This window comes from Brevundimonas vesicularis NBRC 12165 (assembly GCF_001592205.1).
GTDB classification, from domain to species: Bacteria; Pseudomonadota; Alphaproteobacteria; order Caulobacterales; family Caulobacteraceae; genus Brevundimonas; species Brevundimonas vesicularis.
In genome coordinates this window covers 1-55538 of record NZ_BCWM01000003.1, presented here as the reverse complement: position 1 = coordinate 55538, position 55538 = coordinate 1, and the positions used below count along the sequence as shown (strand labels likewise).

The 55538-nt window shown below is 67.6% G+C and carries 56 protein-coding genes (1 of these 56 running past the window's edge); 17 read left to right on the top strand and 39 right to left on the bottom strand.

All coding sequences use genetic code 11. The features are described from left to right. Positions 1-465: the 5' end (the start) of a TonB-dependent receptor gene (locus BVE01S_RS03290; RefSeq protein WP_205678475.1), read on the bottom strand. 2331 nt of this gene lie to the left of the window's left edge; 465 of the gene's 2796 nt are visible here — the first part of the coding sequence; its start codon is at positions 463-465; the stop codon falls past the left edge of the window. A gap of 289 nt (positions 466-754) precedes the next feature. On the opposite strand from BVE01S_RS03290, the gene BVE01S_RS03285 reads away from it, so the two are divergent. After that, positions 755-2572: an alpha-amylase family glycosyl hydrolase gene (locus tag BVE01S_RS03285; RefSeq protein ID WP_084375259.1), complete on the top strand. Its 1818-nt coding sequence runs from the start codon at positions 755-757 to the stop codon at positions 2570-2572. Then, positions 2569-4212: an alpha-amylase family glycosyl hydrolase gene (locus BVE01S_RS03280; RefSeq protein ID WP_240612059.1), complete on the top strand. Its 1644-nt coding sequence runs from the start codon at positions 2569-2571 to the stop codon at positions 4210-4212. The genes BVE01S_RS03285 and BVE01S_RS03280 overlap by 4 nt, the downstream gene beginning before the upstream one ends. Positions 4213-4217: 5 nt before the next feature. On the opposite strand, the gene BVE01S_RS03275 is transcribed toward BVE01S_RS03280, so the two are convergent. Next, the gene (locus BVE01S_RS03275) at positions 4218-5231 is read right to left on the bottom strand and encodes a LacI family DNA-binding transcriptional regulator (protein WP_066552349.1); all 1014 of its coding nucleotides are present in this window, start codon (positions 5229-5231) and stop codon (positions 4218-4220) included. Between the two features lie 106 nt (positions 5232-5337). Between BVE01S_RS03275 and BVE01S_RS03270 the strand changes: the two genes are divergently transcribed. From BVE01S_RS03270 to BVE01S_RS03255, 4 genes are read left to right on the top strand one after another with little or no spacing between them, the layout of a single operon-like run. Further along, the gene (locus BVE01S_RS03270) at positions 5338-7401 is read left to right on the top strand and encodes a glycoside hydrolase family 97 protein (RefSeq protein ID WP_244878348.1); all 2064 of its coding nucleotides are present in this window, start codon (positions 5338-5340) and stop codon (positions 7399-7401) included. Further along, entirely contained in the window at positions 7398-8909 is a 1512-nt protein-coding gene (locus tag BVE01S_RS03265; RefSeq protein WP_066624247.1) for an MFS transporter, read from the top strand. The genes BVE01S_RS03270 and BVE01S_RS03265 overlap by 4 nt, the downstream gene beginning before the upstream one ends. Then, positions 8906-9847 (top strand): alpha/beta hydrolase, encoded by a 942-nt coding sequence (locus BVE01S_RS03260; protein ID WP_066624245.1) that lies wholly within the window; start codon positions 8906-8908, stop codon positions 9845-9847. The genes BVE01S_RS03265 and BVE01S_RS03260 overlap by 4 nt, the downstream gene beginning before the upstream one ends. A gap of 8 nt (positions 9848-9855) precedes the next feature. Further along, positions 9856-12228: a glucan 1,4-alpha-glucosidase gene (locus tag BVE01S_RS03255; protein ID WP_066624242.1), complete on the top strand. Its 2373-nt coding sequence runs from the start codon at positions 9856-9858 to the stop codon at positions 12226-12228. A gap of 59 nt (positions 12229-12287) precedes the next feature. Here the strand turns inward: BVE01S_RS03255 and BVE01S_RS03250 are convergent, their stop codons facing one another. From BVE01S_RS03250 to BVE01S_RS03200, 11 genes are all read right to left on the bottom strand, one after another. Next, positions 12288-12983 (bottom strand): TorF family putative porin, encoded by a 696-nt coding sequence (locus BVE01S_RS03250; RefSeq protein ID WP_066624240.1) that lies wholly within the window; start codon positions 12981-12983, stop codon positions 12288-12290. Positions 12984-13054: 71 nt separating this feature from the next. Further along, the gene (locus BVE01S_RS03245) at positions 13055-14335 is read right to left on the bottom strand and encodes an ammonium transporter (protein ID WP_088582703.1); all 1281 of its coding nucleotides are present in this window, start codon (positions 14333-14335) and stop codon (positions 13055-13057) included. 280 nt (positions 14336-14615) lie between these two features. Beyond that, positions 14616-15722 carry a 3-isopropylmalate dehydrogenase gene (gene leuB, locus BVE01S_RS03240; RefSeq protein WP_066624238.1) on the bottom strand — a complete coding sequence of 369 codons (1107 nt, stop codon included), beginning with the start codon at positions 15720-15722 and terminating at the stop codon, positions 14616-14618. After that, the gene (gene leuD, locus BVE01S_RS03235) at positions 15719-16306 is read right to left on the bottom strand and encodes a 3-isopropylmalate dehydratase small subunit (RefSeq protein ID WP_066624236.1); all 588 of its coding nucleotides are present in this window, start codon (positions 16304-16306) and stop codon (positions 15719-15721) included. Before leuD ends, leuB begins: the two co-directional genes overlap by 4 nt. After that, positions 16299-17711 (bottom strand): 3-isopropylmalate dehydratase large subunit, encoded by a 1413-nt coding sequence (gene leuC, locus BVE01S_RS03230; RefSeq protein WP_066624235.1) that lies wholly within the window; start codon positions 17709-17711, stop codon positions 16299-16301. Before leuC ends, leuD begins: the two co-directional genes overlap by 8 nt. Beyond that, positions 17704-18954 (bottom strand): 2-isopropylmalate synthase, encoded by a 1251-nt coding sequence (locus BVE01S_RS03225; RefSeq protein WP_066624233.1) that lies wholly within the window; start codon positions 18952-18954, stop codon positions 17704-17706. The genes leuC and BVE01S_RS03225 overlap by 8 nt, the downstream gene beginning before the upstream one ends. After that, positions 18954-19205, bottom strand: a complete 252-nt coding sequence (locus BVE01S_RS03220; RefSeq protein ID WP_039244600.1) for an ACT domain-containing protein — start codon at positions 19203-19205, stop codon at positions 18954-18956. Before BVE01S_RS03220 ends, BVE01S_RS03225 begins: the two co-directional genes overlap by 1 nt. Before the next feature lies 1 nt (position 19206). After that, positions 19207-20919, bottom strand: coding sequence for an acetolactate synthase 2 catalytic subunit (ilvG, locus tag BVE01S_RS03215; RefSeq protein ID WP_066624230.1), 1713 nt, complete (start codon positions 20917-20919; stop codon positions 19207-19209). Between the two features lie 19 nt (positions 20920-20938). Beyond that, positions 20939-21952, bottom strand: coding sequence for a ketol-acid reductoisomerase (ilvC, locus tag BVE01S_RS03210; RefSeq protein WP_066624227.1), 1014 nt, complete (start codon positions 21950-21952; stop codon positions 20939-20941). A gap of 3 nt (positions 21953-21955) precedes the next feature. Continuing rightward, positions 21956-23695 (bottom strand): dihydroxy-acid dehydratase, encoded by a 1740-nt coding sequence (ilvD, locus tag BVE01S_RS03205; protein ID WP_066624225.1) that lies wholly within the window; start codon positions 23693-23695, stop codon positions 21956-21958. Positions 23696-23786: 91 nt separating this feature from the next. After that, positions 23787-23939 (bottom strand): hypothetical protein, encoded by a 153-nt coding sequence (locus BVE01S_RS03200; RefSeq protein WP_157076419.1) that lies wholly within the window; start codon positions 23937-23939, stop codon positions 23787-23789. A 253-nt stretch (positions 23940-24192) separates the two neighbouring features. Here BVE01S_RS03200 and gap point away from each other — a divergent pair, with 253 nt between their 5' ends. The 4 genes from gap (at position 24193) to fba (ending at position 27963) form a co-directional block, all read left to right on the top strand. Continuing rightward, complete coding sequence (gap, locus tag BVE01S_RS03195; protein WP_066624220.1) at positions 24193-25200, top strand: type I glyceraldehyde-3-phosphate dehydrogenase; 1008 nt, start codon at positions 24193-24195, stop codon at positions 25198-25200. Further along, positions 25200-25529, top strand: coding sequence for a hypothetical protein (locus BVE01S_RS03190; protein WP_066624218.1), 330 nt, complete (start codon positions 25200-25202; stop codon positions 25527-25529). The genes gap and BVE01S_RS03190 overlap by 1 nt, the downstream gene beginning before the upstream one ends. A gap of 7 nt (positions 25530-25536) precedes the next feature. Further along, positions 25537-26733 (top strand): phosphoglycerate kinase, encoded by a 1197-nt coding sequence (locus BVE01S_RS03185; RefSeq protein ID WP_066624215.1) that lies wholly within the window; start codon positions 25537-25539, stop codon positions 26731-26733. 144 nt (positions 26734-26877) lie between these two features. Then, entirely contained in the window at positions 26878-27963 is a 1086-nt protein-coding gene (fba, locus tag BVE01S_RS03180) for a class II fructose-bisphosphate aldolase (protein ID WP_055803694.1), read from the top strand. A gap of 132 nt (positions 27964-28095) precedes the next feature. Here the strand turns inward: fba and BVE01S_RS03175 are convergent, their stop codons facing one another. Beyond that, a complete protein-coding gene (locus BVE01S_RS03175; protein ID WP_205678474.1) occupies positions 28096-28608 on the bottom strand; it encodes a DUF2799 domain-containing protein in 513 nt (170 codons plus the stop codon). A gap of 83 nt (positions 28609-28691) precedes the next feature. Between BVE01S_RS03175 and BVE01S_RS03170 the strand changes: the two genes are divergently transcribed. Both BVE01S_RS03170 and rpoH read left to right on the top strand, forming a co-directional pair. Next, a complete protein-coding gene (locus BVE01S_RS03170) occupies positions 28692-29711 on the top strand; it encodes an RluA family pseudouridine synthase (RefSeq protein ID WP_066624212.1) in 1020 nt (339 codons plus the stop codon). Positions 29712-29941: 230 nt separating this feature from the next. Continuing rightward, positions 29942-30829: an RNA polymerase sigma factor RpoH gene (rpoH, locus tag BVE01S_RS03165; protein ID WP_026108409.1), complete on the top strand. Its 888-nt coding sequence runs from the start codon at positions 29942-29944 to the stop codon at positions 30827-30829. Between the two features lie 44 nt (positions 30830-30873). On the opposite strand, the gene BVE01S_RS03160 is transcribed toward rpoH, so the two are convergent. The 8 genes from BVE01S_RS03160 to BVE01S_RS03125 form a co-directional block, all read right to left on the bottom strand. Next, entirely contained in the window at positions 30874-31686 is an 813-nt protein-coding gene (locus BVE01S_RS03160; RefSeq protein WP_066624209.1) for a response regulator, read from the bottom strand. 106 nt (positions 31687-31792) lie between these two features. Further along, positions 31793-33088 (bottom strand): adenylosuccinate synthase, encoded by a 1296-nt coding sequence (locus tag BVE01S_RS03155; RefSeq protein ID WP_066624207.1) that lies wholly within the window; start codon positions 33086-33088, stop codon positions 31793-31795. Between the two features lie 75 nt (positions 33089-33163). Beyond that, positions 33164-34324, bottom strand: a complete 1161-nt coding sequence (locus BVE01S_RS03150; protein ID WP_066624205.1) for a phosphoserine transaminase — start codon at positions 34322-34324, stop codon at positions 33164-33166. A gap of 46 nt (positions 34325-34370) precedes the next feature. Beyond that, a complete protein-coding gene (locus BVE01S_RS03145) occupies positions 34371-35297 on the bottom strand; it encodes a DnaJ C-terminal domain-containing protein (protein WP_066624202.1) in 927 nt (308 codons plus the stop codon). A gap of 90 nt (positions 35298-35387) precedes the next feature. Continuing rightward, a complete protein-coding gene (locus tag BVE01S_RS03140) occupies positions 35388-39086 on the bottom strand; it encodes a baseplate multidomain protein megatron (RefSeq protein WP_066624200.1) in 3699 nt (1232 codons plus the stop codon). Continuing rightward, positions 39087-39662, bottom strand: a complete 576-nt coding sequence (locus BVE01S_RS03135; RefSeq protein ID WP_084375275.1) for an NlpC/P60 family protein — start codon at positions 39660-39662, stop codon at positions 39087-39089. Positions 39663-39679: 17 nt separating this feature from the next. Next, a complete protein-coding gene (locus BVE01S_RS03130) occupies positions 39680-40327 on the bottom strand; it encodes a phage/gene transfer agent baseplate hub protein (protein ID WP_066624197.1) in 648 nt (215 codons plus the stop codon). Between the two features lie 3 nt (positions 40328-40330). After that, the gene (locus BVE01S_RS03125; protein WP_066624194.1) at positions 40331-40945 is read right to left on the bottom strand and encodes a DUF2460 domain-containing protein; all 615 of its coding nucleotides are present in this window, start codon (positions 40943-40945) and stop codon (positions 40331-40333) included. 84 nt (positions 40946-41029) lie between these two features. Here BVE01S_RS03125 and BVE01S_RS03120 point away from each other — a divergent pair, with 84 nt between their 5' ends. Both BVE01S_RS03120 and BVE01S_RS03115 read left to right on the top strand, forming a co-directional pair. Next, complete coding sequence (locus BVE01S_RS03120; protein WP_066624192.1) at positions 41030-41677, top strand: DUF805 domain-containing protein; 648 nt, start codon at positions 41030-41032, stop codon at positions 41675-41677. A gap of 78 nt (positions 41678-41755) precedes the next feature. Beyond that, on the top strand, positions 41756-42457 hold the full coding sequence (locus BVE01S_RS03115; protein WP_218015903.1) for a DUF805 domain-containing protein: 702 nt from the start codon (positions 41756-41758) through the stop codon (positions 42455-42457). Positions 42458-42510: 53 nt separating this feature from the next. Here the strand turns inward: BVE01S_RS03115 and BVE01S_RS03110 are convergent, their stop codons facing one another. From BVE01S_RS03110 to BVE01S_RS03080, 8 genes are all read right to left on the bottom strand, one after another. Further along, positions 42511-43035: a phage tail tape measure protein gene (locus tag BVE01S_RS03110; protein ID WP_066624188.1), complete on the bottom strand. Its 525-nt coding sequence runs from the start codon at positions 43033-43035 to the stop codon at positions 42511-42513. Beyond that, positions 43025-43162 carry a phage tail assembly chaperone gene (locus BVE01S_RS16455; RefSeq protein ID WP_306301759.1) on the bottom strand — a complete coding sequence of 46 codons (138 nt, stop codon included), beginning with the start codon at positions 43160-43162 and terminating at the stop codon, positions 43025-43027. The genes BVE01S_RS03110 and BVE01S_RS16455 overlap by 11 nt, the downstream gene beginning before the upstream one ends. Before the next feature lie 35 nt (positions 43163-43197). Continuing rightward, complete coding sequence (locus BVE01S_RS03105) at positions 43198-43476, bottom strand: GTA-gp10 family protein (RefSeq protein WP_066624186.1); 279 nt, start codon at positions 43474-43476, stop codon at positions 43198-43200. After that, positions 43473-43883 (bottom strand): phage major tail protein, TP901-1 family, encoded by a 411-nt coding sequence (locus BVE01S_RS03100; protein ID WP_066624184.1) that lies wholly within the window; start codon positions 43881-43883, stop codon positions 43473-43475. The genes BVE01S_RS03105 and BVE01S_RS03100 overlap by 4 nt, the downstream gene beginning before the upstream one ends. Further along, on the bottom strand, positions 43880-44293 hold the full coding sequence (locus tag BVE01S_RS03095; protein WP_066624182.1) for a DUF3168 domain-containing protein: 414 nt from the start codon (positions 44291-44293) through the stop codon (positions 43880-43882). Before BVE01S_RS03095 ends, BVE01S_RS03100 begins: the two co-directional genes overlap by 4 nt. Further along, positions 44290-44586, bottom strand: coding sequence for a phage head-tail adapter protein (locus tag BVE01S_RS03090; protein WP_066624181.1), 297 nt, complete (start codon positions 44584-44586; stop codon positions 44290-44292). Before BVE01S_RS03090 ends, BVE01S_RS03095 begins: the two co-directional genes overlap by 4 nt. After that, on the bottom strand, positions 44583-44846 hold the full coding sequence (locus BVE01S_RS03085; protein ID WP_066624542.1) for a head-tail connector protein: 264 nt from the start codon (positions 44844-44846) through the stop codon (positions 44583-44585). Before BVE01S_RS03085 ends, BVE01S_RS03090 begins: the two co-directional genes overlap by 4 nt. A gap of 203 nt (positions 44847-45049) precedes the next feature. Beyond that, a complete protein-coding gene (locus BVE01S_RS03080; RefSeq protein ID WP_066624180.1) occupies positions 45050-46276 on the bottom strand; it encodes a phage major capsid protein in 1227 nt (408 codons plus the stop codon). 127 nt (positions 46277-46403) lie between these two features. Between BVE01S_RS03080 and BVE01S_RS03075 the strand changes: the two genes are divergently transcribed. Both BVE01S_RS03075 and BVE01S_RS03070 read left to right on the top strand, forming a co-directional pair. After that, positions 46404-46787, top strand: coding sequence for a hypothetical protein (locus BVE01S_RS03075; protein ID WP_066624178.1), 384 nt, complete (start codon positions 46404-46406; stop codon positions 46785-46787). A 6-nt stretch (positions 46788-46793) separates the two neighbouring features. Further along, positions 46794-47609 carry a hypothetical protein gene (locus tag BVE01S_RS03070; RefSeq protein ID WP_066624175.1) on the top strand — a complete coding sequence of 272 codons (816 nt, stop codon included), beginning with the start codon at positions 46794-46796 and terminating at the stop codon, positions 47607-47609. Between the two features lie 545 nt (positions 47610-48154). Here the strand turns inward: BVE01S_RS03070 and BVE01S_RS03065 are convergent. The 9 genes from BVE01S_RS03065 to BVE01S_RS03025 form a co-directional block, all read right to left on the bottom strand. Then, complete coding sequence (locus BVE01S_RS03065) at positions 48155-48748, bottom strand: HK97 family phage prohead protease (protein WP_370667550.1); 594 nt, start codon at positions 48746-48748, stop codon at positions 48155-48157. Continuing rightward, positions 48745-48975, bottom strand: a complete 231-nt coding sequence (locus BVE01S_RS03060; RefSeq protein WP_066624172.1) for a hypothetical protein — start codon at positions 48973-48975, stop codon at positions 48745-48747. Before BVE01S_RS03060 ends, BVE01S_RS03065 begins: the two co-directional genes overlap by 4 nt. Then, positions 48972-50144: a phage portal protein gene (locus tag BVE01S_RS03055; RefSeq protein WP_066624169.1), complete on the bottom strand. Its 1173-nt coding sequence runs from the start codon at positions 50142-50144 to the stop codon at positions 48972-48974. Before BVE01S_RS03055 ends, BVE01S_RS03060 begins: the two co-directional genes overlap by 4 nt. 126 nt (positions 50145-50270) lie before the next feature. Continuing rightward, a complete protein-coding gene (locus tag BVE01S_RS03050) occupies positions 50271-51356 on the bottom strand; it encodes an acyltransferase family protein (RefSeq protein WP_066624166.1) in 1086 nt (361 codons plus the stop codon). 38 nt (positions 51357-51394) lie between these two features. Then, a complete protein-coding gene (locus tag BVE01S_RS03045) occupies positions 51395-52534 on the bottom strand; it encodes an SGNH/GDSL hydrolase family protein (RefSeq protein ID WP_066624163.1) in 1140 nt (379 codons plus the stop codon). After that, positions 52534-52821 (bottom strand): spike base protein, RCAP_Rcc01079 family, encoded by a 288-nt coding sequence (locus BVE01S_RS03040; RefSeq protein ID WP_066624161.1) that lies wholly within the window; start codon positions 52819-52821, stop codon positions 52534-52536. The genes BVE01S_RS03045 and BVE01S_RS03040 overlap by 1 nt, the downstream gene beginning before the upstream one ends. 32 nt (positions 52822-52853) lie before the next feature. Further along, positions 52854-54080, bottom strand: a complete 1227-nt coding sequence (locus tag BVE01S_RS03035; protein ID WP_084375254.1) for a DNA-packaging protein — start codon at positions 54078-54080, stop codon at positions 52854-52856. Beyond that, entirely contained in the window at positions 53998-54531 is a 534-nt protein-coding gene (locus tag BVE01S_RS16710; protein WP_146112036.1) for a hypothetical protein, read from the bottom strand. Before BVE01S_RS16710 ends, BVE01S_RS03035 begins: the two co-directional genes overlap by 83 nt. A 23-nt stretch (positions 54532-54554) precedes the next feature. After that, positions 54555-55016 carry a YcgN family cysteine cluster protein gene (locus tag BVE01S_RS03025; RefSeq protein WP_066624155.1) on the bottom strand — a complete coding sequence of 154 codons (462 nt, stop codon included), beginning with the start codon at positions 55014-55016 and terminating at the stop codon, positions 54555-54557. 117 nt (positions 55017-55133) lie between these two features. Here BVE01S_RS03025 and BVE01S_RS03020 point away from each other — a divergent pair, with 117 nt between their 5' ends. After that, positions 55134-55448, top strand: coding sequence for an endonuclease domain-containing protein (locus BVE01S_RS03020; protein WP_066624529.1), 315 nt, complete (start codon positions 55134-55136; stop codon positions 55446-55448). Positions 55449-55538 lie beyond the last annotated feature (90 nt).

The window sequence follows — 55538 nt, the reverse complement described above, 5'->3', positions numbered from 1 at the left end:
GTAGACGACGACGCTGTTCAGCAGTTCGGCGGGGAACTGGTCGAACTCGACGCCGCGGTTGTCGCCGGTGGTGACCAGTTCGCGCCCATTCAGCAGGGCGGTGGTGAAGTCGGGGCCCAAGCCACGGATGGAGATCGCCTGGCTGCGGCCGTCGAGGCGCTGCATCGTCACGCCCGGCAGGCGCGCCAGGGATTCGGCGATCGAGACGTCCGGCAGCTTGCCGATGTCTTCAGCTGAGATGACTTCGACGATCGAGGTGTTGTTGGCCTTGGCCGAGATCGCGGCTTCGATCGAACGGCGAATGCCGGTGACGACGATTTCGCCGACTTCGGTGGCCTGGTCGTCGGCCTGCGCCGTCGTGGCGGGCGCGGTTTGTGCGTGGGCCGAGCCGACCGCCATCAGGGCGGCTGCGCCGAAGGCGACGCCGGATAGCAGGCGCGCGCGCCGGTTGAGACGTTGGAACATGGTCATCCTCCCTGGGGCTGACCGCGATTCTGAACGTCGCGATCTGAAGCCGTCGCAAAAATATGCAAATCTTTTGGAATGTTGCAAGCAGTTAATGCGGAGGTCTGATTTCCGTCGCACTTCCGTCTGGGGCATAGCCTGCCAGGGCGCCAAAATGTGCGGTTTCGCGCTGTGTTCATGACGCATCGCAGCATTTCAGCGACGCGTTGACAGCCCCGCACATTGCTGCAAAATCTTGCAAATCGATCTGGAAGGCTTTGCACTTTCCAGACGCAAGGGAGTGAGCGTCATGGCGAGGGGAGCCCCCAGAAGGGCCGGACTGCACGCGGCGATGGCGGCGGCGGCTGTGCTGAGCAGCTTTGCATTGCCGACGACGGCGCAAACCCGCCAGGCCGAAGACGCCCTGTCAGCCCTGCGTCAACGCCTTCCTCAGGACGAGGTGATCTACTTCCTGCTGCCGGATCGCTTCGCCAATGGCGATGCCACGAACGACCACGGCGGTTATACCGCTGACCGGCTGAAGAGCGGGTTCGATCCGGCCGATACCGATTTTTATCATGGCGGCGACCTGGCCGGGGTGACCCAACAGCTGGACTATATCCAGGGGCTGGGCGCGACGGCGGTCTGGTTGGCGCCCGTGTTCAAGAACAAGCCGGTGCAGAGCCATGGCGGCTACACCGGCGCGGCGCACCACGGCTACTGGATCACCGACTTCACCGCCGTCGATCCGCACTTCGGCGACGAGGCTGCGATGCGCGCCCTGGTCGAGGCGGCCCATGCGCGCGGCATGAAGGTCTATCTGGACATCGTCGCCAACCACACCGCCGACGTCATCCAGTATCGCGAATGCCCTAAAGGCCGCTGCGCCTATCGCAGTCGCGCCGACTATCCCTACACCCGTCGCGGCGGCGTCGACGGTGCGCCGATCAATGAAGGCTTCGACGGTCGCGACTTCTCGCGCCTGACCCGGGCCGACTACGCCTATACGCCCTATGTCCCGGCCGGCGAGGAGAACGCCAAGGTTCCGGCCTGGCTGAACGATCCGATCCACTATCATAACCGGGGCGAGAGCACCTTCACCGGCGAAAGCAGCCTGGACGGCGACTTCGCCGGGCTGGACGACCTGCTGACCGAGGACCCGGTGGTCATCCAGGGCATGATCGACATCTTCGGCGGCTGGATCGACAAATACGGCATCGACGGCTTCCGCATCGATACCGCCCGCCATGTGAACCCGGGCTTCTGGCAGGCCTTCATCCCCGCCATGATCGCCCGCGCCGAGGCCAAGGGCATCCCGAACTTCCACATCTTCGGCGAGGTCTATGATCCTGATCCGGCGGTGACGGCGCGGTTCACGCGGGTCGACGGCTATCCGGCGGTGCTGGACTTCCCGTTCCAGAAGCAAGCGACCGATGTGGCGGCCGGCAAGGTCGGGACCGACGCCCTGGCCAAGCTGTTCGACGCCGACACGATCTATGACAAGGGCGCCGAGACCGCCGCCATCCTGCCGACCTTCCTGGGCAACCATGACATGGGCCGGGTCGGCTTCTTCGTGAAACAGGCCAATCCGAACGCCGACGACGCCGAGGTGCTGGCGCGTATCAAACTGGCCCATGCCCTGATGATGTTCAGCCGGGGCGTTCCCACGCTCTATTACGGGGATGAACAGGGCTTCGCCGGCGCGGGCGGATACGGAAACTCACGCCAGGACATGTGGCCCAGCCGCACGCCGGTCTATGCGAACGAGACGCCCGTCGGCGGTCGCCAGCCGGCCTATTCCACGGACGCCCCCCTCTACCAGGCGATCGCAGAGATGACCCGCATCCGCGCCGCAGAGCCGGCCCTGCGACGCGGCCGTCAGGTCGTGCGCGCCTATGGTGACAAGCCCGGTCTGTTCGCCCTGTCGCGCGTCGGCGAGGACGGATCGGAGATCCTGGCCCTGTTCAACACCTCCACTGCGCCCGTCGCCGCTCATGTCGAGGTGGAGCCCGGCTCGCTGCGGTGGCAAGCTCTGCGCGGCGATTGCGCACCCGAATCCTCCGCACCCGCCAGCGTCGCCGTTCGCGTGCCTCCCCTCGATTACCTCGTCTGCAAGAGCGTGCCGTGACTGCCCTGCCCCTCGATCTTTCCACGGCTGACGCCGCCCCCGCATTGGCGCACGACTGGTGGCGCGGGGCGGTGCTGTATCAGATCTATCCGCGCAGCTTCGCCGACTCCAACGACGACGGCGTCGGCGATCTGAAGGGGATCACCCAGCACCTCGACCACGTCGCCTCCCTAGGCGTCGATGGCGTCTGGCTGTCGCCCTTCTTCACGTCGCCGATGAAGGACTTCGGCTATGACGTGTCGGACTACTGCGACGTCGATCCGATTTTCGGCACATTGGCCGACTTCGACGCCCTGATCGCGCGCGCCCATGCCCTGGGGCTGAAGGTCGTCATCGATCAGGTGTTTTCGCACACCTCGGACGAACATCCCTGGTTCACCGACAGCCGCGCCAGCCGAAACGGCGACCACGCCGACTGGTATGTCTGGGCCGACGCCAAGCCGGACGGCTCGCCGCCGTCGAACTGGCAGTCGGTGTTCGGCGGCCCAGCCTGGACCTGGGACGCGCGGCGCGGCCAGTACTACATGCACAACTTCCTGGCCTCCCAGCCTCAGCTGAACGTCAGAAACCCGGCGGTTCAGGACGCCCTGATCGCGGCGGCGCGTTTCTGGCTGGATCGGGGAGTGGACGGCTTCCGTCTGGATGCGATCAACTTCGCCATCCACGATCCGTCCCTGCGCGACAATCCGCCGATCCAGGACGGCAAGAAGCGCACGCGGCCGTTCGACTTCCAGGACAAGATCTATAACCAGTCCCACCCGGACATCATCGGCTTCTTGAACCGCATCCGCGCCCTGACCGACAGCTATGAAGGCCGGTTCACGGTGGCGGAGGTCGGCGGCGATCACGCCGATCGCGAGATGAAGGAATTCACCGCCGGGAACGACCGTCTGCACTCGGCCTACGGCTTCCTCTATCTCTACGCCGATACTCTGAAGAGCGAACTGATCGGCGTGGGCGATGGAATGTGGCCGGATCAGCAGGGCGAGGGCTGGCCGTCCTGGACCTTCTCCAACCACGATGCGCCGCGCGCCGTGTCGCGTTGGGCCCAGGGCCGGGACGAGAAGGCCTTCTCGGAAATGGCCATGCTGCTGCTGATGTGCCTGCGCGGCAATGTCTTCGTCTATCAGGGCGAAGAGTTGGGCCTGCCTCAGGCCGAGGTGCCGTTCGAGCGGCTGGTCGATCCCGAGGCCATCGCCAACTGGCCCGAGACACTGGGCCGCGACGGCGCCCGGACGCCAATCCCCTGGGTGGCCTCGGCGGCCAACGCCGGCTTCTCGACGGTCGAGCCCTGGCTGCCGGTCGATCCGCGCCATCTGTCGCTGGCCGTGGATGCGCAGGAGGCGGACCCGACCTCGATCCTGCACGCCGCGCGCCGCATCATCGCCCTGCGTCAGGCCCATCCGGCGTTGCGGACCGGAGGGCTGGAGATCGAGAGCGCGGGCGACCTGTTGGTCTTCCGCCGGTTCGAACGGGCCGGGGGCGGCGAGCGTCTGCTGTGCGTGTTCAACCTGGGTTTCGAGGCCTTGGACTGGTCCGCGCCTACCGGCGCGCGCCGGATCGCGGCGGTCAACTGGACCGAGGCGGACGGATCGACGCTGAGGCCGCTGGCCGGGCTGATCTTCGCCGACGCCGGATGACGGGGTCAGCCGCCGCAGGTCTCGCGAACGATCAACTCGGTCGGAACGCGCTCGGAACGCCCTGCTGCGGCGCCGCCGTGGTCCAGCAGTTTGGACACCATCAACCGGCCGGCCTTCATCGTGTCCTGGGCGATGGTGCTGAGCGCCGGGCGCGAGTAGCGGCTGAACGGCACATTGTCGAAGCCGATAACCGAGACCTGGCCCGGCACTTCGACGCCGGCGTGCAACAGGGCGCGCACGGCGCCCAGGGCGATCTGGTCGGACGCGGCTACGACGCCATCGAAATCCAGGCCGCGTCGGATCAGGGCGTCCACGGCGGCCTCGGCGGATTCGACTTCGAAATGCGCAGGCACGATGAGGTCGGCGTCCACGTCCAACGCGCTCTGGCTCATGGCGTCCAGATAGCCGCGATGACGCTGCATGGCCTCGGGCGGATCCAGATCGCCCAGGAAGACGATGCGCTTTCGCCCCAGCCGCGCCAGATGAAGCGTCGCGCGACGTCCGCCCGAGATGTTGTCCGAGCCGATGGAGCAATAGTCCTGGTCGGGCAGTTCGGCGCCCCAGACGACGAAACGATGATCGGCGTCGACCAGCCGGTTGAAGGCCGAATGCAGGCTGGATTGGCCCAGGAAGATCACGCCATCCGCCCGGCTGGTGTTCAGCGCCGCCGACAGCTCGTCATAGTTGGCGGGCGAGATATGGCTCATCAGCAGGTCGCAGCCGCGTTCGCGCGCCGCCTCGCCGACTCCGGCCAGAAGCTCCAGGAAGAAGGGGTCGCTGAGGCGCCCTTCGCGCCCCTGCGGACGCGGCACGACCAAGGCGATCGTGCCCTGGGCGCCGATCGGACCGGCGGGCATGTGGCGGCGGAACGGATAATCGTGTTCTTTGGCCAGCTTCCAGATCGTCTGTTTGGTGCGATCGTTGACGGCGGGGCTGTCGTTCAGGGCGCGCGAGGCGGTGGCGATGGACACGCCGGCCAGGCGCGCGATGTCTTCCAGACGGGTTGTCTTGCGGCTCAAGGTCGCGGGTCCTCACAGCAGCATGGTGAAGCTGCAAAATTTTCTGCAAATATTTCAGCCACCGTTCGCGGCGGTTGGCAAGAGGCGGCGTAACGGAGTTCCCATGATGCAGCGCAGATCCTTCCTGGCCCTTGGCGGCGTGTCGATCCTGGCTCTGGGGGCGACGGGCGCGCGCGCCCAGACCGCGCCGAACCATGCCCGGGCGTCCTCGCCCGGCGGCGTGCTGACGGTCGAGGCCTTCACCGACAACGACGGGCGGCCGATGTATTCGGTGCTGCGTCAGGGCCGGGTCGTGGTGGCGCCGTCCAAGCTGGGCTTCCTCTTGACCGACGCGCCGGCCATCGAGCGCAGCCTGGCCCTGACCGCAGGCCAGCCGGTCACGGTCGACGACACTTGGGAGCAGCCGTGGGGCGAGCGCCAGTTCATCCGCAACCACTACAATGAATGGCGCGTCGCCTATGCCGAGACCGGCGGCCTGCGACGCCGCGTGGACGTGGTCTTCCGCCTGTACGACGACGGTCTGGGCTTCCGCTATGAGTTCCCGCAGCAGGCTGGCCTGACCACCGTCCGCATCGGTTCGGAAATCACCGAGTTCAATCTGGCCGAAAACGGCGAGGCCCTGTGGTGCCCGGCCTGGGAATGGAACCGCGAGGAATATCTCTATAGCCGCACGCCCATCGATGCGGTCGGCAGCGCCCAGACGCCGATGACGGTTCGGGGCCAGTCGGGCCTGCACGTCTCGATCCACGAGGCCGCCTGCATCGACTATGCGGGGATGAACCTGCGCCGGTCGGAGGAAACGAAGTTTCGCGCTCAACTGACGCCGGGCCTGACCAATGCGGCGGTGGTGCGCGCGGCGCCGTTCAACACGCCCTGGCGGACCCTGCAAATCTCCGACAGCGCCGCGGGCCTGCTGGATTCCAGCCTGATCCTGAACCTGAACGAGCCCAACAAGCTGGGCGACGTCAGCTGGTTCAAGCCGATGAAATACGTCGGCGTCTGGTGGGAGATGCACCTGGACCTGAAGACCTGGAACTCCGGGCCCAAGCACGGCGCGACCACCGAAAATGCGATCAAACACATCGACTTCGCCGCCAAGCACGGGCTGGGCGGGGTACTGGTCGAAGGCTGGAACAAGGGCTGGGACGGCCAGTGGTTCGCCAACGGCGCGGACTTCAGCTTCACCGAGGCCTATCCCGACTTCGACATCGAAGCGGTCTGCGCCCACGCGCGGTCCAAGGGCGTGCAACTGATCGGCCACCACGAGACCGGCGGCAACGCCTTCCACTATGAGCAGCAGCTCGAACCGGCCATGGCCCTGTATGAACGCCTCGGCGTCCATTCGGTGAAGACGGGCTACGTCGCCGACGCGCAAGGCGCCCGCGTCGCCGGGCCGGACGGACAGATGGTCATGGCCTGGCACGAGAGCCAGGCGATGGCCCAGCACCACATGCGCGTGGTCGAGGCTGGCTATCGCCACGAGGTCGCCATCAACGCTCACGAGCCGTTCAAGGACACCGGCCTTCGCCGCACCTATCCGAACATCATCAGCCGCGAGGGCCAGCGCGGGATGGAATATTCGGCCTGGGGCAATCCCGGCAATCCGCCCGAGCATGAGCCGAACCTGGTGTTCACCCGCCTGCTGGCCGGGCCGATGGACTATACGCCCGGCATCTTCGGCATGGAGACGCGCAGCCCCGGCGGCGTGCAGACGACTTGGGCTAAGCAACTGGCGCTCTATGTCGTGATCTACAGCCCGATCCAGATGGCGGCGGACCTGCTGGTCAACTATGAGGCCAACCCCGGCCCGTTCCAGTTCATCAAGGATGTGCCGGTCGACTGGAGCGAGAGCCGCACGCTGGACGCCGCCATGGGCGACTATGTCGTCACGGTTCGCAAGCAGCGCGGCACGGATGTCTGGGCCCTGGGCGCCGTCACCGACGAGCATCCGCGCGTGCTGAAGGCCCCGCTCGATTTCCTGGACGCCGGGCGTCGATATCGGGCCGAAATCTATCGCGATGGGCCCAACGCCGACTATCGCGGCAAGCGCGAGGACATCGTCATCGAGCAGCGCGAGGTGACGTCGTCTGACACCCTGACCCTGGCGCTGGCCCCCGGCGGCGGTCAGGCCATCCGGTTCGTGCCGGTCGGCCGGGCGCGACGCGGATGACCCTGCTCTCGCACCGCCCGCGCCTGTCCGGCCTGGCGATCTGGAACATGTGCGTCGGCTTCTTCGGCATCCAGATCGGCTTCGGCCTGCAGAACGCAAACACCAGCCGGATCTTCCAGACGCTGGGTGCCGAGGTCGACAGCCTGGCGATCCTGTGGATCGCCGCGCCGCTGACGGGTCTGCTGGTCCAGCCGATCATCGGCCATTTCAGCGACAAGACCTGGACCCGCTTCGGCCGGCGGCGACCCTATTTCCTGGTCGGGGCCATCGCCACCACCCTGGCCTTGATCGCCATGCCCAACAGCCCCAGCCTGTGGTTCGCCGCGGCCATGCTGTGGATCATGGACGCGTCGATCAACATCACCATGGAGCCGTTCCGCGCCTTCGTCGGCGATAACCTTCCGGAGGAGCAGCGCACCGCCGGCTATGCGATGCAGAGCTTCTTCATCGGCGCCGGCGCGGTCTTCGCCTCGCTCCTGCCGTGGCTGTTGTCCAACGTCTTCGATATCGCCTCAACCGCCGAGGCGGGCGTGGTGCCCCTGTCGGTCAAGATCGCCTTCTACGTCGGCGCCGCCGGCCTGTTCTCGGCCGTGCTGTGGACGGTGCTTTCTACCAAGGAATACAGCCCCGAACAGATCGCGGCCTTCGAACGCGCCCGAGACGGCGCGCCGACCGCGCCCGTCGAGGCCGAAGCGCCAGCCCGCAGCGTCCAGGGCTGGATGACATCGGGCCTGGTGAGCGCCGTGCTCGGCGGACTGGGTTTCGTGCTGATCGGCGCGCTCGATCTGGAGAAGGAGCTGCTGATCCTGGCCGGCTTCTTCGCCGGGTTCGGCCTGCTCCAGATCGCCGTCGGCATGATGCAGCGACGCCGCATCACCAACGCCGCGACCGAAATCCTGAACGACATCTTCCGCATGCCCGAGACGATGCGCGGCCTGGCCGTGGTTCAGTTCTTCAGCTGGTTCGCCCTGTTCGCCATGTGGATCTACACCACCGCCGCCGTGACCCGCGTCCATTACGGCGCGACCGACACCACCTCGGCCGCCTACGCCACGGGCGCGGACTGGGTGGGGGTTCTGTTCGGGGTCTATAATGGCGTGGCGGCCCTGGCGGCCTTCACCCTGCCGGTGCTGGCCAAGCGCATCGGCCGCAAGGCGACCCACGCCCTGATGCTGCTGCTGGGCGCGGCGGGTCTGTTCGGCGTCTTCGCCATCCGCGAGCCGGGCCTTTTGTGGCTGCCGATGATCGGCGTCGGTTTCGCCTGGGCGTCGATCGTCTCCATGCCCTACGCCATCCTGTCGGCGGCGGTGCCGGACCGAAAGATGGGCGTCTATATGGGCGTCTTCAACATCTTCATCGTCGTGCCTCAGCTGCTGGCCGCCACGGTTCTGGGCCTGATCCTGAAGACCCTGTTCGACGGCCAGGCCATATGGGCCCTGGTGCTGGGCGCCGTCTCCTTCGTTCTGGCCGCCGCCAGCGCGCTGATGGTCAAGGAGCATCGCGGATGAACCGTCGGGGTCTTCTGGCCCTCATGGCCGCCCTGCCCTTCGCCGGCGCGGCGCGTGCCGAGGGTGCCCTCGCGGGCGGGCGGTTGGTGCTGCATGAGGCGGTCGCGTCGGCCCATGTGAAGGCGCGCAACGTCTCGGTCTGGCTGCCGCCCGGATATGAGGCGTCCGACGCCGCCTGGCCTGTTCTCTACATGCACGACGGCCAGAACCTGTTCGATCCGGCCACGGCCAACTTCGGCGAATGGGGCGTCGACGAACATCTGACGCGGCTGATCGAAAGCGGTCAGGTGCGGACGCCGATCGTGGTGGGGATTTGGAACACCGACCTGCGGCTGAGGGAATATGTCCCCGCCGACCTGATCGCCGCCCTGCCCGCCGACATGCGCGACGAGGTCCAGGCCATTTACGGCGGCCCGTCCTTGTCCGACGGCTATCTGCGGTTCCTAATCGAGGAGTTGAAGCCCTTCATCGACGGCGCCTACCGCACCCTCAGCGGGCCGCTGGACACGATGATCGCCGGCTCCAGCATGGGCGGCCTGATCTCGATGTATGCGGTGATGAAACAGCCGCAGGTCTTTTCCGCCGCCGCCTGTCTGTCCACCCATTGGCCGCTGAAGGTCGAAGGGCTTGAGCCCGGCGCGACGCTGGACGCCTGGCGCGAACGCCTGGTCGCGGCCTGGACCGGCGTGATCGAACGCGGCCTGCCCGCGCCGGGCGACCACCGCTTCTATTTCGACCGGGGCGACGAGACGCTGGATCAGTTCTACGCCGTCTTCCAGACCCAGGTAGATCAGAGCTTCCGCCGTCGAGGCTATGGCCCCGGTGACTTCCGCAGCCTGGTTTTCCCCGGCGCGCAGCACAATGAAGCGTCCTGGAACCAGCGCCTGGACGTGCCTCTGACCTTCCTTCTTTCCCCCGCCCCCACGCGCAACCCGTGAGGACCACAATGCGTCACTTCCGTACCTTCTGCCTCGCCGGCGCCGCCGGCCTGGCCCTCGCTTCCGCCGCAAGCGCCCAATCGGGCGTCGCCCCCGGCGCGCCCGGCGCCCCGCCCGTCTGGTCCAGCGCGGCCAAGACCGGCGCCGGCGCATCCTACGAAGCCTATGTCGACGGCCAGTATCGCGACGGCGGCCCGACCGGCGCGGTGTCCAAGGTCTGGTATTCCATTGCCGACGGCGTCCTGACCGAGACCATGTACGGCCTGATCCATGAGGCCCAGATCAAGGCCCTGCGCTTCGCCGGCGTGACCCAGGACGGTCTGGTCGTCGAAGGCGACGACACCACAAGCCGCACCGAATATCTGCACGTCGACGCCCAGGGGCGTCCGCTGTCACCGGCCTATCGCGTCACGACGCAGGACAAGAACGGCCGCTTTAAGATCGAAAAGCAGATCTTCAGCGATCCCGACCGCAACGCCCTGGTGTTGCGCGTCACCATCACCGCGCTGAAGGGCGATGTGACGCCCTATCTGATGCTGGAGCCGCATATTGCCAACACCGGCGTCGATGACCGGGGTCGGGTCACACGCGACGGCTTTCACGCATGGGAAGGCGACACCCACCTGTTCCTGAAGCCCAGCGAGGCCTTCGAAAAGGCCAGCGTCGGATTCGTCGGCGCCTCCGACGGTTTGACCGATCTGAAGGACGGCAAGCTGGACTGGACCTACGCCTCGACCGGCGATCAGGCCGGCAATACGATGATGACGGGCGCCCTGCCGCGCCTGCGCCAAAGCCGCCGGATCACGCGCGACTTCGTCATCGGCTTCGGCCACAGCGAGGCCGAGGCGCGCGCCGCCGCGGACGGATCGTTCGCGACTGGCCTGGACGAGGTGCTGGCCCGCTTCAACGGCGAGGGCGAGCGCGTGGGCTGGGAGGATTATGTCGCCTCGCTGACCGAACTGCCGCGCATCGCCGAGCAGGCGACCGACGGCGGCAAACTGGCCTACGCCTCGGCTCTGATGCTGAAGGTTCAGGAGGATCGCACCCACGCCGGCGCCCTGATCGCGTCACTGTCGAACCCGTGGGGCGACACGGTGGACGCGTCGAAGTCCTCGACCGGCTACAAGGCCGTCTGGCCGCGTGACTTCTATCAGGTGGCGATGGCTCTGGCGGCGCTGGGCGACAAGGAGACGCCGCTGGCGGCCTTCAACTATCTGCCCCAAGTCCAGGTCGGCCCGAACACGCCCGGCAACACCGGCGCCGGCGGCTGGTTCCTGCAGAAGACGCACGTCGATGGCGAACTGGAATGGGTTGCGGTCCAGTTGGACCAGACAGCCATGCCGATCATGCTGGGCTATCGTCTGTGGAAGATGGGCTGGCTGTCCGACGCCCAGATGACCGAACACTATCGGTCCATGCTGAAGCCGGCGGCCGACTTCTTGGTCGACGGCGGCAAGATCGGACTGATGTGGAACGACGCGGAGATCAAGCCGCCCTTCACCCAGCAGGAACGCTGGGAAGAGCAGCAAGGCTATTCGCCTTCCAGCACCGCCGCCGTGGTCGCGGGCCTGACGGTCGCCGCCGAAATGGCGCGCGCGTCGGGCGACGCCGCCGACGCGACGCGCTACCAGATCGCGGCCGACAGCTATGCGTCCAAGATCGAGGACCGGATGTTCACCACCAACGGCGACTTCGGCGACGGTCGCTACTTCATCCGCATCACGCAAAACGAGAACCCGAACGACAAGGCCCCGATCGGCGCCGCCAACGGCCAGATCGCTCCGGCCGAAGACCGCGTCGTGGACGGCGGCTTCCTGGAGCTGGTGCGCTATGGGGTGCGCAAGGCCGACGATCCGCACATCCTGTCCACCCTGCCCGTCTATGACGATCAGTCGCTGGAGCCGCTCTATCGCGTCCGCTACGACTTCGGTCCCGAGGGCGACAAGACGCCGGGCTGGCGCCGTTATGGCGTCGATGGCTATGGCGAGGACCATGTGACGGGCGCAAACTACGGCGTCGGCGGGGAGATGAGCCCCGGTCAGCGCGGCCGGGTCTGGCCCTTCTTCACGGGCGAGCGCGGTCACTATGAGCTGGCTCGCGTCAGCGTGAACGGCGCCCCCTCGGCCGCCGACATCGCCGCCATCCGCCAGACCTATGTGCGCGGCATGGAGCGGTTCGCCAACGGCGGGTTGATGCTGGCCGAACAGGTGTGGGACGGCGTCGGAAACCCGACGGCCAAGGATTACGCCGTGGGGCAGAATACGGACTCGGCGACGCCCCTGGCCTGGACCCACGCGGAATATCTTAAGCTGCTGCGGTCGCTGGCCGACGGCAAGGTCTGGGACAGCTACGACCCCGTCCACGACCGCTACGCCCGCTGATACGAAAACGGCCCCGGAGATCGCTCTCCGGGGCCGTTCTCATTTCGAACTGACGCGGCTCAGAAGGTGAGCTTGACCGCGCCCACGATCCGGTCTTCGGCGCCGGGCACGCCGTCCACATCGGTGTCGTAATAGCGGACATCGACGCCTACCTTCTCGGTCAGGGCATAGCCGACGCCGACATTCCAGGTGGTGTAGTCGTCGCTGACGTCGAGCCATTGCTTGCCCAGCGCGCCCGACACCGTCCACTTGGGCGCCGGCGAGAAGGCGGCGTTGACCTCGGCATAGGTCGCTTCCTTGTCCGCGCCGAAGAAGTCGGGCGAGTAATAGACGGCCGCGCCAAACGTGGCGGGACCGACCGCGCGCGAGGCCGCAGCCTTGAACTCGGCGTAGTTATAGTCCGCGCCGTCCGGCTCCCCGACATACAGATAGCCGATCGCGCCGAAGTCGAGCGCGAAACCACCCGCCTCGGTGCGATAGCCGCCGTACAGGTCGACTTCCGCATCGGTGTCGTCGCCGAAGTCGACGTTGGAGGCCCAGGCGCCCGCATAGAAGCCGCCCGAGGTCAGGTCGACGCCGCCCTGGATGGCGGGATCTTCACTGGTCTGGCTGAAGCCGCGGAAGACATAGTCGCTGACGGCGCCCACATTCCAGGCGACATCGACGGTGCTCTGGGCCGAGGCCGGTGCCGCGAGGCCGATCAGACCTGCGGCGAGTGTCGCGGCGGCGGCCGCGCGGATGATGGTCTTTTTCATAGTCTATCCCCTTGTTGTCGTTATTCGAGGTCGAGGCCGGGCGCGGGTTTGGGAGCCGCGCCCGATCTCCATCAGTGTTCAAGCGCCTCGCCATGCAGCGAGGTGTCCAGACCAGCGGCTTCTTCCGCCTCGCTCACGCGCAGGCCCGTGGTGAACTTGCAGATGAACAGGATGATCAGGGTGCCGACGGCGCTGTAGACGATGGTCCACAGCAGGCCCAGGGCCTGAGCGCCGACGTTGGCGCCTTCCGACAGGCTGTTGATCGCGGTCGTGGCGAAGACTCCGGTCAGCAGGGCGCCGATCAGGCCGCCCGCGCCGTGGATGCCGAAGGCGTCCAGGCTGTCGTCGTAGCGCAGCAGCTTCTTGATCCACACCGACGAGGCGTAGCAGGCCGGACCGGCGATCAGGCCGATGATGACCGCGCCCTTGGGATCGACGAAGCCGGCCGCCGGGGTGATGGCGACCAGACCGGCGACGACGCCCGACAGCATGCCGATCAGCGAGACCTTCTTCTTCTCGATATATTCGACGACCTTCCAGGTCAGGGCGGCGGCGGCGGCGGCCAGGATGGTGTTCAGCAGCGCCACGCCCATCAGGTCGTTGGCGGCGCCCGCCGAGCCGGCGTTGAAGCCGATCCAGCCGACCAGCAGCAGCGAGGCGCCGATCATGGTCAGGACAGGGTTGTGGGCGGTGATGACCTCTGTGCCGTAACCCTTACGGCGACCCAGGAAGATGGCGCACACCAGGCCCGCGACGCCCGAGTTGACGTGAACGACGGCGCCGCCCGCGAAGTCCAGCACGCCCGCCGAACCCAGGAAACCGCCGCCCCAGACCCAGTGGCAGATCGGCGCATAAACCAGTAGTGACCACAGGGCGGTGAACAGCAACAGCGCCGAATATTTGAACCGCTCGGCGAAGGCGCCGGTGATCAGCGCCGGGGTGATGATGGCGAAGGTCATCTGGAAGGAGATGAACAGGAACTCGGGAATGCCCGGCAGCAGGGCGTTGGCGGTCTTCAGCGACACGCCGTTCAGGAACAGCATGTCCAGGCTGCCGATGAAGGGCTGAAGGCCGGCGCTCTCGTTCTTGCCGAAGGCCAGGCTATAGCCGGCGATGAACCACACCAGCGACACCACGGCGAACACACCGACGGACTGGGTGATGGTGGCGATGACGTTCTTCTTGCGCACCATGCCGCCATAGAACAGCGCCAGACCGGGGAGGGTCATCAGCAGAACCAGGGCGGTCGAGGTGCCGAGCCATGAGGCGCCGGCGCTGTCCAGCTCAAGCGCGGCCTGGTGGCCGAGCAAGGCGGGCGCGGCGTCCTGCGCATTCGCCGCGCCGGCAGCCATCAGACAGAGTGTGGGAAGTAGGAGCGCAGCCGCTCCCGTAAGTCGTTTCGTGGTCTGCGACATGAGCTAGTACCCCCTATGCAATCTCGCAGTTGCGAAGATTTTACCGCATTTGCGATAGGCGCAAGGGGCTAGACCGTGAACGGCGCAACTTTCTTGCAACGGTCATGGAGAAAAAGAACAGGGCCGCACGATCTTGCGATCTTGCGGCCCGATATCAGATTATTTATGCCGACAAAGCCAAGCTGAGCGGCAAGATTTTCAACGTCAGTTCAAGCCGTCAGGCCCAGTGCATTTGCACGCGATGCGCGGCCGCCCAGTGGATGGCGCGGATGGCGTCGATAACGGCCTCGGTCGCCGCACGCGTGCCCAGCGCGCCGCCCAGGTCAGCCGTCACGGCGCCGGCCGCCAGAACAGCGGCGACGGCGGCCTCGATAGAATCGGCCTCGTCCTCCAGCTTCAGGCTGTGACGCAGCAGCAGAGCCGCCGACAGGATGGTGCCGACCGGATTGGCCAAATCTTGACCGGCGATGTCCGGCGCCGAGCCGTGGATCGGCTCGAACAGGCCCGGCCCGCCCGCGCCCAGCGACGCCGACGGCAACAGGCCGATGGAGCCGCCCAGCACCGAAATCTCGTCCGACAGGATATCGCCGAACATGTTTTCGGTCAGGATGACATCGTAGTCGCGCGGCTTGCGGATCAGGTGCATGGCCATGGAGTCCACTAGGGCGTGCTCCAGCGTGATGTCGGGGAACTCCTCGGCATGGATGCGGGTCACGACCTCGCGCCACAGGCGGCTGGTCTCCATGACGTTGGCCTTGTCGACCGAGGTCACCTTGCCACGACGCTGTTGGGCGGTCTGGAAGGCGGCGCGGGTCACCCGCTCGATCTCCGGCACGGTGTATTCGCACAGGTCGGTGGCGCGATCGGCGGTGCGGGTCTTCTCGCCGAAATAGACGCCGCCGGTCAGTTCGCGGAAGACGATCAGATCGACGCCCTCGACGATCTCCTTCTTCAGCGGGGAGCGGTGCGCCAGCACCGGCGACACCTGCAACGGCCGCAGATTGGCGAACAGGCCCATCGCCTTGCGGATCGCCAACAGTCCCTGTTCCGGACGCGCCTTGCCGCCATCCCATTTCGGCCCGCCGACCGCGCCCAGCAGCACGGCGTCGGAAGCGACGCAGGCGGCGCGCGTGGCCTCGGGCAAGGGGTCGCCCGTTTCGTCGATGGCCGCGCCACCGATTAGATGCTCGGCGAACTCGAAATGGTGACCATAGAAGTCGCCGATGACCCGCAAGACATCACGCGCGGCCCGAGTGACCTCCGGTCCGACGCCGTCGCCGGGCAGCAGGACGATGTTGTAGGTCTTGGTGGCGGCGGTGCTCATCTTACGGTCTCTTTCGATCGCTCGTAGGCTTCGATTTCAGGCATGTTTGCTTGCAGCCAACCCAGGGTGTCCACCCCGTCCAGCAGGCATTGGCGGGCGAAGGATTCGACCCCGAACGGCACGGGTTCGGCATTGCCGCGCTGGATCTGATTGGCCTGGAGGTCGATCGTGACCGGCTGGTCCGGCTGCGACGCCAGATCGTCCCAAACCGCCTGGCTGACGACGATGGGCAGCAGGCCGTTTTTCAGCGCATTCGATGTAAAAATGTCAGCGATCTCGGTCGAGATCACCGCCCGGAACCCATAGTCCAGCAGGGCCCAGGGCGCATGTTCGCGCGACGAACCGCAGGCGAAGTTCCGGCCCGCCAGCAGGATGCGATGCTCGGCCGGATCGATCCGGTTCAAGATGGCCTCGGGTTTTTCCGAGCCGTCGTCCTCGTAACGCCAGTCATAGAAGGCGGCCTTGCCCAGCCCTTCGCGCGTAGTCGTGGTCAGAAAGCGCGCCGGAATGATCTGGTCGGTGTCGATATTGGCCTGGCTCAGTGTCACGGTCTTGGAGGTCAGCACCTGGAAGGGTTCAGACATGCTCGACCTCCTTCAGAAAGACGCGCGGATCGGTCAGCACGCCAGCGACCGCCGTCGCCGCCGCCGTCGCTGGACTGGCCAGGATGGTGCGGGCGTCCTTGCCTTGGCGGCCTTCGAAATTGCGGTTCGATGTGGATACGGCCAGTTGGCCCGGCGCGACGAAATCACCGTTCATGGCGATGCACATCGAACAGCCGGGAATGCGCCATTCGGCCCCGGCGGCGATGAAGACCTGATCCAGGCCTTCAGCCTCGGCGTCGCGACGCACGGCCTCGGACCCCGGCACCACCAGCATGCGCAGACCCGGCTTGACCTTGCGGCCGCGCAGCACCTCGGCGGCGGCGCGCAGATCGGGCAGACGTCCGTTGGTGCAGGATCCGATGAAGACCACATCCACCGGCTGGCTGGTCGTCGCCTCCCCAGCGGTGAAGCCCATGTAGGCGATGGCCTTGCGGTCTGAGTCCGACTGCGGTTGCGGCACGGGCGAGCCGATGGGCGCGCCCGCGTCCGGCGTCGTGCCCCAGGTCGCCATCGGCCGGATGACGGCGCCGTCGATGGTCACTTCCTTGTCGAAGGTCGCGCCCTGATCCGTCGCCAGTTTCAGCCATTCGGCCGTCGCCGCCTCATAGTCGGCGGGGACGTGCTTACGACCGCGCAGCCAATCAATGGTCGTCTGGTCAGGGGCGATCATGCCGGCCCGCGCCCCGGCTTCTATGGACATGTTGCACAGGGTCATCCGCCCTTCCATGTCCAGCGACCGCACCGCCTCGCCCGCGTATTCGATGACATAGCCGGTGCCGCCGCCGAAACCGATGGCGGCGATGACCGCCAGGGCGACATCCTTGCCCGAGACGCCAGGCTGCAACTTTCCGTCCACCGTCACCCGCATGGCCTTGGCCTTGCGCTGCAACAGGCATTGGGTCGCCAGCACGTGACCGACTTCCGAAGTGCCGATCCCGAAGGCCAGCGCCCCGAAGGCGCCGTGCGTCGCCGTATGGCTGTCGCCGCAGACCACCGTCATGCCCGGCTGTGTCAGGCCCAGTTCCGGCCCCATCACATGGACCACGCCGCGATCATCGGAATCCCAACCCGCCAGCGGCACGCCGTGGGCGGCGCAGTTGCGCTCCAGCGTATGGACCTGGGCCTCGGCCTGGGCGGTGACATAGGGTTTTGGACCGTTCAGCCCCGCCGGCAGGGTCGGTGTCGAATGGTCCAGGGTCGCATAGGTCCGGTCGGGACGGCGGACCTTCAGCCCACGCGCCTCGATCTCGCTGAAGGCCTGTGGGCTGGTGACTTCGTGGACCAGATGCAGGTCGATATACAGCACCCCCGGCGTATCGGCCGTTTCCGACCGCACGACGTGGGCGTCCCAGACCTTGTCGAACAGGGTTTTGGGATCAGGCATATTGGGCCACGACCTCGGACACGCCGTCGACCCGGTCGATGATGGCGATCAGTTCGGCGTCATTGATCTCTCCGATCTGATCGGCGCGTTGCTTGAAGCCGGCGACCACCGCCGCCAGACGCTCGCCCTCGATGGGACGGCCGATGGTTTCGGCGCGTTTGGCGATGGCGTGACGGCCCGAATGCTTGCCCAGCACGAACCAGCTGCCCTCAAAGCCCACATCCTGAGGCCGCATGATCTCATAGGTGCGGCTGTCGGCCAGCATGCCGTGCTGGTGGATGCCGGCCTCGTGGGCGAAGGCGTTGATGCCCACCACGGACTTGTTGCGGGCGATGACCGTCTCGGTGATCTCGCACAGGATCTTGGAGGCGCGCACCAGATGGCGGCTGTCGGCGCCGGTCGTGACGCCATAGCGGTCCTCGCGGACCTTCAGCGCCATGATGATCTCTTCGATCGAGCAGTTGCCAGCCCGCTCGCCGATGCCGTTGATGGCGCCCTCGATCTGACGCGCGCCGCCCTCGACGGCGGCCAGGGAGTTGGCGACCGCCATGCCCAGGTCGTCATGGCAGTGGGCCGAGAAGATCACATGCGGATGGCGCTTCTTGATGCGCGCGGCCAGGGCGGCGAAACGCTCGCGCACCTCTTGCGGGGTCGCATAGCCGACGGTGTCGGGCACGTTCAGGGTGCGGGCGCCGGCGTCGGCGGCGGCCTCCAGCACATCGGCCAGAAACTCCGGCTCGGTGCGGAAGGCGTCCTCGGCCGAGAACTCGACGTCGTCGAACAGGCTGCGGGCGTATTCCACCGACCGCACGGCCGTCGACAACACCTCATTGGTGGACATCTTCAGCTTGGCGGTGCGGTGGATCGGGCTGGTGCCGATGAAGGTGTGGCACCGACGGTGCGACTTCGGCGCCGGCGCCAGGGCGCGGAAGGTGGCGTCGATGTCCTTCTCGTTGGCGCGCGACAGGGAACAAAAGATCGGTCCCTCGACCTCGCCGGCCACGCGACGGATGCAGTCCTCGTCGCCGGGCGAGGCGGCGGCGAAGCCGGCCTCGATAACGTCAACGCCCAGGTCCCGCAGAACCTGGGCCATCTTCACCTTGGCCTGGGCGGTCATGGAGAAGCCCGGCGCCTGCTCCCCGTCCCGCATCGTCGTGTCGAAGACGATGACGCGGTTGGGATCGGCGGCGATCTCCTCTGTGCGGGATACGCCCGATACTCGTACGCTTTCGGGGGTAATCATCACGCGGCCTCGGATTGAATAATGTCGTTGCTGATGCGGCGCACGCCGAACAGCCGGTCGATCTGGCGACCCAGGTTGTCCATGCAGCGGCCCGCGTCGCGGCCGCGCACAGTCAGGGCGATGCGGCGGAAAGCCCCTTCGTCAGCCAGGGCCATGCCGTCGATGTGGAAGCCGCGGCGCTCCACCAGGCCGATGAGACGCTGAAGCGAACCGTCCGCACGGTCGATCTGGATGTGGATCGTGTTGCTCATCTCAGGAGCCCTCCATCATTTCAGCATTGCTCTTGCCCGGCGGAACCAGCGGCCAGACATTTTCTCGGGGGTCGATGACCACATGGGCCAGGCAGGGACCGTCGGCGGCCAGCAGGCGCCGGATGCCGTCGGACACCTGATCGCGGCGATCGATGCGGAAGGCCTCGATGCCGAAAGCTTCGGCGACCTTCACGAAGTCCGGGTTGTCGGACAGGTCGATCTCGGAATAGTTCTCGGCGAAGAACAGCTCCTGCCACTGGCGCACCAGGCCCAGCGAGGAATTGTCGATCAGCACGATCTTCAACGGGATGCCGTAACGCTTCAGCGTCGCCAGCTCCTGGATGTTCATCATGAACCCGCCGTCGCCGGCGATGGTGACGACCGTCGCGGACGGATCGGCCAGCTTGGCCCCGATGCCGGCGGGCAGGCCAAAGCCCATCGCGCCCAGACCGCCCGAGGTGATGTGGGCTTCCGGCTTGGCGAAGCGACAGTGCATGGCCGCCCACATCTGATGCTGGCCCACGTCGCAGGCGGCGACGAAATCATCGCCCGCCGCTTCCGAGATTTCCTTCAGCAGGGCGGGCGCATAGACCCCCTCGCCCGGCGCGTCATAACGGTGAGCGCCAGCTTTGGCCGCAGCGGCGCAGTCGTCGGCCCAGGCCTGAATGTCCAGCGCCGCGCCCGACCGCATCCGCGCCTTCAGCGCCTCAATGCCTTCGCGCAGCTCGCCGACGACGGCGACATTGGCGCTGCGCAGTTTGCCGACTTCCGAGGCGTCGATGTCGAAATGAACGATGCGGGCATTGGGCGCGAATTCAGCCAGCTTGCCCGTCGCGCGGTCGTCGAACCGGGCGCCGACGACGATCAGCAGATCGCTGTCCTGCACCGCGTGGTTGGCGGCGCGCGTGCCGTGCATGCCCAGCATGCCCAGCATGCCCGGCGCATCGGTCGGGATGGTGCCCAGGGCGTTCAGGGTCGAGACCTGGGGGATGCCGGTCGCGGCGACGAAGGCGCGCAGGGCTCCTGTCGCACCGCCGATCTTCACTCCGCCGCCGATATAGACCAACGGCTTCTTCGCTGCCCGGATCGCGGCCTCGGCGGCGGCGATGGCGTCATGATCGACGCGCGGCGTCTCGTTGGGAATGGAGAAACCGTAGTCCTCGCCGGTCGTCTCGAACTGCACATCCTTGGGCAGATCGACCAGAACAGGACCGGGACGGCCCGAGCGAGCGATATGGAAGGCCTCCTCGATCGCGGCGGGGACTTCGGCGGCCGAGCGGACCAGGATCGAATGTTTCACGATCGGCAGGGTGACGCCCAGGATGTCGATTTCCTGAAAGGCGTCAGTGCCCATCAGGCCTTGGGCGACGTTGCCGGTGATGCAGACGATCGGCACCGAGTCCATCATCGCATTGGCGATGCCGGTGACCAGATTGGTGGCGCCGGGGCCTGACGTCGCCATGCAGACCCCGACCTTGCCGCTCTTCCTGGCATAGGCGTCGGCCGAGAAGGCCGCGCCCTGCTCATGGCGGACCAGGATGTGTTTCAGCTTGGAGCCGGCCAGGGCGTCATAGACCGGCATGATGGCGCCGCCCGGATAGCCGAACACCACCTCCACCCCCAGCCGCTCCAGGGTGGAGACCAGCAGACGCGCACCCGATTGGGGTGCGGTCTCGGCTGAGGGTTTGAAAGCGGCGGCGGTCATCAGGGTCATCCGGTCGTTCAGGCGGCGATCAGGCCGCTTCAGCCTTGGGCGTGTTCAGCCAGGCCATGCGTTCGCGCAGACGAGCGCCGACCTGTTCGATCTGGCTCTCGCGGTCCGCCTTCAGCCAAGCCTCGTATTGCGGCTTGCCGGCCTCGTTCTCGGCGATCCAGTTGCGCGCGAAGGTGCCGTCCTGGATCTCGTCCAGAATGGTCTTCATGCGGGCCTTGGTCTCTTCGGTCACGACGCGCGGGCCGCTGGCGACCGCGCCGTACTTGGCGGTTTCCGAGATGAAGTGGTGCATCTTGGAGATGCCGCCTTCGTAGAACAGGTCCACGATCAGCTTCAGCTCGTGCAGGCATTCGAAATAGGCGATCTCGGGCTGGTAACCGGCCTCGACCAGGGTGTTGAAGCCCTGGATGACCAGCTCCTTGGCGCCGCCGCACAGGACCGCCTGTTCGCCGAACAGATCGGTCTCGGTCTCTTCGCGGAAGGTGGTTTCCAGCAGGCCGCCGGTCGCGCCGCCGTTGCCCTTGGCATAACCCATGGCCCGGTCGCGCGCCTTGCCGGTGACGTCCTTCTCGACGGCGAACAGGCTAGGCACGCCGCGACCGCGCTGAAACTCGCGACGGACCAGATCGCCCGGTCCCTTCGGCGCGACCAGGATCACGTCCATGTCCTCGCGCGGGGTGATGCGCTCGTAGATGATCGAGAAGCCGTGGGCGAACAGCAGGGCCGAGCCTTCCTTGGCGTTCGGCTCAATGATGTCGCGATAGACGTCGCCCTGAACCATGTCGGGGGTCAGGATGGCGATGATGTCGGCGCCCTTGACGGCCTCGGCCGGCTCGGCGGTCGGCACGCCGTCGGCGGTGGCGTGTTTCCAGCCCGTGCCGCCGTGACGGACGCCGGCGACCACGTCATGGCCGCTGTCCTTCAGGTTCTGCGCATGGGCGCGACCCTGCGAGCCGTAGCCGATGATGGCGATGCGCTGGCCGGCGATGGCGCCCGGCTTGATGTCTTCGTTGGTGTAGATGGTGATGGCCATGGGTCAGGCGTCCTGAGCAGCGTTGATTTTGTGGCTTGCCGGGACTTGGGCCGGCGGCGGGTTGGGGATGGTGACAGCGCCCTGGGCGGCCGAGGCGACCGAGGCGCGGTATTTGGCGAAGACACCTCGCGCCGGGCGGACTACGTGGGGCGTAAAGCCCGCCCGGCGCGTCGCCAGATCGACATTGACGTCGATGCGGCGGTTGGTGACGTCGATGGTGATGCGGTCACCATCGCGAATGAGGGCGATCGGGCCGCCCACGGCGGCTTCCGGCGAGACGTGTCCGGCGACGAAGCCGTAGCTGGCGCCCGAGAACCGGCCGTCGGTCAGCAGGGCGACATTGTCGATCTTGCGCCCCTTCAGGGCGGCGGTGACCTGCAGCATCTCACGCATGCCCGGACCGCCCTTGGGCCCTTCGTAGCGGATGATGATCACGTCGCCTTCGCCGACCGATCCGTCCTGAACGGCGTGGAAGGCGTCCTCTTCCGAGTCGAAGACGCAGGCCGGGCCTTCGAACGTGTCGACCTTGTGGCCCGTCAGCTTGATGACCGCGCCTTCCGGGGCGACATCGCCATAGATGACGGCGAAGCTGCCGCGATCCATCACAGGGGCATCGAAGGTGGTCACCACCACCTGGCCCGGGGTCTCCTCGGCCTCGGCGGCTTCGGCGAACAGGCTGCGGCCGGTGACGGTGGGGGTGTTCACGATCTTGCCCGCCTCGGCCATCCGCTGGGTGACCAGACGGGTGCCGCCGGCGGCGAACAGGTGCGAGGCCAGGAAGCGGCCGCCCGGCTTCAAATCGCAGATGACCGGCGCCTCGACGCAGGCCTGGTGGCAGTCCTCGACGCCGAACTCGACGCCGGCCTCCGCCGCGATGGCCGTCAAGTGCATAACCGCATTGGTCGACCCGCCCGAGGCCGAGACGGCGACGGCGGCGTTCTTCAGGCTGGCGCGTGTGATGTATTTGCGGGCCGTGTCACCGGAGAAGACGCGTTCGACGATCAGCCGACCGCAGCGTTCGCCCTCGGCGGCCTTGTTCGGATCGACGGCCGGCACGTCGTTGGCGCCCATGGGCGAGATGCCCATGACCGACAGGGCCATGGCCATGGTGTTGGCCGTGAATTGGCCGCCGCAGGCCCCGGCGCCGGGGCAGACGGCCTGTTCGACCGCCTTCAGACCTTCGTCGTCCAGGGCGCCGGCCGAATGGGCGCCGATGGCCTCGAACACCTCCTGGACCGAGACCTCTTTCGTCCCGATAACGCCGGGCATGATGGTGCCGCCGTAATAGACCAGGCCGGGGATATCCATCCGGGCCAAAGCCATGGCCGCCGCCGGGATCGTCTTGTCGCAGCCGACGATGCAGACCACGCCGTCCAGCTGGTGGCCCTCGATGGCCAGCTCGATGGAGTCGGCGACGACCTCGCGGCTGATCAGCGAGGCCTTCATGCCCGCCGTGCCCATCGAGATGCCGTCGGTGACGACGATGGTGTTGAAATCAACCGGATAGCCACCTGCCGCCGTGATGCCGGCGCGCACATCCTTGGCCAGCCTATCCAGATGCATGTTGCACGGCGTGACCGTCGACCAGGTGTTGACGATGCCGATCATCGGCTTGTCGAAATCGGCGTCCTGCATGCCGGCGGCGCGCAAATACGAGCGGGCGGCGGCCCGGTTCGGGCCAGCCGTCACCGCCGCGCTGCGCGCGTTGGGCTTTCTGGGCTGGGAGGTAGAATTTTGCGTCATCGGTCCGGTTCGTTTCGAACCGCCCCGCACTAAAAACCCCGCTTCCTTTCGGATGCGGGGTGGTGCGAGACGATCCTGAGTGTGTCTAGGGTCAGGTCGCGTGCATCCACGCCGCTTGCGTAAGCAGGCCGAGAAGTACGAGGGTAATCAGGAATACGGGGCTTTCCAGGCCGACCGGCGCGCGAACGGCGGCGACCGCCTTGGCGGTGCGTCCCTTCATCATGTCGCGCGTCATCGTGGCCACGGGCGGCTCCCTGTTCTGACGCCAAGAAACCATAGCGGCGGGCATCACACAACCCCCGTCGCAATAAATTTGCGCGGCGGCTCGAAAACGACCGCGTCCGGGGTGTTTCTTACCCGAAGCTGACACCGAGGATTTTCGAAGCGTAACCGTCCATCACATCATGTTACGAGCGCGGGGTTGAAACCCGCCCGCGACCGCTCCATTGAGACGCGCACCTATATAACGCTCGTCATACCGATCACAGGAGCTCTCCATGACCGTTCGCGTCGCCATCAATGGTTTCGGCCGCATTGGCCGTCTCGTCCTTCGCTCGATCATCGAGCATGGCCGCACGGACATCGAGGTGGTGGCGATCAACGATCTGGGTCCGGTCGAGACCAACGCCCACCTGTTCCGTTACGATTCGGTCCACGGCCGCTTCCCCGGCACGGTGACCTCGGGCGAGGATTGGATCGACGTCGGCACGGGCAAGATCAAGGTCACGGCCGAGCGAGACCCCGCCAACCTGCCGCACGCCGAGCTGAAGGTGGACATCGCCTTCGAATGCACCGGCATCTTCACCTCCAAGGACAAGGCCAGCGCCCACCTGAAGGCCGGCGCCAAGCGCGTCCTGGTCTCGGCGCCCGCCGACAACGCCGACAAGACCATCGTCTACAAGGTCAACCACGAAACCCTGACCGCCGACGACATCGTCGTGTCGAACGGCTCGTGCACCACCAACGCCCTGGCCCCGGTCGCCAAGGTGCTGAACGACCTGTTCGGCATCGAGCGGGGCTATATGACGACCATCCACTCCTACACCGGGGACCAGCCGACCCTGGATACGATGCACAAGGACCTGTACCGCGCCCGCGCCGCGGCCCTGTCCATGATCCCGACCTCAACCGGCGCCGCCAAGGCCCTGGGTCTGGTCCTGCCGGAGCTGAAGGGCAAGCTGGACGGCTCGTCGATCCGCGTCCCGACCCCCAACGTCTCGGTCGTCGATCTTAAGGTCGTCGCCGGTCGCGAGGTCACGGTCGAAGAGATCAACGCGGCGCTTCAGGCCGCTGCCGACGGCCCCATGAAGGGCGTCCTGTTCACGACGACCGACCCCCTGGTTTCGCACGACCTGAACCACATCGCGGCCTCTTCCACCGCCGCCCTGCCCCAGACCCAGGTCGTCGACGGCAAGCTGGCCCGCGTGCTGAGCTGGTACGACAACGAATGGGGCTTCGCGACGCGCATGAGCGACACGGCGTTGCAGATGGCGAAGTTCTTCTGATGACTGATCGGGCGATCCTTTGGACATTCATCCGAGGGATCGCCCTGATCGTCACCGGTTTTCTGGCCGGGGCAGGTGCATCGACTTTTTGCGCAATCCGAAACCTCGCAAGATTCGGCTTTCTGGACCCAATCGGGGCCAGTCCTGGACTGGGCTTTTATTTGGTTCTCACGGCGCTGACATTTGCATGGCTGATTGCAGCCGGTGTGTTCTTTTGGCGCAATAGAAATCCCGCTGGATACCTTCTTTCGGCGGCGGCGTTTGTCGTGTTCGCGATCAGCGTCGTCAACGTGGTGACAACTGCGTACCCTGTTTGCAACGCATTCTGAGATAATCATGACCTTCCGCACCCTCGACGACGCTTACGACCTCGCCGGCAAGACGGCCCTGGTCCGCGTGGACTTCAACGTCCCGATGGAGGGCGGCAAGGTCACGGACGACACCCGTTTGCGGGTCGCCCTGCCGACGATCCAGCGCCTGCGCGACGCGGGCGCCAAGGTCGCCCTGCTGGCTCACTTCGACCGCCCCAAGGGCCAGCGCGTCCCGTCCATGAGCCTGAAACCCGTCGTCCAACCGCTGGAAGAACTGCTCGGCGCCCCCGTCCGCTTCGCCGACGACTGCATCGGCCCTGACGCCGTGGAGGCCATCCGCGATCTGGACGCCGGCGGAGTGGTCCTGTTGGAGAACGTGCGCTTCCATGCGGCGGAAGAGGCCAATGATCCGGTCTTCGCCCAGAAGCTGGCGGATCTGGGCGATCTCTACGTCAACGACGCCTTCTCGGCCGCCCACCGCGCCCACGCCTCGACGGAAGGCGTCGCCCACCACATCCCGGCCTATGCTGGCGAATCCATGCGGCGCGAATTGGACGCGCTCGACGCTGCGCTCGGCAAGCCGCAGAAGCCAGTCGTCGGCATCGTCGGCGGCTCCAAGGTCTCGACCAAGCTGGACCTGCTGAAGAACTTGGTCGGCAAGCTGGATACGCTCGCCATCGGCGGCGGCATGGCCAACACCTTCCTTTATGCCCAAGGCGTCGATATCGGCGGTTCACTGGCCGAAAAGGATATGGCGGACACGGCGCGCGAAATCCTGGCGGAAGCCGAGGCGAAGGGCTGCGACATCCTGCTGCCCGTCGATGTCGTCGTGGCGACCGAGGTCAAGCCCGGCGCCGCCGCCCGCACCGTCAAGACCGGCGAAGCCCTCGCGACTGAAGACAAGATCCTGGACGCAGGCCCCGACACCGTCGCTCGCCTGAACGCCGCCATCGACGCGTCCAAGACCTTGATCTGGAACGGCCCGCTTGGCGTGTTCGAGGTCCCGCCTTTCGACGCCGCCACGGTCGCGGCCGCCAAGCACGTCGCCGACCGCACCAAGGCTGGCGCCCTGATCGCGGTGGCGGGCGGCGGCGACACGGTCGCGGCCGTCGGTCATGCCGGCGTCGCGGCGGACCTGACCTTCGTGTCCACCGCCGGCGGCGCCTTCCTGGAATGGATGGAGGGCAAGCCCCTGCCCGGCGTCGAGGCCCTGCGCGCCTGAAAGCTTAGCGATGCAGGCGGATCACGCCTGCATCCTGTCTTCGAAATCGGCGCTGAAACGGCTGTAACACGGCGTGACTTCGCGCTGTCCGGCGTCTAATCTCTCGCCCAACCAAAAAGACTATTCGGCTCAGGAGACTACCCCATGGCGCGCATCACGCTGCGACAGCTGCTCGACCACGCGGCAGAGAATGACTACGGCCTGCCCGCCTACAACATCAACAACATGGAACAGGGTCTGGCGATCATGGAGGCGGCCCACGAGGTCAATGCTCCCGTGATCATTCAAGCGAGCCGAGGCGCCCGGAACTACGCCAACGACATCGTTCTGGCCAAGCTGATCGACGCCCTGGCCGAGCTCTATCCGCACATCCCGGTCTGTATGCACCAGGATCACGGCAACGGCCCGGCGACCTGCGCCACCGCCATTCAGTACGGCTTCACCAGCGTGATGATGGACGGCTCGCTGGAGGAGGACGCCAAGACCCCCGCCTCATACGAATACAATGTCGACGTCACCCGTCGCGTCACCGAAATGGCCCACGCCTGCGGCGTCTCGGTCGAGGGTGAACTGGGCGTGCTGGGTTCGCTGGAAACCGGCATGGGCGAGGCCGAGGACGGTCACGGCTTCGAGGGCAAGCTGGACCACTCGCAACTGCTGACCGACCCGGATCAGGCCGTCGATTTCGTCGCCGCCACCAAGGTCGACGCCCTCGCCATCGCCATGGGCACCAGCCACGGCGCCTACAAGTTCACGCGTCAGCCGGACGGCGAGGTGCTGGCCATGAACGTGATCGAGGAAATCCACCGTCGCCTGCCCAACACCCACTTGGTGATGCACGGGTCGTCATCGGTGCCGCAGGATCTGCAGGACATCATCAATCAGTACGGCGGCGAAATGCCCCAGACCTGGGGCGTGCCGGTCGAGGAGATCCAGCGCGGCATCAAGCACGGCGTGCGCAAGGTCAACATCGACACCGACAACCGCATGGCCATCACCGGCGCCATCCGTAAGGCCCTGATGGAGAAGCCGGGCGAGTTCGACCCGCGCTACTATCTGAAGCCCGCCAAGGAGGCGATGAAGAAGCTGTGCATGGAGCGCTACCAGCAGTTCGGCTGCGAGGGTCAGGCCTCCAAGATTCGTCCCCTCTCTACCGCCCAGATGGCCAAACGCTATGCCTCGGGCGACCTCGATCCGTCCTTCCGCGGCGCATCCGTCAAGGCCGCCTAGGGCCGAGGTTTAGACCGGGTAGCGGCCGCTCAGTTCACGCCGCAGCCGGCGAACGTCCCATTCCGCCTGATCCAGCGCGTCGCGGGCCTCTCGGGCATTGCGACGCGCATCGCGGATTTCGCCTCTGACCTCTTAGATGCGGTCACGAATACGCTCCCTCTCCTCGTCCGTCAGGCCTTCGCCGCGCAGTTCACGCTCCTTGGCTTCCAGCTTGTCTTCACGGTTCTCGATCCGGGCTTCTGCGCTGTTCAAGGCGCTTTCCGCCGTTTCGTACGCGTCCTCGACCTCATGCAGCATTCGGCCGTCACGATAGGCCGGTAGAAACGCCTGTTCCTCCTCCGGCCGACAGACGCCATAATAGGCATTGCCCGCCCGTCCCTCCTCCCAGCCGCGCTGGAAGGTGCAATAGGTCCGCAGGCCATCCTCACGCGCCGAGCCATAGGCGGCCGAATTGGGTGCGATCTGAAACTTGGCGCAGGCCTTGGCGTGGTCGTCCAGCCGCGTCATCGGATAGCCCGACGCCCCGTCCGCATAGCCCTTCTCGCCCCATGCGCCGGCGAGGCATTCGTCCTTGCTCATGGTGGTGCAGCTGCTCAGCAGCGCCGCCGCGGCGAACGCGCCCCCGGCGATCATCAACCGCTTCATCGGATGTCCCCTACGCCCCCAAGCTTGACTATCACCTCACCCGCGCCCCTCGCGCAAGCGGCCGGTCGTGCTAGGGAGACGACGTGTCCGCCCATGATCTGATCGACGAAGACGAAGACCCCGCGACCGGCGCCCCCGCCGAGGTGCTGGAGGCCCGCATCGACGCGGCCGGCGTTCGCCTGGACAAGGCCTTGGCCGGCGCCTTCCCCACCCTGTCGCGCGCCCGGCTCCAGGCCCTGCTCGCCGAGGGCGCTGTCAGCCGCGATGGCGCGGTCCTGACCGGCGGTTCCGCCAAGGCCCAGCCAGGCCTCTATGCCGTCGCCCTGCCGCCCGTCGCGCCGGCCACGCCCCAGCCCCAGTCCATCCCCCTGATCGTCCTCTACGAGGACGCCGACCTTATCGTCATCGACAAGCCTGCGGGCATGGCCGCCCACCCCGCGCCCGGCACGCCCGACGGCACCCTGGTCAATGCGCTGCTGGCCCATTGCGGCGACAGCCTGTCGGGCATCGGCGGCGTCGCCCGTCCCGGCATCGTCCACCGGCTGGACAAGGACACCTCCGGCGTGATGGTCGCCGCCAAGACCGACCGCGCCCACGCCGGCCTCTCCGCCCTGTTCGCTGCGCACGACATCGAGCGCACCTACATCGCCTTGACACGCGGCGCGCCGTCGCCCGCGACCGGCCGCATCCACACCCGCATCGGCCGCTCCACCGGCGACCGCAAGAAGATGGCGGTCCTGAAGGCCGGCGGTCGCGAGGCCATTACCGACTATGTCGTTCAGGCGACCTTCGGAGAGCCCGCAAAAGCTGGCGGCGCACCTATGGCGGCGCGTATCGCCTGCGCCCTTCACACCGGCCGCACCCATCAGATTCGCGTCCACCTGTCGTCCAAGGGCGCGCCCATCCTCGGCGACGCGACCTATGGTTCGGGCAGTCCCGCCATTCCCGTCCGCGCCGCCATCGCTGAGGCTGGCCTTGAGCGTCAGGCCCTCCACGCCGCTGTCCTGGGCTTTGTCCATCCTGTCACGGGCGAGGCGCTTCGCTTCGAGACTGCGCCGCCGTCCGACATGCAGCGCCTGGAAACGCGCCTCGCCGAACTCTGAGCAGGCGTCTATTCAAGCAGGTCTTGAATAGCAACTGACAAAGTTCTATATAGGACATCGATCGGCGCGAGTGGCGCCAGGGCCACGGTCACGCTTTCGTGTGACGATCCGCCTCTAAAAATGGCGGCAACCCATCGCTACTTTACCGGTTGAGGGGTGAGACGTCGGCGCACACACCGTGGCCGATGACGAAGAGCCCGCTCGTTCAAGACGGTCGGAGGGACCTGTATATGGCTGCCAATAGTACGCTCGCGGTGATGTCGCCTGAACAAGGCCTGTCGCGTTATCTGACGGAAATCCGCAAATTTCCGATGCTGACCAAGGACGAGGAGTTCATGCTCGCCAAGCGTTGGTCTGAGCACCAGGACCCCGAAGCCGCCCACCGTCTCGTCACCTCGCACCTTCGTCTCGTGGCCAAGATCGCCATGGGGTATCGCGGCTACGGCCTGCCGATCGGCGAAGTGATTTCCGAGGGCAACGTCGGCCTGATGCAGGCCGTCAAGAAATTCGACGCCGACAAGGGCTTCCGCCTGGCGACCTACGCCATGTGGTGGATCCGCGCCTCGATCCAGGAGTACATCCTGCGCAGTTGGTCGCTTGTGAAGATGGGCACCACTGCGGCGCAGAAGAAGTTGTTCTTCAACCTGCGCAAGGCCAAGAGCCAGATCTCGGCCTTCGAGGAAGGCGATCTGCATCCTGAACACCTCGCCGCCATCGCCACCAAACTGGGCGTGACGGAGGAAGAGGTCACCAACATGAACCGCCGTCTCGGCGGCGACGCCTCGCTGAACGCGCCTTTGCGCGCTGATGGTGAAAGCGAGTGGCAGGACTGGCTGGCCGATGACACGGCCGTGTCTCAGGAAACCCAGCTCGCCGACGACGAGGAAAAGGGCATCCGTATGAGCCTCCTGCAAGAGGCTATGGAAGAGCTGACCGACCGTGAGAAGCACATCCTCACGGAGCGGCGCCTCAAGGACGACCCGGTCACGCTGGAAGAGCTCGCCGGGCAGTACGGCGTCTCGCGCGAGCGCGTGCGCCAGATCGAGGTCCGCGCCTTCGAGAAGCTGCAAAAGGCCATGCGCGCCGCCGCCGAAGAGCGGAACCTGGTCGACGCCTGAGCAACTCGGTCCGCTGCGCCTTCAACGGCGCGGCGGACCATCCATCACGACGCGCGCGCCACCGGCGCCGCTTCATTGGCCGCTCTCGCAGCCGTCACCACCGTGCCGATTGGCTGGGCCAGTCCCGCCTTCGTCACCTGACCGCTGGCCACATAGGCCTGCAATGTCGCCACAGCCATCGCCAGTCGCGCGTCCGCCGTCTTGATGGCCAGACCGTTCAGCGTCTCGGCCTGTTGGCGAATGGCGCGGGTCGCCTGCGACGGATCCTGCTCGAACTGCGACATGGCCGAAACCAGAATCCGCGACGCCTGATCGCGGATTTCAGCAGCGCCGCCTCCGGCCGCGCCATCGCTGCGGCGCTTGCGAGCGCCCGAATATTCACCTGAGTTGAACCGGCGACGGTCCGGCCCGACATAGCCCACCGCCTCGATCCAGGGCCGGGGCCTCAGCGTCACGTTCTCGACCCGCTTGAACAGGTCGCCGGTCGTGAACGGCTTTCTCAGGAACTCGTGGATGCCGGCGTCGCGCGCGCCCTTGATCGCGGCGGCGGTCGCCTCGCCCGTCACCATGATGATCGGCGACCTACGGCACGACATGCTGGAGCGCCGAATGCGCCGCGCCAGAGTCTCGCCGTTCAGCTTGTCACCGGCACGCTCGGTAAAGATCACGCCCGGCTCGACGTCGCGCAGCAGCTCCAGCGCCCGTTCCTCGTCGCCCTCGGAATAGACCTCGCGCGCGCCCATGCCCTTCATGATGTCGGTCAGCAGTCGCGCCGACGACAGATTGGCGTCCACGATGACCACCCGACGAAGCGCGGGCTCCATGCGGCTTATGGTTCTGGCGTTTGCGGCGAACACATCAGACTCCGAGTTTGGAGCCATTATCCTTACCGCCGACGGGTTAAGACCTGTTGAATAGGTCTTTCTGCGTAGTCCGCCGCCTCACGCCGCCCCTTCCAAGGCCTCAGCCCTGGAACGGATCGCGCATCAGAATGGTGTCGTCGCGCTCTGGGCTGGTCGACAGCAGGGCCACTGGCGCGCCGATCAACTCCTCGATCCGGCGCACATATTTGATGGCGTTGGCGTTGATGTCCTTGAAGCTGCGGACGCCGGCGGTGCTGTCGCTCCAGCCTTCCAGCTCCTCGAACACCGGCTCGGCCGCGCCCTGGGCCTTGAGGCTTGAGGGCAGATAGTCCAGCACCTCGCCATCGACCTTGTAGCCGACGCAGATCTTTAGCGTCTTCAACCCGTCCAGCACGTCCAGCTTGGTCAGGGCGATCCCGTCGATGCCGTTGATCGCCACCGACTGGCGCACCAACACGGCGTCGAACCAGCCGCAGCGGCGCGCGCGGCCGGTGTTCACCCCGACCTCGCGGCCCACGGTCGCCAGATGCGCGCCGACCTCATCATTCAGTTCGCAGGCGAAGGGGCCTTCTCCGACGCGTGTCGTATAGGCCTTCACGATGCCCAGCACATAACCGACGCCGCGCGGACCGATGCCAGAACCCGCCGCCGCCTGACCGGCGACGGTGTTGGAGCTGGTGACATAGGGATAGGTGCCGTGATCCACGTCCAGGAAAGCGCCCTGCGCCCCTTCGAACAGCACGCGCTTGCCGTCCTTCTGCGCCTGATCCAGTACGCGCCAGGCCGGTTTCACATAGGGCAGGATCTTCGGCGCGATCTCCAGCAACTGCGCCAGCAGCGCATCGGGATCGATCGGCTCCAGCCCCAGACCGGCGCGAAGCGGATCGTGGTGCGAGCGCAGCCGATCGATCTTGACCTTCAGATCGTCTTCATTGGCCAGATCGCAGACCCGAATGGCGCGACGCCCCACCTTGTCCTCATAGGCCGGACCGATGCCCCGCCCGGTCGTGCCGATCTTGGCGCCCGGCGCGCTCGCCGCCGCCTCGCGCGCGACGTCCAGCGCAGGGTGGATGGGCAGGATCAGACAGGCGTTGTCCGCAATGGTCAGGATCTCAGGACTGATCGCCACGCCCTGGGCGGCGATCTTCTCGATCTCGCCGACCAGATGCCAGGGATCGACGACCACGCCGTTGCCGATGATCGACGGCTTGCCCTGCACAACGCCGCTGGGCAGCAGCGCCAGCTTGTAGACCTTGCCGTCAACGACCAGCGTATGGCCCGCATTGTGACCGCCCTGGAACCGCACGACCATGTCGGCGCGGTTGGACAGCCAGTCCACGATCTTGCCCTTGCCCTCGTCGCCCCACTGGGCGCCGACCACCGCTACGTTCGCCAAAACCGTCTCTCCGCACTGGAATGCGGGCGCAGCCTATAGCGAGGGAATCGTCCGATGTCGTCCCGTCAGGCGGATTTATCCGACTTCGCTGACCGCCGTCTCGAAGGCCCATTCCAGCCAGGGCGTCGCTGCAACCACATCGGCCGTCTCGACCGTGCAGCCGCACCATAGCCGAAGGCCAGGCGGCGCGTTGCGATGCGGCTCCATGTCGAACACGGCCGCCTCGCCTTCCAGCAGGGCCTTGAACCGAGTGACGAAGGCCTTCTGCGCCTTGTCATCCAGCGCGGCGATCCGCGCATCGGTGAACTTCAGGCAGACCGAGGTCGTCGACCGTATCTCCGGCCGATCCGGCAGGAAGGCGATCCAGTCGGTCCGTTCGACCCACTCCGCCAACGCGGCGTAGTTGGCGTCGGTCCGTCGGATCAATTCGCTCAACCCGCCGATGTCCTTGGCCCAGCCCAGGGCGTCGATCCAGTCTTCGATTGTCAGGATCGAAAACGTATTGATCGCCACCCCGTCCGCCAACGCCCTATCAAACCGTCCCTTGCCGTCCGTCAGCCGCAACAGCTTGGGAATCGCCCGATCCGGCCGGTAGGTATCCAGCCGCTCGACCGCGCGCGGCGACAGCACCATCACCCCGATGCCCGCCTCGCCGCCCAGCGCTTTCTGGAAGCTGAAGGTCACAACATCCAGCTTGTCCCACGGCAGCGGCATGGCGAAGGCGGCGGAGGTCGCGTCGCAGATCGCCAGCCCCTCGCGATCGTCGGCGATCCAGTCGGCGTCCGGCACGCGCACCCCCGAGGTCGTGCCGTTCCACGGGAAGACCACATCCTTGGACCAATCCGCCTGGCTCAGATCAGTCAGTTCGCCCCACGGCGCCGTCAGGGCCTCGGGCTCCAGCCCCAGATGATCCTTCACGTCCGCCAGCCAGGTCAGGCCGAAGTTCTCGAACGCCACGACCTGCACCGGCCGCGCGCCCAGCATGCCCCACAGCGCCGCCTCGACCGCACCTGTGTCAGACCCCGGCGTATAAAGCATCACGTGGCTGTCAGGCACTTCCAGCACCTCGCGCGTCAGCCGAAGGCCGTGCGCGAACCGCTCCACCACCTCCGGTGCGCGAATGCCGCGCCCGAGCAGATCGGACGGCAATCCGCCGACCGCATAGCCCGGCCGCTTCGCCGTCGGCCCTGCCGAAAACCAAGGCCGCGCCGGCTTCACATCAGGCTTCGTGCTCATGCTCTTTTCCTTTGGCGCAACCGCGCTTCACGCGGCTTGAGTGCGCTCACCGTCCCGGCGTATAGGGCCGCCTGGCACGCCAATCCTCGGCGAACTGGGTCAGTTCGGCGTCCGGCGCATCCGGCAGCGTCACCATCACCCGCGCCAGCAGATCGCCGCGCCGCCCTTGCGCAAACGCGCCGCGCCCCTTCAGCCTCAGCACCTTGCCCGAGTTCGATCCCGCCGGCAGCGTCATCTGCACCACGCCCTCGGGCGTCGGCACCCGCACCTTGGCGCCCAGCACCGCATCGGGCACCGACACCGGCAGGTCCATGGTCAGGTCCGCCCCGTCGCGCTTGTAGATGGGGTGCGGTTCGATCCTCAGTTCGATCAGGGCGTCGCCGTTCTCGGCCCCGCGTCCCGGCGATCCCTGACCGCGCAGGCGGATCGTCTGGCCTTCCGACGCGCCCTTGGGAATGGTCACGTCCAGGGTGCGTCCATCCGAAAACTGGATCCGCCGCGTCGCCCCGGCGATGGCGTCTTCCAGACTGATGTCCAGCGTCGCCTTCACGTCCTGGCCGCGTGAGGTGAAGTCCCGCGCGCCGCGCTGACGCCCGGCCCCGCCGAACATGCCGAACAGGTCGTCCAGATCAACGCCTTCGAAGTTGGCGCGGCCGCCCGGCCCGCCGCCTTGTCCGAACGGATTGCCGCCCTGGCTGAACGGGCTGCCGCCGGCGCGACCGCCCCCGCCGAAGCCGCGGTACTGTTCGTTGCCGTCGCCGTCGATCTGGCCCGCGTCGTATTTGGCGCGCTTTTCCTTGTCGCCCAGGATGTCGAAGGCCGCCGTCACCCGCTTGAACTTGTCCTCGGTGATCTTGTCGCCGGGGTTCTTGTCGGGATGAAGCTCCTTGGCGAGCTTGCGATACGCCTTCTTGACCTCGTCCGCGCTCGCGCCCTTCGAAACGCCCAGTTCCTTGTAGGGGTCGCCTGCCACGTCCGTTGTCGCTCCAGCTGAAAAAGGTCGAGAGGCCGTCAGTTAAGCCATGCCCCGCCCCGCGCAAAGGGCTGGACCCGCCCTATTTCGTCAGACCGGCCGGATTTCCGCCTCGACTTCAGCTTCTGGGCCCCAGCCAAACCCCTCCCCCCACTGCGCCACGGCGATCCGCGCCGTCGATATCATGCCTTGCGGGAAGTCCGCCGCCAAGTCGGCCGCAGAATAGGATGCCGACAGCCCCTCGACCTCCATCGTTCGAACCACGACGTCATGATCAACGACGCGCAGCCGGAACCGCATAGGATCAACCGTTGTCGGTTCCCCGTCCCAACTGTCGCCGAACAGCCGCACGCGCGGCATCCATCGGATCGCCAGACCCTCGGCCGACGTCTCGACCATCAGACCAGACGGCGACCACGGCCGATCATGTACGCCCCTCGCCACGAACAGAGTCTCGCTGAACCCCGCACCGCCCGGCGCTGCGCCAGCCGGTCCCGCGCGACAAAGCAACGGCAGTCCTCGCTCGCCCCGCCCCATCTCCGCGCGCGCCAGCCGGTCGTCCAGAAACACCACGACGGACCCCGTCATCGCGCCCGCCCGCATCTCGACCTCAGTCCCCTGCTGCCCGCGCAACAAACCCGTCAGCCGCCACGTCCCCGGCCCGACCAGAAGCGCCGACCGATACTGCACGATCTCCCACCCCATAGCCGTCTCAACCGCCAGCGCATTGCCGCCGCCCAGCACCGCCGCCTCGACCGCGCTTTCCGGCGCCTCGCCCTCGACCCGCACTACCACGGCGTTGGCCTCGTCCCAACGGTGCCGCACGCCCGGCCCCAGCGCCTCGACCAGCACCCCGACCGTCGCCGGCGTCTCCACATCGCCCCTCGCCGTCAGAGTCTCAGCCGTCGGCCCCGCATGCAGCCGCATCGTCCGCCACGGTTCGGCCGCCACGGCGATCAAGGGCCGCGCGTCCGCCTCGCTCCCGATCAAGGGCGGCAGGTCCAACACTTTCAGGAACGGCGCCGCGACCACGACCGGAGTGTCGCCCCCGCGCCAGACGCCGTCATCCTCGACTGCCCGCCGGGCCGTCACCGGCTCCAGCACCGCCGACGGCGTCTCGTCCGACGTGACCCGCATCACACGCCAGTCGTCCGGTCGACCTTCCAGCCGCACCCCGTCCCCCGGCTCCAGCCGCAAGGCTTCCAGCGGCCCCAGCGCCAGCGTTCTCGCCTCCACGCTCTCGCCGTCCAGCGCCCGCTGCGCCGCCGCCTTCGCCAGTCCGCCGCCGCACACCAGCGGCAACTCCAGATCGACCCCGCCTGCCGTCGCAGACGCATCGTCCGACCGCACGACCACCGCCCCGGTCTGATAGTCCGCCGTCTCGTCGATAAAGCGCACACGCGCCTCGCCCGCCCTGGGCTCCAGCGTCCGCGTCGCCGTTTCCGCCGCCCCGCCATCGGGCAGAGCCAGCGCCTCGCCCGCGATCTCGACCACCGTCTCCACCCGCCCCAACACGGCGACCTTCCCGTCCCGCTCGGCCGCCACGGCGTCGAACGCCGCCAGCAGCGGCTCCAGCGCATCGCGCGTCCGCATCGGCCGGTCGATGACATAGCCGGCCGCCGCGCCCTCGACGCCCTCGATCGCCATCTCGTGCGGCGACAACCCACCTCGCGCCAGCACCGCCTCGATCAGATCTCGCCCGTCGCCCGCCAGCCGTCCGTTCAGCCAGTGCCCGGCGCGCCACGCGCCGGCGTCGGCCCAGACATCGCCCCGCGCCGGAAACGCCGGATAGGGCCGCGCGTCCCAGCACCAGGCGTCCGCCGCCTCCAGCATTCGCCCGCCATAAACCGCGGACACCGGATTGTTCTCAGCCGTCGCATAATGCCCCAGCACTGCTTCCAGCGCCGCCCGCTGCACCGCGTCGTCGCGCGCGCCTGTCGATCCCGGCGGCAGGCTGCTCTCAGTACTCTTCGCGTCCTGAAACAGGTTCGGCGCATTGCCGCCCCGGTCCACCGCCGCACAGCCGAACTCCGACAGCCGCACCGGCTTCATTCCCGGAACCCAGGCCGTCGGCACAGCACTCCGCACCCCGCCCGGCCGGTCATGGTGCGGGTTCGACCACCAGCCTTTCAGGTCCTTGGGCCGAAACACCCAGTCCTCGCCATGCGACCCGTCGACGATGGGCGTCCTCACTTGCCCCGCCCGATCCGCCTCGCTGGCGTAATACCAGTCGAACCCGTCCCCGCCCGCGACGCCCGCCGCCAGATAGGCCGGGTCCGCCGACCCGCCGAACGTCGCCGCATCGACCCCGCCGTCGCCCGCTCGCCAGTCCGTCAGCGGCGGGTACCAGTCGATCGACACATGATCGATGTTCGCATCGGCCCACAGCGGATCGAGATGAAACACCACCTCCCCGCCCGACTGGCGCCCAAAATATTCGCTCCAGTCCGCCGCATACGACAGGGCCACGCCCGGCCCTACCACCGCCCGACACTCCGCCGCCAGCGCCCGAAACTGATCGACCGCCGGAAAGCCCCCGGCCGCATCCCGCGTCCAGGTCACCCCGCGCATCTCCGACCCGATCAACAGGCCGTCCGCCCCCTCATCCGCCGCGATCCGGGCATAGTGCAGCGCCATCCGCCGCAAGCCCCAGTCGTCCGGCCCGCCGAACAGCGCCGCGATCTCCGCCGTCGCCCCGGCCCCATCCACGCCCGCCACCCGTCCGCGCCACGGATAGCCGGGGCAGTCCATGAAGACGAACGGGTACAGGGTCACCTCCAACCCCCGCGCCTTCAGCTCGCGGATCGCCTGACGCACGCTGTCGTCCGAAGGCGTCCCGCCATAGGCCGGCGCCCCATCTATCTGACTGACCTGATAGGCCTCATCGCGCGCCACGCCCGCCACGGACCAGACCAGCGGTTCGGTCGGCTTGTCGCGCCGCTCCACCCCCGGCCGCACGACGCAATGCCCGGCCCTCAGGTCGCTGCCGAACCACCCCACCACCAGGCTGACCCGCTTCAGGTTCGGCAGCTGCGCCTGAAGTTGATCCAGCGACACGACCAGGTCGGCCCGGCCCTCCCCATTGTGCAAATTCTCCGCCATCGTCCGCGTCAGCCCCTCGCGGCGCACCACCGCCTCGGTCGCCAAGGCGAACTCCCCCGCGCCGGGGATCAGACACATGCCTTCCAGCATATCCTCCAGCCGCGCCTTCTGCCCGCGCGGCCGCCGAAACACCTCGAAGCTCAGCTGCGGAACCCGATCCCCGAACGGCCCCAGCGGCAAATCCTCGAACACCACATAGGCCGTGCCTCGGTATGCCGGCGCATCCCCCTCGACCGCCTCGATCAGCGGGTCCGCCGTCTGGTCCTCGCCCCCGCGATGCACCCGCATCAACACGCCGGTCATGTCCATCAGCCGCCCGTCGGCCCAGACCCGCCCGACCCCGTCGATCTCGCCCTCGCAAAGCGCCACGGCGAAACTCAGCGAATAGACATAGTCGACCGTCTTCGGACCGCCCTTGCCCGCCCGGCCCTTGGACTTGCTTTCCAGGAACCGCGCCGCCCAGATCACCTGACCCGTCACCCGCGCCCGTCCAAAGACGCAGGCCATCGGCGCCCCTTCCGCCGTGCCCTGAACCTTCAGTGTCTCCAGCCTGGGCCCCACCTGCCGCGCCGGACCCAGCGAGCCCACCACCCGATTGTCGATCGCCCGCCCGAGGGTCGAGCCGATCACCCGCCCGACCGGCCCGCCGACCGACTGCCCGACCGCGCTCAAAACGACTTGCGCCATCTACGCCTCCAAAAATCCTCCCCCGTTCACGGGGGAGGGGGACCACGAAGTGGTGGAGGGCGCGGACGCACCTCCGGCCTCTGATCTTGCTTCACCAAGATTCGTGGGACTTTCGCCCCCTCCACCACGCTGCGCCCGGTCCCCCTCCCCCGCTTCGCGGTGGAGGACAGGAAACCGGAACACGGCCGCCAGCCGTCTTCGCCACCACACGCCCATCCAGCTTTCGACCACCGCCCGTCCCCAATAGGCGTGGATCATCCTCGGCTCCGGCCCGCCGAGGTCGCTCAGGATGGCGCAATGCTTCACCGCCGCCCCCGGCGACATCCGAAACAGCAACACGTCGCCCGCCCGCATCTGATCGACCGCAACCGGCGGCATCCACCGCCCCGCCGCCTCCAGCAGCGTCTCGCGCCCGCCGACCTCGGCCCAGTCGGCCGAATAGGCCGGCAAGACTTCGGGCTCCTCGCCCACCGCCTCGCGCCACACCCCGCGCACCAGTCCCAGACAGTCCGCGCCCACACCCTTCATGCTGGCCTGATGCCGATACGGCGTGCCGAGCCAGGACCGGGCGGACATCACCACCGCGCTCCCGCTCACCGGCGGCTCCCGCCGTCGCTGCGCGCACTTCCGGCCGGATAGGCTGTCAGGAAGTCGTCCCCCGGCACATCCGGAAATCCGCGAAAGTTCGCCCCATTCCCGAACGTCCCGACGCAGATCTCCCACCGCTTGTCGCAGACCCGCCCCGCCGGCGCCGCGACCCGGCACCTCTGGTCTCCCAGTCGCGCATCGCACATCCGCCCATAGGTCCGCCCGACCACCCGCTCCAGCTTCGCCAGGGGTCCCTCAAGCTCGGCGACGAAGCTCTCCCCCTGGCGCCGTATCTTCGCCAGCGCCCCCGACCACAATCGCACCTTCAGATCCGGCCGCGCCCAGTCCACGCGCCACAGTTCGACCGTCGCCTTGTCGAACAGACCCGCCGCCACATCCGCTTCCGTAATCGCCGCATCGTCCAGCACGCCCGCCGCCGAAACCGACCCCGCCGCCAGCCCGACCGCGCTCTCGCCCGCCCCCGCCGTCCAGCCGCTCGCCGCCCGACAGACGACCCCGTCCACCACCAGGTCCCGGTCGTGATCGGTGAACCCCATCACCACGCCGTCGGCCCGCTGCAGCCGCCAGACATGGCACAGCGTCGCCGCCCCGCTCTCGATGCGGGCGGCCATTTCATTCGGTATGTCGCGCATGGCTCAGACCCGAACCTCGATCAGCGGAACCGCCGCCATCCGTCCGGCCTCGAAGCTCTCCAGCGTCGTCTCGATCCGATCGCTGTCGAACCGCACCGGCGTATCGAACTGAAACCCCGCCGTCACGCTGACACCCGCCTCCGGCGCGCGCTCCAGCGTCACCCGCCCGGTCACGAGATCGACCATAAAAGCCGTCGTCTCGACACCGCCCAGCGCCACCCGCACCGATCCCCCGACCGGCTTGGCGACCGGCCGCTCCACATCGCCGTAGCGCTTCACCAGATCGAACATGGTGCGCGTCCCATCCCCGACGCCCAGCACCTGATCCTCAGCCGAGACCACCCCGCCCGGCGCGCACGATTTGAAGTCGGCGAAGTCCTTCAACCGAAACCCGTACAGCCGTCCCCGCCGCGCCTCGAAGAAGGCGACCAGCTCAGCCATGTCGTCCAGCGACCTCAGGTTCGCCCCGATCAGATACCGCCTGCGCCCCAGCGCCCAGGGCGTGGACCGCCGCTCGAACCCCGACGCTAGCATCGTGATCTCCGTCCGACGCTCCACCCCGCCGGTCGAGCCGAACGCCAGCCGCGCGGGCAGGCGCACCTCATGAAAGGCGTCCATGAACACTCTCCTGTTGTGCAATGTCGCCCGCCCGGTCCACACCTTGGTGGCGGCGCCTACGCCGCGTCTTTGCGAGACACGGCCTTGCGCGGCGAAATTCTCAGTTACGATCCGACGACCGGCGACGGCCTGATCAGCGGCGACGACTTGCAGCGCTACGCCTTCACCTCGGCCGCCGCCGGTCTCGAACCGGGCCGCCGCGTCGACTTCGTGGTTCAGGACGGCCAGGCCCTCAGCCTGATGGTCCTGCGCGACGGCCCTCTGCCGCCGCCCGTCTATGCGCCAGACCCGGACGTGGGCCTGTGGGGCTATTTCGTCCGGTGCGTCACAGACCTCTATATCGAGGGTCACGGCCGGGCGCGGCGGAAGGAATACTGGTCCTTCGCCCTGTTCCAGTTTCTGATCACGGTGATCGTCTTCATGCCGGTGATCGGCCTGGCCATCGCCGACGCCGAAATGGGCTATGACATGGAGGCTTGGGGCATGGCCTGGGTCTGCCTCATCATCCTTGTCTACCTGGCTCTGGTGGCGCCCGGCATCGCCGTCACCATCCGGCGTTTTCACGATGTCGGCTTCAGCGGCTGGATGATCCTGATCGGCCTCATCCCCTATGTCGGCGGGTTGTTCATCTTCATCGTCAGTCTGCTGCCGTCGCAGCCGGGCGCGAACATCCACGGCGCGCCGCCCAAGGGGTCGCCCGCATTACAAACGCGACAGGATCGGCCAGCTTGACCTTTTCGGGTTGCTGGGATTGCACGGGTCGGCGATGTTGCCGCCGCGCCAGATCGGGCGCCAGTCATGGAGATCTCAGTGCGCGGTGAAATTCTCAGCTACGACGCCTCGACCGGCGTCGGTCTGATCAGCGGCGACGACGGCGCCCGTTACGACTTCACCTCGGCCGCGCTGCAATCGCCGGCCGTGCCCGCCGCCGGCGTCCGCGTCGATTTCGTCCCCGAAGGCGCCGCCGCGACCCAGATCCTGATCCTGGCCGGTTCGCCCACCACCACCGGCGTCGCCGGCGGCTACGCCAGCTCGACCTCGACCGCCGTCGCCGGCTTCGACTGGCAAAAGCTGTTTCTGTCCTTCGAGGGCCGCGTCCGCCGCAGCCATTTCTGGATCGGCTGGCTGATCCTGCTGGGCGTCAACGTCGTCATCAGCTGGATCCCGATCATCAATCTGTTCGGGATCGTGCTGATCTGGCCCAACCTCGCCATTTCGGTGAAGCGCCTTCACGACATGGGCAAGACCGGCTGGCTGATCGCTATTCCCTGGGTCGGCTCTGTCATCGCCTTCGTCGCCGGCTTCGCCATGATGATCGCCGGCGCCGTCGCCAACGGCTATGCCGAGGACTATTACGAGAGCAATCCCGCCGCCGTCTTCGCCCTGATGGGCCCGGCCATCGGCCTGTTCGCCATCGCCGGCCTCTTGGGCTTGACGTTCCTGATCTGGATCGGCGTCGTGGACAGCCAGAAGGGCGAGAACCGCTTCGGCCCGAACCCCAAGGGCGAATAAGCCTCATCGCCGATCGACCTCAGCGCCGCCCCGTCTTCGACGGGGCGGCGTTTTTAAATCCGCCTGGCGCCCAGGCTGACGGCCCGCGCCAGCATCTGGGCGATCTGCGCCTCGGACCGCAGCAGGGCCGCCGCCCCGCCGTCCACCGCCACATTGACCGTCACGCCCCCGCCGCCGACGGGCCCGATCTCGCCGCCCGTCGCCGGTCGAAACACCTCCGGCCCGCGCTCGCCGACCAGATAGGCGGCACCGCCCAGCACCGGCCCGCCGTCCGCCCGCGCCCCGCCGAAGCTGGACATCACCGACTGGATCGCCGCGCTCAGCCCGCCACCCTGCGATCCCGCGGCCGCATTGACCGCATTCAGCACCGCCCGCGCCAGTTCGGCCAGCGACACCTCCCCGTCCGCCGCCGCCCGCGCCAGCGATCGCGTCAGGCTGTCGCCCGCCCGCCCGAACGCCGCCTCGATGGCGTCGGCCGCCTCCTGCGCCGGCGCCTTCAGCGCCTCCAGCGCCGCCCCGGCTTCCGCTGCTCTCAGCGCGACCTGATCGATCCCGTCCCGCCCGAACTCATCCGCCATCCGGCCAACCTTCCATCAATCGCGCCAGCCCGTCGCGCCCTAAAGGCGCCGTCCCACGCGGGACTTGCGTCAACATCCGCCACTCCCTCAACGACAGCCGCCAGAACGCCTCGGGCGCCACGCCCATCGTCGCCGCCAGTCGCAACATCTCGCCCCAGGGCGTCATCGTGCGGCGGCCGCGAACGCCTGCGCCACCGCGACCGCCGCCTCGCGCGGATCAACCGCCGCCACCTCCGGCTCGACCTCCCCACCGCCGCGCAACACCGCCGCCAGCACGATCATCAAATCCCGCGCCGACAGCGTCTTCATTCGCTCGGCGACCGCCGCCATCCCATCTACGCCCAGCCCCGTCTCGATCTCCGCCAGCGCCCCCAGCGTCAGACAAGCCCGACGCCGCGCGCCGCCCAGGATTACCGCCGCCTCGCCCCGCGCGCCGTTCATATCGCGCTGAATCCGATGGCCCCGGCGCTTGCCAGGCTCAGCGCGAACGTCGCCTCCCCCTCGTGCTCGCCGGCGTATTCCAGAGCCGCCAACAGGAACGGCCCCTCCAGCACGCCGAAGTCCGGCACGATCAGCCGCCACCGTTTCGCCGCCTGATCGAAGAAGGCCTCGCGCACCAGGGCGTCCGACGCCGCATCGCGAAAGATGCCCTGCCCCGACACCGCCGCCGACTTCACGCCCGCGCCGGCCAGCAGCTCGCGCCACCGCCCGGCGCTGTCGCCGTCCGTGGCATCCACCGTCTTGGCGTTCAGCGAGATCGTCCGCGCCCTCAACCCCGCCACCGTCGTAAACACGCCCGACGCGCCCTCGATCTTCAGCAAGATGTCCTTGCCGGCCTGTGCCGTCATCCGTCTTCTCCCACTTCCTCGGTTACCGCCCTCAGCCGCACGACCGCATAGGTCCGCCGCCCGTCGCCCGCGCGGAACACGTCCGCGAATGTCGCCCTCAGGGTCGCCGTCCGCACCCCGTCGGCCTCCAGCACGGCCTCGTGCAGACACGCCCGCACCGCCGCCGCGACCGCCTTGGCCTCTTCCGATCCCGCGAACCGCGACACGCCCGTCAGGGTCAGCCTTTGCTCGACCCCGCCCCCGTCCGCCGCCACCGGCCGGCTCTCGCATCGCCCGATCACCAGATGCGGAAAGTCGGTGCCCTCCGGCGGATGGTCCCAGACCCGCCCGCCCAGCAACGCCTGCACCGCCGCATCACCCTTCAGCGCCGCCAGCACCGCCTTTTGCAGCGCGCTCTCATGATCCCTCATCGCACCCGCTCCAGATCCAGCTTCGCCCGCCCCGGCCGCGCGTCCTCCATCGCCACGATCCGCCAGTCCGCCCCGCCAAACCGCAGCACGCGCCTGACCGTCAGCCGGGCGTCCGCCCGCGCCTCTGCGCCCATCGTCTCGACCGCGCGCCGCTGATCGCCCTCGCCGCGCTCCAGGCGCCGGCGCGCCCCGCACTTCAGCCAGGCCGACCCGACCGCCTCGAACGACACGCTGCGCCCGCCATACGGCGTCTCGGCCTCCACCGGCTGGAACAGCCCCGCTAGAGTTCTCACAACCGCACCACGCGGTATGGCGCGATCCAGCCCTCCACCGGCTCGATCTCCACCGCCTCGCCCCGCTCATAGGCCCGCAGCACCAGCATCAGGATCGCCAGCCGCAACGGCGCCGGCGAGGTCGATGTCAGGCTCAATCCCACATCCCCCTCCACCTTCGCCTGCGCCGCCGCGATCAGGGTCTGGATCAAGCCGTCCTCGACCTCATGCTCGACCCGCAGAAACAGCTTCGCCTCCGCCACCGTCACCGGCTGCGCCATGGCAATCTCCATTGTCAGATTCGGAATTCTCCCTCCCCGCTCCGGGGAGGGTGGTCGCGCAGCGACCGGGTGGGGGCGGCCCGGCAAGGCCGCACGCTTGGTCGATGACCTAACTTCGATCGCCCGGCCGTCCCCACCCGACTTCGGCTGCGCCTCAGCCACCCTCCCCCGCAGTGGGAGGGAAAGTCGCCATCACTGCGCGACTAGGTCGCGGCGAACTTCATCACCTTGATCGCGTCAAAGTTCTGCACCCCGCCGCCGACGCGCTTGGTCGTGTAGAACAGCACATAGGGCTTGGCCGAATAGGGGTCGCGCAGCACCCGCACCCCCGCCCGATCAACGATCAGATACCCCCGCTGGAAGTCCCCGAACGCGATCGACAGACTGTTCGCCGCCACGTCCGGCATGGTCTCGATCTCGGTCACCGGATAGCCCAAAAGGCTCGCCGTCTCGCCCAGCCGCGTCGCCGGCTGCCAGATGTAGTTGCCGTCCGCGTCCTTGAACTTGCGCACGGCCGAGACCGTCTTGCGGTTCATCACGAACCGGCCGTTCGGCCGGTACTGGGCCTTGGGCGCATAGATCAGGTCGATCAGGCGATCCGCCGGACTGGTCGCCGCAAAGCCACCCGCCGCGCCAGAGGGGACATAGCCGATCTGACCCCAGGCCTGACCCGCATCCGCCACGGTCGGATAGGACAGCAGACCCTTGGGCTTGTTCACCCCGTCGCCATTGATGAAGGCCTGAGTTTCCTGCGCCGCAAAGGCGTCCTCGACCTCGGCCGCCAGCCATTCGTCCAGATCGACCATGGCGTCGTCCAGCAACGCCTGCGTCGCCGCCGGATTGGCGTAGAGATCGGCCGACGGAAACTCCAGCAGGGCCAAGGTCGCCGGGTCCGTCTCGGGCCGCGCGGCCGTCTCCGCCACCCAGCCGCAGGCCACGCCCGCCGTCGACACCGGCTTTCTGAACACGCCGGTCGCCACAGTCCTGACCGTCGCGATCTCGCGCATCGGACTGGCCGCCATCAGACGCCGCTCGATGGCCCGCTCGGTCTCATAGGGCACGACATAGCCGCCCGAGGTCGCCCCGCCCGACAGGCCCGCCTTGACCTCCAGACCGCCCGACTGACCCGTCTTCAGATAGCCGTCCCACGCCGCCTTCGCCTCGGGCGCAGATGCGGGCTCCACAGGTTCGCCGCCAATCACCGGTCGACGGCTCTGGCTCATCACGCGGTCCAGCCGCGCCTGGGCCGAGGCGACCGCCTGGTCGATGCGCGCCACCTTCTCCTCCAGCAGCACATCGGCCGCCGCCTTCTTCTCGATCTCGCCCAGCCGGGTGTCGTTCGCCCCTTTGAACGCCTCGAACGCCGCCATCATCTCGCGCACGACATCGCGCGCCTCGGGCTGGCCCGAAGCCTGTTTGGTCTCTTTCATGGTGTCTCCGGTGAATGCGTCCCTAGACGACGCGACGATCCGGGCCCGCGCCCGAAACCTGTGATTGAACGGCTGGCAGGCCCGCGAAACCGTGCTACCGATCCTGCTCTCTCAAGGATCGCTTCACATGCTTACGCTTGCTCTGGCCCTTTCCGGCGCGCTTCTGATTCAGTCGCAACCTGATGTTTCCAAACTGCCTCCCGAACAGGCGGCGCAAGTCAGCCAGGTCTTTGGCGGCATGACCCGAATGTTCGAGACGCTGGGAACCTGCGAGCGTCAATTCCCGCCCGAAGTCGGCGCGCAGGTGCGGGTGGCGCTGGCGAACGAAACCGACCCGCAGAAGCGTGAGGCCTCGGCCTTCCTTCTGGCGGCCTATGACAAGGGCAAGGCGTCTGAACGGGCGACGACGATCACTCAGGAGCAATGCACCGCCGAGATGCAAGCCATCACCACCGAAATGCAGGCGCTCAAGGCCGAGATGGAAAAGGCAGTGGGCGCCCAGGCGGACTGACGCCCCATGTCCCACCTGACGCCCCTCGAAAGCGCCGTCATGGACGCCATGATCTGGCAGATGGGCGACAGCGTCCCGGACCTGCGCGCCCAGGTCGCCGCCAGTTCGCCGGGCCTGCGTCGCAACACTGGCGCCGGCCTCTATTCCCAGATCGTCGTCGATGCGGACCGCGCGATCGCCAACCCGGACGCCACCGGCCTGTTCGGCACGGTCCATGCCATGGTCGCCGGCCTGCCCGACCCCGTGGGCTTCCAGATCGAGCTGCGCCAGGGCCGGCTGACAGCCCTGCATGGCCAGAGCTATGGCCAGGACACCCGCGCCATCGACTTCTCGACCGCCGCCTTCGAAGAGGTCTTCACCGTCGACGAAGCCGGCCGCTCGATCCTGTTCCGTCCCGCCCGGCGCGCGCCAGATCCGATCCCGCCCAGGCCAAAACCCGCCCGACCGGCCGCTGCACCCGCCGCCCAGGCCACGCCGCAAAAGCAACCCAAACCCGCGCCCCAACCGGCATCCAAGCCCTCCGATCACGCCCTGCCGTCCGCCGCCGCCTCGCCGGGCCTGGCCGAGATCATCGCCGGCCTGTCGAATCCCACGGCCTCGCGCGGCGGCCAGATGGCCCTGGTCTATCTTGGCGCCTATGCGCTGGCGGCCGTCTTCATCCTGTTCGCCCACCTGGTGCTGCACGTCGGCTGGATCTTCGGCCTGGTGCTCGCCGGCTGGGCCTTGCGCTATCTCCACGGCAAGAAGGGCCGCGCCCAGATGGCCGCCCTTACCGAAACCCTCGACCGCAACGGCGCGTTCCATGCTCTCAAACCGAACTAAACCGCGCAGTTGGCAGCGTCGAACGTCGGCCGTTTTCGCACCGCGCCGCAAATAGTAGATTGGTCAGGAACAATAGCTAAGGCTGGTTGCGGACAGTCTGGAGAGTACTATTATGCGGCATGAAGCTGTTGTTTCATTGTCAATGGTCTTCACTGCCACTGCTGGCTGTGCGGCGGAAAGTCCGCGCCTCGAAATAGGCGTGCCGCCGGGTAGTCGAGGTGTAACCACGTTACCGTCCGTAGCAAGCCTACCCATCTATGATCTCGTAGCGACCTATCATCCCCGAACGCAGGGTGGACCATTCGTAGCAGGTCATGCTGATCTTGATTGCCTTGCGGGTATCGACCAGCGCGTCACTAACTGCCAAGTGCTTTCGGAATTTCCTGAAGGTCAGGGTTTTGGCGCTGCGGCTCAAGCTCTATCGCGCTGGGTTTTGATAGCTCCCGGAGCAGTCGACGGCGTGCCGACTGAGGGCCGTATTCGCTTCCGTCTTTCGTTTCCAGCGCCCGACTAACGACCTCAATGGATAGGACGCCACCACTTGCTCACGCCAAACTGAACCGCGCCCCCGGCAGCATCGGAAACGTCACCAGCGACACCTCCCATAACTCGACCCCGCTCAGCACCCGCAGCCGCCCCTGACGCCGGGCCCGCGCCGTGCGGTATCCGATCGACAGACCATCCAGCGCCCCGGCTCGGCTCAACGCCCCGGCGAACCGCGCCTCGGCCGACCAGTCCTCGATCCGGCCGCGCACGAACAGGCCGCGCGCATCCTCGACGATCTGCTCCCAGACCCCGACCGGCGCGCGCGCATCGTGTTGGTTCAGCATTCGCACCCCCTCAGCCCCCGTCTTGGCCAGACTGTCCGCAAAGGCCCCTGCCTGCACTACGTCCCCGTTCAGATCCGCCACGCCCCACAGCGAGGCGTAGCCTTCGATGACCAGCGCGTCGGACCTCTCCCTCCCCCTGCGGGGGAGGGTGGTCGAGCCGTCAGGCGAGACCGGGTGGGGGCGGCCAGGCGACGTCCCGCCGACCTCCTTCGTTTCCAGCGGTGCGGCCTTGCCTGGCCGCCCCCACCCGGTCGCTCCGCGACCACCCTCCCCGGAGCGGGGAGGGAGAAAACTGCGCGCGCCACTCATTTACCCTCCAACCGCCGCTCGATCCGCTCCACGGCCGCCGCCATCGCCTCGCCCTGAACCTCCAGCCGCGCCAGCCGTTCGGCGACCAGCCTCTGCTCCCCGACCCGCTGCTCCAGCGTCGCGATCCGCGCCGCGGCGCCCCCGGCCCAGACCAGGCCGCCCACCGTCTGTACCACGACGGCGATCAGCAGCGCCGTCGGCACGCGCCGGATATGATGTTCGGTCATGCCCCCAACCCGGCCATCCGCCGACGCTCTTCGTCGGTCAGGAAGCTCGCCGCCTCCAGCCGCGCCCACAGGGCGTCCCGCTCGGGCTGCAGCGCCGAGACCGCATCCAGGTCCGCCCGGATTTCGCACCCCGCGAACCGCTCGCCCAGCCAGCCCGTCATCGCCCCCGCCGCCTTCCGCACCAGCGGAATCACCGTCTGTCGCCAGAAGGCTGCGTTGGCCTCGCGATAGTTGGCGTAGGTCGCATCGCCCGGTATCCCCAGCAGCTGCGGCGGCACCCCGAACGCCAGGGCGATCTCGCGCGCCGCCGCATGTTTGCCGGCGGTGAAATCCATCTCCGCCGGCGTCAGGCTCAGCGGCTTCCAGTCCATTCCGCCCTCCAGCAGGATCGGCCGCCCGGCGTTGGTCGCCCCGGCATAGACGGTCGATAGCTGATCCTTCAGCGCCTCGAATTGTCCGTCCGTCAGCCGCTCGCCGTTCCTCGCCCCATAGACCAGCGCCCCCGACGGCCGCGCCGCATTGTCCAGCAGGGCCTTGTTCCAGGCGCCGGCCGCATTGTGCGCATCCACCCCCTGCGCCGCCGCCTCCAGCGGCGACAGCCCGTACCAATCGTCCAGCGGGTGCCACAGCTTCAGGTGCATCACCGGCGCCCAGCCGTCCGCCGCCCGCCCGATCCGCACCGACCGTCCGTCTACGGAATAATCCCAGGCCTCGGGCCAGCCTGACCGGCCCGGAACCACCTTCACCCGATCCGACCGCAGCGCCCACAGTTCGTCCGGCGCCCCGTCTCCGTCCGCATCGCCGGTCGCCTCGACATAGGCGTTGCCCGACACCTGCACCGCCCCATAGACCGCCTCCATCAGCTCCGCCCCCGACTGCTCTGGATTGGGCCGACGCATCAGTTTCGCCAGCGGATGCGCATCGTCGCGCGCCCCGTCCACAAACACCGCGAAGGGCGCAGCCGCCGCCGCCTCGGCGATCATGCGGATGCAGCGATAGGCCACCGCATTCTTCTGATACCCCTCGCGCGCCAGGCTGGCGTAGTCGTTGGGCGTCCACCGCGGCCGCCCCACCCCCGACAAGGCGATCACCCCGACCGCCCGGCTCTCCTTACCCTCAGGCGCGCCCACGCGCCCCGCCTGGCCGAACGGCCACCGGATCGAAACCATCGCAATCTCCTCAGATTTCTTGTCCCTTCTCCCAGTGGGAGAAGGTGGCTCGAAGAGCCGGATGAGGGTCGGCCGGCGTGCCAGTCCGCACGAGCGCGACCCTCACCCTTTCGCGTTGACCGATCGCTACGCTCTCGGACGCTCAAGCCCTCTCCCAGCGGGAGAGGGGCTCATAAATTTCAGCAGCGGCCGCTCCACCCACAGATGCACAACCGCCCCCGCCGCCAGACTGGCGAGCACAGTCAGCCCCACCACCGCATCCCCCGGCAGGGCGACCATCCCGCTCTCAAACATTCGCCCCAAGGCCCGGATGACCAGCACATGGACCAGATAGATCGAATAGGACGCATCCCCCATGAAGGCCGCCGCTCGCCCCGACCGCCCCGGCGCCGCGTCCGTCCGCTCCATCCGCACCACGCCGAACACCAGCAGCGCGCTGGGCAGCCCCCAGACCGCTGCCCGCCTCAACCCGTTCCAAGGATCGTTCAGCGCCCGCACATCGTCGATGCCGCCATAGCCGACCACCAGGCCCAGCCCGAACCCGACCACCGCCAGCCCGACCGCCCACAGCGCCAACCCACGCGGCGCGAACCGCCACACCGACGCGATCCCGACGCCCAGCAGAAACTCCAGAATGATCGGCGCGCCCCAGAACCTCAGCACCGGCGCCGCCACGACCAATCCGACCGCCAGCATCACTGCATAGGCCCCGACCAGCCCCCAGCCGACCCGCCGGCCGCCCGCCATCGCCCTGCCCGCTATGGCCAAGCCGAACCCGGCGTAGAACAGCATTTCGAAACACAGGGTCCACCCCGGCCCCAGCGCCGGAAACGTCATCTCTAGCCCGCTGAACGGCCAGAACAGGAACGTGGCCGCCGCCACCTCCGGGCTCAGCGTCCCGCCCCGCGCCATCCCGATCAGGATCGGCAGCGACAGCAGCCAGTAGATCGGCGCCACCCGCCGAAACCGCCGCCACAGGAAGGCCCCGGCCGCCTCGACGCCCGCCTGCCCCCGCGTCGTCGTGGCGATGATGAAGCCGCTGATGACGAAGAACACGTCCACGCCCACGGCGCCGAAATTCTCCAGCGTCCCACCGGCCAGCACCGTCTCCAGCTCCAGCCGCGTCCCGGCCAGATCCACGGCGTGTGTGACGACCACCGCCGTCGCCGCCGCGAACCGCAGCGCCTGCACCCCGTAGAACCGCTCCCCCATCCGCCACGGTTACCACCGCGCGAGCGCGAGCGACAACCTCAGATCATCACACGCGCCCGCACCGCCTCGGCGATCCGCGCCTGGCCCGCCGCATTGGGATGAACGGAATCGAACATCAGACCGCCGGCGAAGCTGCCGCCGAACAGGGCCGTCCCATCGATGGGCGCCGCCAACCCTCGCGCCGCCGCTACCTCGAACACCGCGTCCCGCAACGCGGCTTGCGCGGCATAACTCGCCTTGCCCTGGGCCGGATCCGACGGACATCCCGTCATCAGCAGCACGTCCCCCGTCGTCAGGCACCGATCCACCAGCGTCCCCAGCCCGGCCTTGTAGGTCGCGACCGCCGTCCCCGCGTTCCAGTCGTTGATCGTCAGACACACGACCGACAGATCAGGCGCCGCCGCCGGGATCGACCCATAGGCCCGGTACGGCTGGTCCGTCGTGATCCAGTCCGCGATCCGGGCTCCGCCCCATCCGGCGTTGATCACCCGCGCCCGCTTCACGTCCGACCGCCACGCGACCCCGCCCGCGATGAACACCGCCCCGCCCGAGGCCCAGCGCACGCTCACCGGTCCGGCGGTCTCGGGAAAGGCCACGGTCGCAACCTCCATCGCCGCCGCCTTGGTGGTGTTCACCGTCGCCCGCACTGCGCCGTCCGTCTCGATCGTCAGCACCCCCAGCGCCGTATTGGTTACGGCCCACAGATCGAACCGATCCACCGGCCGGTCCGGTTGAAAGCTCCACACGCCCGTCGACGACGCCGCGCCCGAAAACAGCTTGCCGCCCATCCCGGTCAGGGCGTTGACGCCCCAGCCGGCCCCCAGGGTCACGCGCGGGTCATAGGCGGAATAACCCCCGCTGGCCCCATCCGCCGCCCCCGCTCCAGCCACCGACGTCGCCGAGGCCGGCAGGCCCCGCCCGCTCATCATCGCCGCCAGCCGTTCGGGCCAGGCGCCCGCCCGACCGTTCGGCGTCCAGCCGCCGGAGACCGCGCCATAGCCTTGGGTCACGCTGTCGCCGATGCACAGCAGCCGCGCCTCGCGACCGCCCGCCTGCATGGTCCTGACCGCCGCCGACCAGACGGGCATATCGGGCACGGCGAACCGCGCCCCACCCAAGACACCGGCCAGCACCCCGCCCGGCGCCGCCGTCGCCGCTCCGATCTCGACACCCGACATCAGTCGAAGGCCGCCACGATCTGCGTTGCCGTCGTCCCGGTCGCCATCACCCGGCGCACCTGCACCGGCAACCACCCCACCGGATGGTTGGCGAAGGTCACGGCGTCCCCATCCTCGCTCCCGACCGTCAGCACACGGACATTGCCCGCCCCACCGACATACAGCGCCTTGGCGTAGGTCGTCAGATCGGCCGCATCGCTGGGCGTGACCGCCGCCGCGCGCCTCGCCGGCCCGCCCGCGTCGCGCCCATGGTTCAGCAATCCGTCCCGCTCGGGAATGGCCGGCATATCGTCTCTCCTGTCGTTGAAATCTCGAGGCTCTAAAGCCCCCGCAACCGCGGTCCCGCCGACTGCGGCCCCAGCATCAGCCGCGTGATCGCCCACACCAGGGCGTCGGCCCGATCCGGGCTGGGTCCGCCCTCGCTGCCCAGCGCCAGCATCTCTTCCTCCAGCGCCGGGAAGGCGTCGCAGTGGACCACCCGCCCCTGTTCATAGAGCAGGGCCACCGGCTCGGCCCGCGCCGCCTTGGACCGCGAGGCGTGGACCATCTCGATCCGGCAAGGACACGCGCTGATGGCCAGAATCGACCGCACCATGTCGCCGCCCTGATTGCTCTCGGCGACCACCTCGTGCGCGCCGAATTCGTGCGCGGCCGCGCTGACCGCCCCGCCCCAGCTCTGCGGCGAGCGCCCCTGCACCGTCCGGTCGGCCAGTACGAAGGCCTGGCGACCTTTTCGCCCCACGACCACGATGCCGCAGGCGTCTCCGGTCGCGGTCGCCGGCGGATCGACCGCCACGACGATCCGGTCCAGTTCGACCCGCCGCGCGCCCCTGGCCCTTTTCAGATCCGCGATGCGGAACAGGGCGCCCTCGCCCTCGACCACCACGCCTTCCAGCTCCTGCGCCGCCAGCCGCGTCCCGCCATAGACGTCGTTCAGATGCGCCAGAAAGCCGGGCGACAGGTTCTGCGCGTTCAGCGCCGTCGCCGCCCGTTCCGTCACCGTCCCGGTCTCGGCCATCAACCGCCTCAGCGCCGGGATCGGCCGGGGCGTCGTCGTCACCGCCAGCAGCGGCGAGGCCCCCAGCCGCAGTCCGAACCTCAGGTTCGACAGCACCATCTCCGGCCGTCGCCAGGCGCAGAACTCGTCCGCCCAGGCCCCATGAAACTGCGGCCCCCTCAGACTGTCGGGATCCTCGGCCGAAAACGCATAGGCCGCCGACTGATTTTTCCACACCAGCCGACGCCGCCCCGCCTCCCAACGCGGCCGGTCGCCCGGCTCAGCCAACGCCTTGATCCCCGACGCCCCCTCCACCATCACCTCGCGCACGTCGTGCAGGGCGGGGCCGACCAGGGCCAGGGTGATGCCTGGCAGTTTTCGCGCCATCTTGTCGATCCAGACCGACCCGGCGAAGGTCTTGCCCGACCCCCGTCCCCCCAACAGAAGCCAGGTCCGCAGGTCGAGGTCACGCGGCTTGTGTTGGTGCTCCAGCAGCCGCGCATGATTGCGCTTCAGCCTTAGCTCGCGCCCGTTCAGCTGCTTCAGCATCCTTTCTCTCGATGATGCTGTCGATTCGCTCGTATTCGACGAGCAACTCTCGTCGGATTCGCTCGTCGTCTGCGGGGTCGTAGGTTCGTCCACCCATCTCGTCCTCTTCGTTGTCGCTCAGGCACAGCAGTCGCATCGCCTCGACCGCCTTGGCCGACCGCGCGATCACCCCGATCTGGCGCGCGACCTTCTCGGCGACGGCGGCGTCCTTGACGTCCGTCTCGCAGACGCTCTTGGCCGTCTCTTCGATCTTGCCCTTCATCATCAGGAACAGGGGCTCCATCCACCCGGCGCAGGACGCAGCCGTCTCGCGCGCGCCGCCGCAGCCGCCCTCTTCGTCATCCCGATTTCCCGTCATGCCCAAACCATAGCGGACCAGCGTCCTCAGGCCGGAAGAACGCCCACATAATTCGCCAATGGCTTGTTTTCGCAGCCTTTCAACCAGCGTCATTGCGCTGGCTAGGGGGTGCTACCCTATCGCTCCCGGCCCCGTTCGACCGTCCATTCCGGCGCCTCGAAGTCCAGCGCATCTTCCGGCTCGGCCAGCGCCAGCTCCGAAATCGTCTGGCCCCGCACCGACACGCCCGCCGTATGGACCGTCTCGCGACTGCCCGAGATCAGATGATGCCATTTCGCCAGCGGCCGCCCCTCGTGCAGCCGGCGATAGGCGCACGACTTGGGCATCCACTCCAACGCCTCGATATTGCCGGGCGTCAGCTTGATGCAGTCCGGCACCTGGGCCTTGCGGTTCGCATAGTCCGAACAGGCGCAGGCGTTCGGATCGAACAGCTTGCAATGCACCCGTGTTGGAATGACCTCGCCCGTATCCTCGTCCTCGAACCGGATCACGCAGCACAGCCCGCACCCGTCGCACAGCCCCTCCCACTCGGAGGGCGACATCTCGGCCAGGGTCTTGGTTTCCCAGTAGGGCGCCATCAGATCCTTCCCCGCATGCGGGGGAGGGGGACCGCGTAGCGGTGGAGGGGGCGGACGCCGCACCATGCGCGACGCATCCCCTTGCCAAAAGCACAGCTTGTGATGGTGATACGCTCCATGAGAGCGCCGGTCCTTACCCAAAAACGCGCCAGAAGTCTCCGCTGGTCGATGTCTTTGCCGGAAGTCCTGATCTGGCAACGTATTCGAGGCCACGGCTTTCGTCGCCAGCACGCTTTAGGCGTGTTCATTCTCGACTTCTACCGCACCAAAGACCGCCTCTGCATCGAAATCGACGGCCAGCAACACGACCTCGCGCGTGACGCCAGACGCGACGCCTGGCTTGCCGACAAGGATGTCCGCACGATCCGCATCCCCGCCACCGCCGTCCTGAACGACGCAGACGCCGTCGCCGAATTTATTCTGTCCCTCTAGATCCTCCCCCGTTCACGGGGGAGGGGGACCGCGCTTAGCGTGGTGGAGGGGGCGGAAACGGACTGGGTGTGAAAAGGGTCGATGCGGCTC

Excerpts from the sequence above, each read along its gene's own strand:
- BVE01S_RS03100 (WP_066624184.1), bottom strand. The coding sequence starts at position 43,883 with ATGACGGCACAGGCCGGCAAGGACATCTTGCTGAAGATCGAGGGCGCG.
- ilvG (WP_066624230.1), bottom strand. The coding sequence starts at position 20,919 with ATGACCCTGATGACCGCCGCCGCTTTCAAACCCTCAGCCGAGACCGCA.
- BVE01S_RS03285 (WP_084375259.1), top strand. The coding sequence starts at position 755 with ATGGCGAGGGGAGCCCCCAGAAGGGCCGGACTGCACGCGGCGATGGCG.
- rpoH (WP_026108409.1), top strand. The coding sequence starts at position 29,942 with ATGGCTGCCAATAGTACGCTCGCGGTGATGTCGCCTGAACAAGGCCTG.
- BVE01S_RS03245 (WP_088582703.1), bottom strand. The coding sequence starts at position 14,335 with ATGGCTGCCGGCGCGGCGAATGCGCAGGACGCCGCGCCCGCCTTGCTC.
- fba (WP_055803694.1), top strand. The coding sequence starts at position 26,878 with ATGGCGCGCATCACGCTGCGACAGCTGCTCGACCACGCGGCAGAGAAT.
- BVE01S_RS03075 (WP_066624178.1), top strand. The coding sequence starts at position 46,404 with ATGCTTACGCTTGCTCTGGCCCTTTCCGGCGCGCTTCTGATTCAGTCG.
- BVE01S_RS03050 (WP_066624166.1), bottom strand. The coding sequence starts at position 51,356 with ATGGGGGAGCGGTTCTACGGGGTGCAGGCGCTGCGGTTCGCGGCGGCG.
- BVE01S_RS03150 (WP_066624205.1), bottom strand. The coding sequence starts at position 34,324 with ATGAGCACGAAGCCTGATGTGAAGCCGGCGCGGCCTTGGTTTTCGGCA.
- ilvD (WP_066624225.1), bottom strand. The coding sequence starts at position 23,695 with ATGACGCAAAATTCTACCTCCCAGCCCAGAAAGCCCAACGCGCGCAGC.
- ilvC (WP_066624227.1), bottom strand. The coding sequence starts at position 21,952 with ATGGCCATCACCATCTACACCAACGAAGACATCAAGCCGGGCGCCATC.
- BVE01S_RS03265 (WP_066624247.1), top strand. The coding sequence starts at position 7,398 with ATGACCCTGCTCTCGCACCGCCCGCGCCTGTCCGGCCTGGCGATCTGG.
- BVE01S_RS03270 (WP_244878348.1), top strand. The coding sequence starts at position 5,338 with ATGCAGCGCAGATCCTTCCTGGCCCTTGGCGGCGTGTCGATCCTGGCT.
- BVE01S_RS03085 (WP_066624542.1), bottom strand. The coding sequence starts at position 44,846 with ATGGCGCAGCCGGTGACGGTGGCGGAGGCGAAGCTGTTTCTGCGGGTC.
- BVE01S_RS03060 (WP_066624172.1), bottom strand. The coding sequence starts at position 48,975 with ATGACCGAACATCATATCCGGCGCGTGCCGACGGCGCTGCTGATCGCC.
- BVE01S_RS03105 (WP_066624186.1), bottom strand. The coding sequence starts at position 43,476 with ATGAACGGCGCGCGGGGCGAGGCGGCGGTAATCCTGGGCGGCGCGCGG.
- BVE01S_RS03220 (WP_039244600.1), bottom strand. The coding sequence starts at position 19,205 with ATGAGCAACACGATCCACATCCAGATCGACCGTGCGGACGGTTCGCTT.
- BVE01S_RS03185 (WP_066624215.1), top strand. The coding sequence starts at position 25,537 with ATGACCTTCCGCACCCTCGACGACGCTTACGACCTCGCCGGCAAGACG.
- BVE01S_RS03225 (WP_066624233.1), bottom strand. The coding sequence starts at position 18,954 with ATGATTACCCCCGAAAGCGTACGAGTATCGGGCGTATCCCGCACAGAG.
- BVE01S_RS03135 (WP_084375275.1), bottom strand. The coding sequence starts at position 39,662 with ATGTCCGCCCGGTCCTGGCTCGGCACGCCGTATCGGCATCAGGCCAGC.
- BVE01S_RS03070 (WP_066624175.1), top strand. The coding sequence starts at position 46,794 with ATGTCCCACCTGACGCCCCTCGAAAGCGCCGTCATGGACGCCATGATC.
- BVE01S_RS03255 (WP_066624242.1), top strand. The coding sequence starts at position 9,856 with ATGCGTCACTTCCGTACCTTCTGCCTCGCCGGCGCCGCCGGCCTGGCC.
- BVE01S_RS03095 (WP_066624182.1), bottom strand. The coding sequence starts at position 44,293 with ATGAGGGATCATGAGAGCGCGCTGCAAAAGGCGGTGCTGGCGGCGCTG.
- BVE01S_RS03040 (WP_066624161.1), bottom strand. The coding sequence starts at position 52,821 with ATGCCGGCCATTCCCGAGCGGGACGGATTGCTGAACCATGGGCGCGAC.
- BVE01S_RS03110 (WP_066624188.1), bottom strand. The coding sequence starts at position 43,035 with ATGGCGGATGAGTTCGGGCGGGACGGGATCGATCAGGTCGCGCTGAGA.
- BVE01S_RS03065 (WP_370667550.1), bottom strand. The coding sequence starts at position 48,748 with ATGAGTGGCGCGCGCAGTTTTCTCCCTCCCCGCTCCGGGGAGGGTGGT.
- BVE01S_RS03140 (WP_066624200.1), bottom strand. The coding sequence starts at position 39,086 with ATGGCGCAAGTCGTTTTGAGCGCGGTCGGGCAGTCGGTCGGCGGGCCG.
- BVE01S_RS03055 (WP_066624169.1), bottom strand. The coding sequence starts at position 50,144 with ATGGTTTCGATCCGGTGGCCGTTCGGCCAGGCGGGGCGCGTGGGCGCG.
- BVE01S_RS03175 (WP_205678474.1), bottom strand. The coding sequence starts at position 28,608 with ATGAAGCGGTTGATGATCGCCGGGGGCGCGTTCGCCGCGGCGGCGCTG.
- BVE01S_RS03125 (WP_066624194.1), bottom strand. The coding sequence starts at position 40,945 with ATGGACGCCTTTCATGAGGTGCGCCTGCCCGCGCGGCTGGCGTTCGGC.
- leuD (WP_066624236.1), bottom strand. The coding sequence starts at position 16,306 with ATGTCTGAACCCTTCCAGGTGCTGACCTCCAAGACCGTGACACTGAGC.
- BVE01S_RS03260 (WP_066624245.1), top strand. The coding sequence starts at position 8,906 with ATGAACCGTCGGGGTCTTCTGGCCCTCATGGCCGCCCTGCCCTTCGCC.
- BVE01S_RS03020 (WP_066624529.1), top strand. The coding sequence starts at position 55,134 with ATGAGAGCGCCGGTCCTTACCCAAAAACGCGCCAGAAGTCTCCGCTGG.
- leuC (WP_066624235.1), bottom strand. The coding sequence starts at position 17,711 with ATGCCTGATCCCAAAACCCTGTTCGACAAGGTCTGGGACGCCCACGTC.
- BVE01S_RS16710 (WP_146112036.1), bottom strand. The coding sequence starts at position 54,531 with ATGACGCTGGTTGAAAGGCTGCGAAAACAAGCCATTGGCGAATTATGT.
- BVE01S_RS16455 (WP_306301759.1), bottom strand. The coding sequence starts at position 43,162 with ATGGGCGTGGCGCCCGAGGCGTTCTGGCGGCTGTCGTTGAGGGAGTGG.
- leuB (WP_066624238.1), bottom strand. The coding sequence starts at position 15,722 with ATGAGCACCGCCGCCACCAAGACCTACAACATCGTCCTGCTGCCCGGC.
- BVE01S_RS03190 (WP_066624218.1), top strand. The coding sequence starts at position 25,200 with ATGACTGATCGGGCGATCCTTTGGACATTCATCCGAGGGATCGCCCTG.
- gap (WP_066624220.1), top strand. The coding sequence starts at position 24,193 with ATGACCGTTCGCGTCGCCATCAATGGTTTCGGCCGCATTGGCCGTCTC.
- BVE01S_RS03025 (WP_066624155.1), bottom strand. The coding sequence starts at position 55,016 with ATGGCGCCCTACTGGGAAACCAAGACCCTGGCCGAGATGTCGCCCTCC.
- BVE01S_RS03250 (WP_066624240.1), bottom strand. The coding sequence starts at position 12,983 with ATGAAAAAGACCATCATCCGCGCGGCCGCCGCCGCGACACTCGCCGCA.
- BVE01S_RS03130 (WP_066624197.1), bottom strand. The coding sequence starts at position 40,327 with ATGCGCGACATACCGAATGAAATGGCCGCCCGCATCGAGAGCGGGGCG.
- BVE01S_RS03035 (WP_084375254.1), bottom strand. The coding sequence starts at position 54,080 with ATGCTGAAGCAGCTGAACGGGCGCGAGCTAAGGCTGAAGCGCAATCAT.
- BVE01S_RS03045 (WP_066624163.1), bottom strand. The coding sequence starts at position 52,534 with ATGTCGGGTGTCGAGATCGGAGCGGCGACGGCGGCGCCGGGCGGGGTG.
- BVE01S_RS03080 (WP_066624180.1), bottom strand. The coding sequence starts at position 46,276 with ATGAAAGAGACCAAACAGGCTTCGGGCCAGCCCGAGGCGCGCGATGTC.